This window comes from Arthrobacter sp. StoSoilB19 (assembly GCF_019977275.1).
Lineage (GTDB): Bacteria > Actinomycetota > Actinomycetes > Actinomycetales > Micrococcaceae > Arthrobacter.
Window position 1 is genome coordinate 2689832 of the sequence record NZ_AP024650.1, and the last position, 56705, is coordinate 2746536.

General features: G+C 66.0%; 52 protein-coding genes and 1 tRNA gene (2 of these 53 running past the window's edge). 16 read left to right on the top strand and 37 right to left on the bottom strand.

From position 1 onward, the window contains the following. A protein-coding gene (locus LDO86_RS12350) for an AI-2E family transporter (RefSeq protein ID WP_026265637.1) crosses the window boundary here: on the top strand, positions 1 to 1319 show its 3' portion. It extends 1 nt beyond the left edge of the window; the window shows 1319 of its 1320 coding nt (coding positions 2-1320); the start codon is cut by the window's left edge — 2 of its three bases fall inside, at positions 1 to 2; the stop codon is at positions 1317 to 1319. A 37-nt stretch (positions 1320 to 1356) separates the two neighbouring features. Here LDO86_RS12350 and LDO86_RS12355 read toward each other — a convergent pair whose 3' ends face one another. Both LDO86_RS12355 and LDO86_RS12360 read right to left on the bottom strand, forming a co-directional pair. After that, positions 1357 to 2154: an alpha/beta hydrolase gene (locus LDO86_RS12355; protein WP_018768394.1), complete on the bottom strand. Its 798-nt coding sequence runs from the start codon at positions 2152 to 2154 to the stop codon at positions 1357 to 1359. A 29-nt stretch (positions 2155 to 2183) separates the two neighbouring features. After that, positions 2184 to 2537, bottom strand: a complete 354-nt coding sequence (locus LDO86_RS12360) for a hypothetical protein (protein WP_026265638.1) — start codon at positions 2535 to 2537, stop codon at positions 2184 to 2186. 119 nt (positions 2538 to 2656) lie between these two features. Between LDO86_RS12360 and nucS the strand changes: the two genes are divergently transcribed. Both nucS and LDO86_RS12370 read left to right on the top strand, forming a co-directional pair. Beyond that, positions 2657 to 3352 (top strand): endonuclease NucS, encoded by a 696-nt coding sequence (gene nucS / locus LDO86_RS12365; protein ID WP_018768396.1) that lies wholly within the window; start codon positions 2657 to 2659, stop codon positions 3350 to 3352. Between the two features lie 307 nt (positions 3353 to 3659). Continuing rightward, positions 3660 to 3863 carry a cold-shock protein gene (locus LDO86_RS12370; RefSeq protein WP_011692441.1) on the top strand — a complete coding sequence of 68 codons (204 nt, stop codon included), beginning with the start codon at positions 3660 to 3662 and terminating at the stop codon, positions 3861 to 3863. A gap of 93 nt (positions 3864 to 3956) precedes the next feature. Here the strand turns inward: LDO86_RS12370 and LDO86_RS12375 are convergent, their stop codons facing one another. The 14 genes from LDO86_RS12375 to LDO86_RS12440 all read right to left on the bottom strand — a co-directional run bounded on the left by LDO86_RS12375 (position 3957) and on the right by LDO86_RS12440 (position 17560). Beyond that, positions 3957 to 6569: a DUF2156 domain-containing protein gene (locus tag LDO86_RS12375; protein WP_043424769.1), complete on the bottom strand. Its 2613-nt coding sequence runs from the start codon at positions 6567 to 6569 to the stop codon at positions 3957 to 3959. Positions 6570 to 6601: 32 nt separating this feature from the next. Then, the gene (locus LDO86_RS12380) at positions 6602 to 7930 is read right to left on the bottom strand and encodes an alpha/beta hydrolase-fold protein (protein ID WP_026265640.1); all 1329 of its coding nucleotides are present in this window, start codon (positions 7928 to 7930) and stop codon (positions 6602 to 6604) included. 5 nt (positions 7931 to 7935) lie between these two features. Then, positions 7936 to 8367 (bottom strand): DUF2550 domain-containing protein, encoded by a 432-nt coding sequence (locus LDO86_RS12385; protein ID WP_018768399.1) that lies wholly within the window; start codon positions 8365 to 8367, stop codon positions 7936 to 7938. A 10-nt stretch (positions 8368 to 8377) separates the two neighbouring features. After that, positions 8378 to 8662: a F0F1 ATP synthase subunit epsilon gene (locus tag LDO86_RS12390; protein ID WP_018760117.1), complete on the bottom strand. Its 285-nt coding sequence runs from the start codon at positions 8660 to 8662 to the stop codon at positions 8378 to 8380. Between the two features lies 1 nt (position 8663). Then, positions 8664 to 10118 carry a F0F1 ATP synthase subunit beta gene (gene atpD, locus LDO86_RS12395; RefSeq protein WP_018768401.1) on the bottom strand — a complete coding sequence of 485 codons (1455 nt, stop codon included), beginning with the start codon at positions 10116 to 10118 and terminating at the stop codon, positions 8664 to 8666. Between the two features lie 83 nt (positions 10119 to 10201). Next, positions 10202 to 11092 carry a F0F1 ATP synthase subunit gamma gene (locus LDO86_RS12400; protein ID WP_018768402.1) on the bottom strand — a complete coding sequence of 297 codons (891 nt, stop codon included), beginning with the start codon at positions 11090 to 11092 and terminating at the stop codon, positions 10202 to 10204. Between the two features lie 72 nt (positions 11093 to 11164). Beyond that, a complete protein-coding gene (atpA, locus tag LDO86_RS12405; protein WP_018768403.1) occupies positions 11165 to 12802 on the bottom strand; it encodes a F0F1 ATP synthase subunit alpha in 1638 nt (545 codons plus the stop codon). Positions 12803 to 12879: 77 nt separating this feature from the next. Beyond that, complete coding sequence (locus LDO86_RS12410) at positions 12880 to 13707, bottom strand: F0F1 ATP synthase subunit delta (RefSeq protein ID WP_018768404.1); 828 nt, start codon at positions 13705 to 13707, stop codon at positions 12880 to 12882. Next, on the bottom strand, positions 13707 to 14258 hold the full coding sequence (locus tag LDO86_RS12415) for a F0F1 ATP synthase subunit B (RefSeq protein WP_018768405.1): 552 nt from the start codon (positions 14256 to 14258) through the stop codon (positions 13707 to 13709). Before LDO86_RS12415 ends, LDO86_RS12410 begins: the two co-directional genes overlap by 1 nt. 54 nt (positions 14259 to 14312) lie before the next feature. Beyond that, positions 14313 to 14531, bottom strand: coding sequence for an ATP synthase F0 subunit C (gene atpE / locus LDO86_RS12420; protein WP_003804776.1), 219 nt, complete (start codon positions 14529 to 14531; stop codon positions 14313 to 14315). Positions 14532 to 14640: 109 nt separating this feature from the next. Next, a complete protein-coding gene (atpB, locus tag LDO86_RS12425; RefSeq protein WP_026265641.1) occupies positions 14641 to 15441 on the bottom strand; it encodes a F0F1 ATP synthase subunit A in 801 nt (266 codons plus the stop codon). An 81-nt stretch (positions 15442 to 15522) separates the two neighbouring features. Continuing rightward, positions 15523 to 15861, bottom strand: coding sequence for an AtpZ/AtpI family protein (locus LDO86_RS12430; RefSeq protein ID WP_018768407.1), 339 nt, complete (start codon positions 15859 to 15861; stop codon positions 15523 to 15525). Next, positions 15854 to 16336: a hypothetical protein gene (locus LDO86_RS12435; protein ID WP_018768408.1), complete on the bottom strand. Its 483-nt coding sequence runs from the start codon at positions 16334 to 16336 to the stop codon at positions 15854 to 15856. The genes LDO86_RS12430 and LDO86_RS12435 overlap by 8 nt, the downstream gene beginning before the upstream one ends. Positions 16337 to 16447: 111 nt before the next feature. Next, positions 16448 to 17560, bottom strand: coding sequence for an MraY family glycosyltransferase (locus LDO86_RS12440; RefSeq protein ID WP_018768409.1), 1113 nt, complete (start codon positions 17558 to 17560; stop codon positions 16448 to 16450). 275 nt (positions 17561 to 17835) lie between these two features. On the opposite strand from LDO86_RS12440, the gene LDO86_RS12445 reads away from it, so the two are divergent. Beyond that, on the top strand, positions 17836 to 18732 hold the full coding sequence (locus LDO86_RS12445; protein WP_018768410.1) for a glycosyltransferase: 897 nt from the start codon (positions 17836 to 17838) through the stop codon (positions 18730 to 18732). Between the two features lie 42 nt (positions 18733 to 18774). Here LDO86_RS12445 and LDO86_RS12450 read toward each other — a convergent pair whose 3' ends face one another. The 10 genes from LDO86_RS12450 to argS form a co-directional block, all read right to left on the bottom strand. Continuing rightward, positions 18775 to 19533 (bottom strand): WecB/TagA/CpsF family glycosyltransferase, encoded by a 759-nt coding sequence (locus tag LDO86_RS12450; RefSeq protein ID WP_018768411.1) that lies wholly within the window; start codon positions 19531 to 19533, stop codon positions 18775 to 18777. Further along, positions 19533 to 20345 carry an L-threonylcarbamoyladenylate synthase gene (locus tag LDO86_RS12455; protein ID WP_018768412.1) on the bottom strand — a complete coding sequence of 271 codons (813 nt, stop codon included), beginning with the start codon at positions 20343 to 20345 and terminating at the stop codon, positions 19533 to 19535. Before LDO86_RS12455 ends, LDO86_RS12450 begins: the two co-directional genes overlap by 1 nt. Continuing rightward, complete coding sequence (prmC, locus tag LDO86_RS12460) at positions 20342 to 21229, bottom strand: peptide chain release factor N(5)-glutamine methyltransferase (protein WP_018768413.1); 888 nt, start codon at positions 21227 to 21229, stop codon at positions 20342 to 20344. The genes LDO86_RS12455 and prmC overlap by 4 nt, the downstream gene beginning before the upstream one ends. Positions 21230 to 21266: 37 nt before the next feature. After that, on the bottom strand, positions 21267 to 22340 hold the full coding sequence (gene prfA / locus LDO86_RS12465; RefSeq protein WP_018768414.1) for a peptide chain release factor 1: 1074 nt from the start codon (positions 22338 to 22340) through the stop codon (positions 21267 to 21269). A gap of 106 nt (positions 22341 to 22446) precedes the next feature. Beyond that, positions 22447 to 24630: a transcription termination factor Rho gene (gene rho / locus LDO86_RS12470; protein ID WP_018768415.1), complete on the bottom strand. Its 2184-nt coding sequence runs from the start codon at positions 24628 to 24630 to the stop codon at positions 22447 to 22449. Positions 24631 to 24923: 293 nt separating this feature from the next. Then, the gene (gene thrB / locus LDO86_RS12475; protein ID WP_018768416.1) at positions 24924 to 25898 is read right to left on the bottom strand and encodes a homoserine kinase; all 975 of its coding nucleotides are present in this window, start codon (positions 25896 to 25898) and stop codon (positions 24924 to 24926) included. A gap of 2 nt (positions 25899 to 25900) precedes the next feature. Next, positions 25901 to 27007: a threonine synthase gene (gene thrC, locus LDO86_RS12480; protein WP_018768417.1), complete on the bottom strand. Its 1107-nt coding sequence runs from the start codon at positions 27005 to 27007 to the stop codon at positions 25901 to 25903. After that, on the bottom strand, positions 27008 to 28324 hold the full coding sequence (locus LDO86_RS12485; protein ID WP_018768418.1) for a homoserine dehydrogenase: 1317 nt from the start codon (positions 28322 to 28324) through the stop codon (positions 27008 to 27010). It abuts the gene before it with no gap. Then, the gene (gene lysA, locus LDO86_RS12490) at positions 28325 to 29797 is read right to left on the bottom strand and encodes a diaminopimelate decarboxylase (RefSeq protein WP_018768419.1); all 1473 of its coding nucleotides are present in this window, start codon (positions 29795 to 29797) and stop codon (positions 28325 to 28327) included. Between the two features lie 4 nt (positions 29798 to 29801). Continuing rightward, on the bottom strand, positions 29802 to 31451 hold the full coding sequence (argS, locus tag LDO86_RS12495) for an arginine--tRNA ligase (RefSeq protein ID WP_018768420.1): 1650 nt from the start codon (positions 31449 to 31451) through the stop codon (positions 29802 to 29804). A 210-nt stretch (positions 31452 to 31661) separates the two neighbouring features. On the opposite strand from argS, the gene LDO86_RS12500 reads away from it, so the two are divergent. From LDO86_RS12500 to LDO86_RS12515, 4 genes are all read left to right on the top strand, one after another. Further along, positions 31662 to 32153, top strand: a complete 492-nt coding sequence (locus tag LDO86_RS12500; RefSeq protein WP_051081309.1) for an FMN-binding protein — start codon at positions 31662 to 31664, stop codon at positions 32151 to 32153. 3 nt (positions 32154 to 32156) lie between these two features. Next, entirely contained in the window at positions 32157 to 33029 is an 873-nt protein-coding gene (locus LDO86_RS12505; RefSeq protein WP_018768422.1) for an FAD:protein FMN transferase, read from the top strand. After that, positions 33026 to 34576, top strand: coding sequence for an FAD-dependent oxidoreductase (locus LDO86_RS12510; protein ID WP_018768423.1), 1551 nt, complete (start codon positions 33026 to 33028; stop codon positions 34574 to 34576). The genes LDO86_RS12505 and LDO86_RS12510 overlap by 4 nt, the downstream gene beginning before the upstream one ends. A gap of 110 nt (positions 34577 to 34686) precedes the next feature. Next, positions 34687 to 34759, top strand: a tRNA-Arg gene (locus LDO86_RS12515). Between the two features lie 83 nt (positions 34760 to 34842). Here LDO86_RS12515 and LDO86_RS12520 read toward each other — a convergent pair. After that, on the bottom strand, positions 34843 to 35793 hold the full coding sequence (locus LDO86_RS12520) for a cation transporter (RefSeq protein ID WP_018768424.1): 951 nt from the start codon (positions 35791 to 35793) through the stop codon (positions 34843 to 34845). Between the two features lie 125 nt (positions 35794 to 35918). On the opposite strand from LDO86_RS12520, the gene LDO86_RS12525 reads away from it, so the two are divergent. Together LDO86_RS12525 and LDO86_RS12530 are read left to right on the top strand one after the other, a co-directional pair. Next, entirely contained in the window at positions 35919 to 36971 is a 1053-nt protein-coding gene (locus LDO86_RS12525) for a M4 family metallopeptidase (RefSeq protein WP_018768425.1), read from the top strand. 57 nt (positions 36972 to 37028) lie between these two features. Then, entirely contained in the window at positions 37029 to 37361 is a 333-nt protein-coding gene (locus LDO86_RS12530) for a protealysin inhibitor emfourin (RefSeq protein WP_018768426.1), read from the top strand. Positions 37362 to 37374: 13 nt separating this feature from the next. Here the strand turns inward: LDO86_RS12530 and LDO86_RS12535 are convergent, their stop codons facing one another. Then, positions 37375 to 38343 (bottom strand): helix-turn-helix domain-containing protein, encoded by a 969-nt coding sequence (locus LDO86_RS12535; protein WP_018768427.1) that lies wholly within the window; start codon positions 38341 to 38343, stop codon positions 37375 to 37377. A gap of 81 nt (positions 38344 to 38424) precedes the next feature. Between LDO86_RS12535 and LDO86_RS12540 the strand changes: the two genes are divergently transcribed. The 3 genes from LDO86_RS12540 to LDO86_RS12550 all read left to right on the top strand — a co-directional run bounded on the left by LDO86_RS12540 (position 38425) and on the right by LDO86_RS12550 (position 43653). After that, positions 38425 to 38592, top strand: a complete 168-nt coding sequence (locus LDO86_RS12540; RefSeq protein WP_018768428.1) for a hypothetical protein — start codon at positions 38425 to 38427, stop codon at positions 38590 to 38592. Positions 38593 to 38670: 78 nt separating this feature from the next. Beyond that, positions 38671 to 42639, top strand: a complete 3969-nt coding sequence (hrpA, locus tag LDO86_RS12545) for an ATP-dependent RNA helicase HrpA (protein WP_018768429.1) — start codon at positions 38671 to 38673, stop codon at positions 42637 to 42639. Between the two features lie 30 nt (positions 42640 to 42669). Then, positions 42670 to 43653 carry a beta-ketoacyl-ACP synthase III gene (locus LDO86_RS12550; RefSeq protein ID WP_018768430.1) on the top strand — a complete coding sequence of 328 codons (984 nt, stop codon included), beginning with the start codon at positions 42670 to 42672 and terminating at the stop codon, positions 43651 to 43653. 25 nt (positions 43654 to 43678) lie between these two features. Here LDO86_RS12550 and LDO86_RS12555 read toward each other — a convergent pair whose 3' ends face one another. The 3 genes from LDO86_RS12555 to LDO86_RS12565 are packed head-to-tail and all read right to left on the bottom strand — an operon-like array spanning position 43679 to position 46208. Continuing rightward, complete coding sequence (locus LDO86_RS12555) at positions 43679 to 44107, bottom strand: HIT family protein (protein ID WP_018768431.1); 429 nt, start codon at positions 44105 to 44107, stop codon at positions 43679 to 43681. After that, complete coding sequence (locus LDO86_RS12560; RefSeq protein ID WP_026265644.1) at positions 44104 to 45297, bottom strand: NAD(P)-dependent alcohol dehydrogenase; 1194 nt, start codon at positions 45295 to 45297, stop codon at positions 44104 to 44106. The genes LDO86_RS12555 and LDO86_RS12560 overlap by 4 nt, the downstream gene beginning before the upstream one ends. Continuing rightward, positions 45294 to 46208 carry a sulfurtransferase gene (locus tag LDO86_RS12565; protein WP_018768433.1) on the bottom strand — a complete coding sequence of 305 codons (915 nt, stop codon included), beginning with the start codon at positions 46206 to 46208 and terminating at the stop codon, positions 45294 to 45296. The genes LDO86_RS12560 and LDO86_RS12565 overlap by 4 nt, the downstream gene beginning before the upstream one ends. 108 nt (positions 46209 to 46316) lie before the next feature. On the opposite strand from LDO86_RS12565, the gene LDO86_RS12570 reads away from it, so the two are divergent. After that, the gene (locus LDO86_RS12570; protein WP_018768434.1) at positions 46317 to 47429 is read left to right on the top strand and encodes a PLP-dependent cysteine synthase family protein; all 1113 of its coding nucleotides are present in this window, start codon (positions 46317 to 46319) and stop codon (positions 47427 to 47429) included. Here the strand turns inward: LDO86_RS12570 and LDO86_RS12575 are convergent. Beyond that, positions 47426 to 48082 carry an MBL fold metallo-hydrolase gene (locus LDO86_RS12575; protein ID WP_018768435.1) on the bottom strand — a complete coding sequence of 219 codons (657 nt, stop codon included), beginning with the start codon at positions 48080 to 48082 and terminating at the stop codon, positions 47426 to 47428. The two genes, LDO86_RS12570 and LDO86_RS12575, sit on opposite strands and share 4 nt — an antisense overlap. Before the next feature lie 117 nt (positions 48083 to 48199). On the opposite strand from LDO86_RS12575, the gene LDO86_RS12580 reads away from it, so the two are divergent. Continuing rightward, entirely contained in the window at positions 48200 to 48661 is a 462-nt protein-coding gene (locus LDO86_RS12580) for a Fur family transcriptional regulator (RefSeq protein ID WP_018768436.1), read from the top strand. Here LDO86_RS12580 and LDO86_RS12585 read toward each other — a convergent pair. The 5 genes from LDO86_RS12585 to LDO86_RS12605 all read right to left on the bottom strand — a co-directional run bounded on the left by LDO86_RS12585 (position 48639) and on the right by LDO86_RS12605 (position 53790). Continuing rightward, on the bottom strand, positions 48639 to 49523 hold the full coding sequence (locus LDO86_RS12585) for a metal ABC transporter permease (protein ID WP_018768437.1): 885 nt from the start codon (positions 49521 to 49523) through the stop codon (positions 48639 to 48641). The genes LDO86_RS12580 and LDO86_RS12585 overlap by 23 nt on opposite strands. Next, complete coding sequence (locus LDO86_RS12590) at positions 49523 to 50338, bottom strand: metal ABC transporter ATP-binding protein (RefSeq protein ID WP_018768438.1); 816 nt, start codon at positions 50336 to 50338, stop codon at positions 49523 to 49525. The genes LDO86_RS12585 and LDO86_RS12590 overlap by 1 nt, the downstream gene beginning before the upstream one ends. Next, entirely contained in the window at positions 50335 to 51312 is a 978-nt protein-coding gene (locus LDO86_RS12595; RefSeq protein WP_018768439.1) for a zinc ABC transporter substrate-binding protein, read from the bottom strand. Before LDO86_RS12595 ends, LDO86_RS12590 begins: the two co-directional genes overlap by 4 nt. A 76-nt stretch (positions 51313 to 51388) precedes the next feature. Then, the gene (locus LDO86_RS12600) at positions 51389 to 52459 is read right to left on the bottom strand and encodes a hemolysin family protein (RefSeq protein ID WP_018768440.1); all 1071 of its coding nucleotides are present in this window, start codon (positions 52457 to 52459) and stop codon (positions 51389 to 51391) included. Continuing rightward, positions 52456 to 53790, bottom strand: coding sequence for a hemolysin family protein (locus LDO86_RS12605; RefSeq protein ID WP_018768441.1), 1335 nt, complete (start codon positions 53788 to 53790; stop codon positions 52456 to 52458). Before LDO86_RS12605 ends, LDO86_RS12600 begins: the two co-directional genes overlap by 4 nt. 593 nt (positions 53791 to 54383) lie before the next feature. Here LDO86_RS12605 and LDO86_RS12610 point away from each other — a divergent pair. After that, on the top strand, positions 54384 to 56705 hold the 5' portion of the coding sequence (locus tag LDO86_RS12610; protein WP_026265645.1) for a multifunctional oxoglutarate decarboxylase/oxoglutarate dehydrogenase thiamine pyrophosphate-binding subunit/dihydrolipoyllysine-residue succinyltransferase subunit. Its footprint extends 1497 nt past the window's final position; only the first 2322 of its 3819 coding nucleotides appear in the window; it begins with the start codon at positions 54384 to 54386; the stop codon falls past the right edge of the window.

Here is a 56705-nt window from a genome sequence, read left to right on the forward strand (position 1 = left end):
TGACTGACAAGACGGACCCATCCTCGGCGGCAACCGGAAATCCCGGGGATTCCAGGGGCCCTGTCCCTGCGACGGTGCCTCCCCTGGGAATGGCAGCGGCAGCCCACCGCAGGGGCACGGCCGCGGCTGCAATCGGCCAGGTGGTCCGCAGGCTCCGCCAGCCCTTGCCCGGAGCACAGCCCAGGCTTCGGTTCGAAATGCCCCCGGAATACACCGGGCAGGTTCCCCAGACGGACCACGGCGGTGACGAGGAACCCCAGTTCGGCCACCCCGGGCCGCGCATGTCCCCCCAGCATCCCCTGTACATGGGCTTCATGGGGACAGTGGGCGTGGGACTGGCGCTGCTGGTCTACTGGATCGGTTCCCACACCACGCAGCTGCTGCTGTGGATCGTGGCGGCGCTGTTCATCGCCCTGGGACTTGAACCCGTGGTGGGCTGGCTCGAAAACAGGAAGATCCCCCGGCCCGCCGGCATCCTTGTCTCCGTGGCTGTCCTCATGGGCGCCGTCGTCGGGTTTTTCGCCACTCTTATCCCCACCATTGTTGAACAGGTGTCGGAGATCGTGCGGCAGGCGCCGGACTGGGTGCGCAGCTTCATGGACTCGGACTTCTTCCGCAGCCTCGATGACCAGTTCGGCGTGCGGGACCGCATCACCGAGGAACTGGACAAGTTCGTCAATGACCCGGCGGCCATGGGCGGCATTTTCGGCGGCGTGGTGGGATTCGGATCCACCGTGGCCAACGGGCTCTTCGGCACCCTCATTGTCCTGGTGCTGAGCCTGTACTTCCTGGCAGCGCTGCCGGCGATGAAGAAGTGGGGCTACAGGCTGGCCCCCCGCTCCCGCCGCAAACGGGTGGCCGCCCTCTCCGAGGAGATCACCCGGTCAGTGGGAAACTACGTCATCGGCCAGGCATGCGTGGCCCTCCTCAACGCCACTTTCGCCTTCGTGGTGATGTCCATCGTGGGCATCCCCTTTGCCCTGCTGCTGGCGTTCGTGGTGGTCCTGCTCGCTTTCATCCCGCTGGTGGGCGGCATGATCGCAGGCATTGTGGTGATCCTTGTATCCCTCACCCAGGGCTGGCAGGCGGCCGCCATCTACGCCATCTGCTATTTCGCGTACCTGCAGTTCGAGGCCTACTTCATCTCGCCGCGCATCATGCAGAAGGCAGTTGCCGTGCCCGGTGCCGTGGCGGTGATCTCCGTGATTGCCGGCGGAAGCCTGCTGGGCGTGCTCGGTGCGCTGATCGCCATCCCCACTGCCGCAGCGGTCCTGCTGCTGCTCCGGGAAATCTATATCGTCCGGCAGGACCAGCACTGACCCGCTGGCCCCCGCACGTCGTTCCCTGCGGGGCCGCTTAGGCGCCGGCCGTCGCCGCCGGCCCTTCCCATTCCTGCGGCAGCGGTGCTGCGGCGGCATCTGGACTGACAAGCGCCACGATGTCGTTCAGGACCCGTGCGGCGTACTTCTCCCCCACCCACAGATGCTTGGCCCCGGCCACGCCCACTACTCGGGCCTGCGGCACCAGGCTGAACCTTGCGGTTGCCTCGGCAGGCTGGAGGAAGTCGTCGTGCTCCGGCACCAGGACGGTGAGGGGCTTGCCGGATTCGGCCCACAGCTGCAGGTGCTTGTCCGTGGCGCGGTGCAGCGGAGGCGACAGCAGCACCGCCCCCTCGATCTGTGGGGCCACCGGCTCCACGGCGCCGTACATCAGCGCCAGTTCGGTCCCGAACGACCAGCCCACCAGCCAGCGGTTGGGCAGGCCCCGCTCAACGGCGAAGCGCACGGCTGCCTCGACGTCGTGCCGCTCCCCTATCCCTTCCTCGAACGCGCCGCTGCTGGCACCCCGGGGGGAGGCCGTACCCCGGGTATTGAAGCGCAGCACCGCGATGCCCGCCAGCGCCGGCAGCCGGTAGGAGGCCTTGCGGTACACATGGGAATCCATGAAGCCACCGTGCGTCGGCAGCGGGTGGAGCGTGATCAGCGTTGCCTTGACGGGGCCGGATTCCGGCAGTGCCAGCTCGCCCACCAGCGTGTGGCCGTCCTCCGTCTGCAGCTCGATGTTCTCTCGACGGGCGGGCAGGACGGTGGAGGCACGGATGGGGACAGGGCCCCCGGCCTGGGTGAAGTGGTACGACGCCGGATCAAAAGTCATGACTGCCAGCTTAGCGACAGCGGGCGGCGTCAGCGGTACCGGTAGCTGCGCGTCATCCAGCAGTTGGTGTGCCAGTGCCGCCGCTCGGCCAGCCCGGCGGCGGCACCAAAGAGGTGGTCGTCCTTCCAGACCACCAGGTGTGCGACGCCGGGCAGCACGGCGGTGGAGCATTCCGGGCAGATGTAGGTCTTCTCAGCGTTCCTGGCAGTCATGGTCCGTACCATCCACTCGCCGTCCGGGGCGCTCTCGCGGCGGGCGATACCGGCCCGTGCCCGTTCCAGGTCCAGTTCGGGAATGTCCCCGCTCCTCTTTCCTCCTGCGCCCCTGCCGGAAGCGGAACCCTTGCCGGAAACAGGACGGCGGGGACGGTTGGAACGCGGCATGTATCCATTCTGCCCCAGGCCGCCCACTCCCCTGTCCCGCTCCTTGCCGCCGCTTCCGATGCACCCGGCGCCCCGCCGTCGGACATGGCCTGCGGAGCCCACGCGATAGTCTGTACGGCGTGCGACTTGTCATAGCCCATTGCTCCGTTGATTACGTTGGCCGGCTCAAAGCCCATCTCCCCCTCGCCACCCGGCTCCTGCTGGTCAAGGCGGACGGCTCCGTGCTGGTCCATTCCGACGGCGGTTCCTACAAGCCGCTGAACTGGATGAGCCCGCCTGCCACGCTGCGGGTTTCTTCCCCCGACGAAGTGGACCTCGAACTTGGCGTGGTGGAGCAGTGGACGGTGCAGTCGGCCAAGACCGATGACCGGCTCATCATCAATATCCACGAGAAGATCAGCGAGTCCTCCCACGACCTGGGCGTGGATCCCGGACTGATCAAGGACGGGGTGGAGGCTGACCTGCAGCGGCTGCTCGCCGAGCAGATCGAGACGCTTGGACAGGGCTACTCCCTCATCAGGCGCGAGTACTTCACCGCCATTGGGCCCGTGGACATCCTGGCGCGCGACGCGGACGGCGCCACCGTGGCCATTGAGCTCAAGCGCCGGGGCGACATTGACGGCGTGGAGCAACTGACCCGGTACCTGGAGCTGCTCAACCGCGACCCTTTGCTGGCACCGGTCCGGGGAATCTTTGCTGCCCAGCAGATCAAGCCGCAGGCCAAGGTGCTGGCAAACGACCGCGGGATCGACTGCATAACGCTGGACTACGACGCCATGCGCGGAGTGGACGACAGCGAATCCCGCCTCTTCTAGTTTTTGCCTTTGTTGCTTTAGGCACTTAATTGTCCGGCATTCGGTGCAGGCTTCAGCGACATCTGTTTTTTACCTAAATTTTGTCCTTTTTGTCCTCCGGCCCGTTGACCTGCGGGAACGGGCATGAAATTCTTATCTCAGTCTTTGTGTAGGTGTTTTTCATGCTCGCAAGACATGTTGCGAGCGCGAAGCTCCTGCAGCGCCGGATCTCCCATCGGGGAAAGGCAATCAGGATTCTTCTCGCGGAGTGACCAAGGTCGGCACGAGGTGTGCCGGTCTTAAAAAGTTCCACAATGAGGAGAAATAAATGGCACAGGGAACCGTCAAGTGGTTCAACGCTGAAAAGGGCTTCGGCTTCATCACCCCGGATGACTCCGATGGCGATGTCTTCGTTCACTACTCCGAAATCCAGACCGGCGGCTTCAAAACCCTCGACGAGAACCAGCGCGTTCAGTTCGAAATCGGCCAGGGCGCCAAGGGTCCCCAGGCTACCGGCGTAACGCTGGTCTAGTACCGCCCGGCCGCTTCCCGCGGCTGTCAGCGAATCAAATGGTCCCCGGCAGGATTGCCGGGGACCATTTTTTATGCCGGCGTTGCTGCCGCCTCAGGTCACCAGCTTGCGCACCAGCCGGGCGCCCTGCGCCAGGGAAAGACCGGGGAGGTAGGCGCGGGTCAGCGCCCTGCCGATGGCGGGCAGGTGCAACGGATCCTGGTAGTACAGGTAAAGCGCCCGGTACTCCGGCTTGAACCGGGACTTGAAGGCCGCCAGGGAGCGGAAGCCGTAGACCGGCTCAAGCGCGTGGCCCACCAGGTCCAGGATCCTGACCAGGTTCTGCGCGCCCTCATCGGGGGCGCCCTCCTGTTGCCCTGCGTCCTCGCCCCCGCCGGGCCCCCCGGCGCCTGTTCCCTCAGCACCCGTTCCCCCAGCGCCTGTTCCCTCCGCGCCTGTTCCTGTTCCCCGCTCCGGCTGGGCATCGGGACGGCTGGCCAGCGGCGAACCCGACAGGGAGATCACGTCCACGGAATCCCGCAACTCCAGTACGGCGGAGGCAATCAGGAATTCCATCACCCCCGGAAATCCTTCACTGCCGCGGCGCATGACATCCAGGGTCCTGCTTACCAGCCGCCCGCCGTCGTACACGGGCAGCCAGCTGGTCACGCCGTGGACCACGCCGTGGCCGTCCACGGCCAGGCAGCACAGGACCTCCTCGTCGTCGAGCTCGTCCACTCCCCCCAGCGTGAAGCCCATTTCCGGAACGGACTTGCCGGCCGCCCATTCCTCGGACACTTCGTTCAGCCTTAGCCGGAGCGTTGCGGGCAGCGAATGGTAGGAGCCCCAGACGGCATGGACGCCCAGCTTCGCGGCGCGGTTCAGGGCGGTCCTGACGTTCTGCCATTCCTTGCCTTTGAACTCAAGCTCGTTCAGCGCCAGCCGGGTCTCCTGGGCCACGGCCACGCGGGAGAAGCCGCGTTCCCTCAGTACCGGCCACATGGTGTCGTCGCAGGAATACAGCGCCGGTATCAGGGCCTGGCTGCGGCAGTAGTCCAGGAAGCCTTCGGTGACCCGCTGCTCGGCCTTGCGGTCACCGAATGCACCGCCCAGGGTCAGGGCCACGGTCCCATGCTGCTGGAAGGCCATGCCGCCTGCGCCGTCCGGGCTGAACCAGTACGTGTTGGGCTCCCACAGTGCCATCCAGGACAAGGGTCCGCCGCCCTGGTGGAGCAGTTCCCGGGCGTGGCTGCGGTCCTGCCGTCCGAAGTGGAGGCCGTGGTGCCGGCCCACCAGCACCCACAACACCGCCGCCAGGGCCACGAGCCAGAACACCGGTCCCGAGTAGGCGAACAGCAGTGCTTCGGCGCTGTCGCGTTCCGGGAAGACCCGGCGGAAATTCTGCGGAATGGGCACCGGGACGTACTGCCGGGCCAACTCGGCGAAAAGGCCCAGCAAGCCGCCGTCACGGGACAGTCCGCCGGACCAGAACCAGGCCACGGTATATGAGCTGGCCAGCACCAGCCAGGTTCCGCAGACCACCGCAGCGAGCGTCCGCCGGGCGCCCGGACGCGTCTGCACGCGGAACTGCCGCCGGTTCAGCCACAGGACCACTGCCAGCAGCAGCGGAACCACCACGAGCGGCAGCACATGTGCGAAGGCCGAGGACAGCGGCGTTGCATGCGTGCCCTGCAGGCGTGAGGGAACAAGGGCGAACAGTGCCAGGTAGACCGCGGCGAGGGCGGTGACAGCCAACTGGATGGCCAGCGCGATGTTCAGGGCCAGCCGGCGGCCCCGGCGCATGCCGTCCGCGCAGATCAGCAGCAGGAGGACCGGCACCACGGCCAGCGCCAGGCCGAACGGGCCGGCAAACCCTGCCCTGCCCGTTTCCAGGCAAGTGGCGTCAACGGTGGCGCCGCAGTTGAAGATCAGTTGGTTCAGCGTGGGCATCGGGCTCAGGACGACGTCCCGGAGCAAAGCCAGCGGGCCGGTTGGCGCACGCGTGATTCCGGTCAGGATGGGACCCACCGCGAACACGGCAACGGTCAGGGCCAGGAGGTTCCTGGTTTCCCGGCCCGTCGACCGGTGACGGTGAAGCCGCCCCTGGTCCCCCTGGATCCACCAGCCTGCAAGGAGGCCAAGAAGGGCGCCGATGAGGCCAATGACGGTTTCGGCGTGCCCCACGTACAGGACCAGCAGCAGGGAAATGGACAGCACCACGGTGCGGAGCCGGCGCTGCCACAGCAGCGTGATCCGGGCACTGGCCGCAAGCCCGGCAATAAGCACCGGGGCATACGGACCGATGAGCCTGTCATCCACCATCCGGTCCAGCCAGCCGTCGCCCACATACACGGCCAGCTGGGTTACCAGGAGGAACACCGTGACGGCCGCGAATTGCCCGCCAAAGAACAGTCCGACGGCGGCCCGCCGGCCAAGCTTGCGCTCCGCCAGGCCCAGCAGCAGCACGATCATCAGCGACGCGGCGAGGTAGGCGAGCGGGTTAGTGGCGAAGAAGGCGCTGGTGAACAGCGTCCACCACTGCCCGCTGCGCAGCCCGGGGCCGCTGACCGAGGCCAGGCCAAGGAGCTGCTCCGGCGGGCCGTCAAGGAAGCTTCCGGTCAGGGCAGCGGCCGCAAGGAAGGCAACCAGCACGCCCAGGGTGAAGGGCATGGATTTCAGCGTGAGCAGCGCCTGCTGGACTGCCGGACGTCCGACGGCGGCCCACATCAGGGCGGCCGTGCGTTCCGGTTTCCTGGTGCTCACCACTGCAGCCCCCACTGGGTGCCAAGGAACTGCAGCGCATCCGCGAACCGCTTGGAGGACGTATCCCAGGAGTGGCCCGTGTGCTCCACCTCGTGTGCCTGCACGGTGAAGCCGGCGGCCTCTGCCGCAGCCGCCAGCGTGTGGAGGTTCCCCACGAACTCGGGATCGTTCTGGCCTGCAGTAAGGTACATGCCGCTGGACTCAAACCGTTGGTGTTTCATGATCTCCAGTGGAGTCTGCTTGGTGAATTCATCTGGGTTTCCGGGAAATGCTGCGTCTATGGTCTTCTGCCGCTCCTTGGCAATGGCAGGTTCGGCCTCGCTGGAGAAGGCGAGCACGTCGGCGTAGACGTCGGGATGCCGGGTTCCCATCTGCACGGCACACGTGCCGCCGAAGGAGAAGCCACCCACAGCCCAGTGGCTGTGGTTGGTATCCACCGCCAGGGTGGAACTGATCCACTGAGGTACATCCTGCGAGAGATAGGTGTCCGCGTTGGCAATGCGGCTGTCCATGCACATGGTGTTGGCGGACTGCGACCCGTTGGGATCCGGAATGACCACCACCGGGGACACTCCGCCGTGTGCCGCGGCAAAGGAATCCATGTGACCGCGGATTGCGCCGCCGGTGAGCCAGTCCGCCGGCCCGCCCGGCTGTCCGGCCACCAGAACCAGTACCGGCAATGCGGGCCGGTTCGCCGCAAAGTAGGCCGGCGGAAGGTAGATGTAGGCCTCACGCGTGTTCATCCCGGACTGCGTTCCAGGGATCGCGGACTTCCGCAGGACGCCCCCGTCCGGCAGCTCCCCTTCCGGCTTCCACCCCAGGAGGGGTACGCCGTCGGACGCGCCCGGACGGCGCATAAGGTCCTGTTCAAGGGCCGGTATCCGGGCCAGGGCCGTACCCAGCAGATCGCTCACGGTCCTGTTGAGGCCAAAGTACGCGTTGACTTGGATCGCCGAGAGCAGCACCACCAGCAGTGCGGCGAGGATCCCTCCCCCGCGTCCGGCCCAGCTGCTCCGGGGCAGCCGGAGCAGGCCCAGGAGAAGAGCCGCAACACCGGGCACAATCCACAGCAGGACGGGGTCCGGCAGGTCCTCGGGGAAGGTGGAGAAGATGTTGATGAGCGCCCAGTGCACCGTACCCACCAGCGCAAAGGCGGCTGCCGCGGCGGTGACGATGCGGACCGCCCACGCCCGGGCGCGGTGCCCCGGCGTCATGGAGGCGCGCCAGGGTGGCACCAGGAGATAGGCGGCGCCGCCCATTCCCAATACCAGGACGGTCCCATACAGTGGACCGTCCGTGAGCCGGATGTCTGAAAGCCAATCCACGTCGGCTAGCGCCAGGTCCCCACGCCTATCACCGGACCTGCCTCAAGCCAGGATGAAAGACCCGTATATGCGTCGAACTTCATGGCAAGGTGCAGGTCCTGCCCCTCATACCGGAGCTCAACGATCACAACGTCCGGTTGGACCTTGACGGCTTCCGCCTCCGTGGGTTTCCGGCGGCCCAGCAGCTCCAGCGAACTGCGCTTGAATGTGTATTTGGGACGCACGCTCAAGGAGATGAGCCTGAACCATTCAAGGTCGTTGTCCTGATAACGACAAACCCCCATCTGCCAGCTGTTTCCAGCAACGCAAATGGAGGCGTCCACCGTGCCGAGGGCACGCCGCAGGTTGAAGCGGCGCACCCCCGAAAGGCACAGTGCAATGATCAGCAATCCGAAGGCGATTGCCAGTGCGATGAACGGAATACCCGGTGCGTCCATCAAGGTCGTGCTAGCGGATCCCAGCGGTAGCCGAGCCGCCCAGCTGGGCGTTGTCAGCAACGATAACCACGCGGTTGTTGTCGACCGAGAAGAACCCGCCGTCGACGTCTACCGCAATACGGTCCCCGGACACCGGCTGGATGGCCAGTTCACCCTCGGCCAGGATCGCCAGCAGGGGCGAGTGGCCGGGCAGGATTCCGATTTCACCATCGCTGGTGCGGGCCTTGACCATCTTGGCCGCTCCGGACCACACGAAGTGGTCCGCTGCGACAATCTCAACCTCAAGCTCAGCCATATTACTTGGTCTGTTCCTGGATCTTGGCCCACTGGCGCTCCACGTCGTCGAGGCCGCCGACGTTGAAGAACGCCTGCTCCGCGACGTGGTCCAGCTCGCCGTCGCAGATGGCCGAGAAGCCTTCAACGGTGTCCTTGATGGAAACCGTGGAGCCCTCAACGCCGGTGAACTGCTTGGCGGTGTAGGTGTTCTGCGAGAGGAACTGCTGGATGCGGCGTGCACGGGACACGACGATCTTGTCCTCTTCGGAGAGTTCATCGACACCGAGGATGGCGATGATGTCCTGGAGTTCCTTGTTCTTCTGCAGGATCTGCTTCACGCGGACTGCCGTGTTGTAGTGGTCCTTGCCGATGTACTGGGGATCCAGGATGCGGGAAGTGGACGTCAGCGGGTCAACGGCCGGGTACAGACCACGGGAGGCGATTTCACGGGAAAGTTCCGTGGTCGCGTCGAGGTGTGCGAAGGTCGTGGCCGGAGCCGGGTCGGTGTAGTCATCTGCGGGGACGTAGATGGCCTGCATCGAGGTGATGGAGTGGCCCTTCGTGGAGGTGATGCGCTCCTGAAGGAGGCCCATCTCATCCGCCAGGTTGGGCTGGTAGCCCACGGCGGAAGGCATGCGGCCCAGCAGGGTCGATACCTCGGAGCCGGCCTGGGTGAAGCGGAAGATGTTGTCGATGAAGAGCAGCACGTCCTGATTCTGCACATCGCGGAAGTACTCCGCCATGGTCAGCGCGGACAGGGCCACACGCAGACGCGTTCCCGGCGGCTCGTCCATCTGGCCGAATACAAGGGCAGTGTCCTTGAGGACCCCTGCCTCTTCCATTTCAACCCAGAGGTCGTTGCCCTCACGGGTACGCTCGCCAACACCGGCGAAGACCGAGGTACCGCCGAAGTTGCGGGCAACACGGGTGATCATTTCCTGGATCAGCACGGTCTTGCCCACGCCGGCGCCGCCGAAGAGGCCGATCTTTCCACCCTTGATGTACGGGGTGAGGAGGTCGATGACCTTGATGCCGGTTTCCAGCATCTCGGTGGAACCTTCGAGGGAGGCGAAGCTGGGGGCCTTGCGGTGGATTGGCCAGCGCTCGGTGATCTCCAGTTCCGACTCGGCAACGTCCAGGGGCTGGCCCAGCACGTTGAAGATGTGTCCCTTGACGCCGTCACCGACGGGAACGGAGATCGGGGCGCCGGTGTCCACCACGGACGTGCCGCGGACGAGTCCATCGGTGGCCTGGAGGGAGATGGCGCGGACGAGGTTGTCACCCAGGTGCTGGGAGGTCTCGAACGTGATGGTCTTGGTGACACCGTTGAGGGTGATCTCGGTGGTCAGTGCGTGGTAAATGGACGGGATTGCGTCAGCCGGGAATTCGACGTCGACAACCGGGCCGATTACGCGCGCAATACGGCCGGTTGCACCGGACGTTGCGGCTACGTGTTCGGTAGCAGTGGCAGTCATCTCTCTCACTTCATTCAGTAGATGGCGTGGGGTTAAGTGTATCTGTGGTGGTGCAGGTTCCGCGGGAACCGAGGTGGTGGAGGCTAGGACGCAAGAGCGTCGGCACCGGCAACAATCTCGGAGAGTTCCTGCGTAATTTCGGCCTGGCGGGCCGTGTTGCGCAGACGCGTGTACTTCTTGATCAGGTCCGTTGCGTTGTCGCCTGCGGACTTCATCGCCCGCTGGCGGGCGGCGAGCTCGGAAGCTGCTGCCTGCAACATGGCTGCGAAGATACGGGATTCGATGTAGCGCGGCAGCAGGGCGTCAAGAACCCGCTCGGCTTCCGGCTCGAACTCGTACAGCGGCAGAAGGTCCGACTCGGATGCGGCCTGCTCTTCCACGACTTCAAGCGGGAGCAGGCGGATGACCGTCGGCTCCTGGGTGACCATGGACTTGAAGCGGGTGTACACAACGTGGATTTCCTCCACGCCGCCCTCTTCGAAGTCGGTTGCGAATTCCGACAGCAGCGCTTCGCCGATCTCACGTGCCGTCGCGAACTCGGGCGCGTCTGTTCCACCGGTCCAGACCCGCGCGTACTCGCGGTTCCGGAAATCGAAGTACGCCTGGGCCTTGCGTCCGAGGACGTAGGTCTTGACTTCCTTGCCTTCTTCGTGAAGAAGCTCGATGAGACCTTCCGCCTGCTTCAGGACACTGGCCGAGTAGGAACCGGCCAGGCCGCGGTCCGAGGTGATTACCAGGACGGCGGCACGGCGGATCTGCTCCGGCTCAGTGGTCAGCGGGTGGTCGATCTCGCTCTGGCTGGCGACAGCAGAAACGGCGCGCGTAATCGCGTTCGCGTAAGGCAGTGAAGCTGCTACGCGCGCACGGGCCTTGCCGATGCGCGAGGTAGCGATCAGTTCCATCGCCTTGAAGATCTTGCGCATCGACGTGGTCGAGCTGATCTTCTGGCGGTAGACCCGGATCTGGGCTCCCATACTTATCCTTTCCTAGCGTTCCATGCACCGGGTGAACCGGACCCGCGGGCCCGGTTCACCCGGTCAGTGGAACTAGCGCTTCTGCCTGACGATTTTTTCCTGGTCAACCTGGGCCTCGTCGATGGGGGCGTGCTCCTCATGCCCGGCACCGACCAGCAGGTTGTCGCCCTCGCCGAAGAAGCCCTTCTTGAAGTCGACGATCGAGGACTTCAAGGCTGCAACGGTGTCATCGTCCAGCACGTTGGTCTGGGCCAGCGTGGTCAGGATCGAGGACTTGTGGCGCAGGTGCTCCAGGAACTCGGACTCAAAGCGGCTGATGTCCTCGACCGGAACGTCGTCCAGGTAGCCGTTGGTGCCGGCCCAGATGGACACAACCTGGTCCTCGACCGGGAACGGCGAGTACTGGCCCTGCTTCAGCAGTTCCATCAGGCGGGCACCGCGGGTCAGCTGCTGGCGGGATGCGGCGTCGAGGTCGGATGCGAACATCGCGAACGCCTGCATGTCGCGGTACTGGGCCAGGTCCAGCTTCAACGTACCGGAGACCTTCTTCATGGACTTCACCTGGGCGGCACCACCAACGCGGGACACCGAGACACCCACGTCAACAGCGGGGCGCTGGTTGGCGTTGAAGAGGTCGGACTGCAGGAAGATCTGGCCGTCCGTGATGGAGATGACGTTGGTCGGGATGTAGGCGGACACGTCGTTCGCCTTGGTCTCGATCAACGGCAGGCCCGTCATGGAACCGGCACCGAGCTCGTCGGAGAGCTTGGCACAACGTTCCAGCAGGCGGGAGTGCAGGTAGAAGACGTCGCCCGGGTAGGCTTCGCGTCCCGGCGGGCGGCGCAGCAGCAACGACACGGCGCGGTAGGCTTCGGCCTGCTTGGACAGGTCATCGAACACGATCAGGACGTGCTTGCCGCCGTACATCCAGTGCTGGCCAATGGCCGAGCCGGCGTACGGTGCCAGGTACTTGAAGCCTGCGGGGTCGGAAGCGGGAGAAGCCACGATGGTGGTGTACTCCAGCGCGCCGTTGTCCTCGAGGGTCTGGCGGATGGCGGCGATGGTGGACGCCTTCTGCCCGATGGCGACGTAGATGCAGCGGACCTGCTTGGTCACATCGCCCGAAGCCCAGTTGGCCTTCTGGTTGATGATGGTGTCGATCGCAATGGCGGACTTGCCGGTCTGGCGGTCACCAATGATGAGCTGGCGCTGGCCGCGGCCGATCGGGATCATGGCGTCGATGGCCTTGAGCCCGGTCTGCATCGGCTCGTGCACCGACTTGCGCTGGGTCACGCCGGGAGCCTGAAGCTCCAGTGCGCGGGTGGTCTCAGCCTTGATCTCGCCGAGGTCGTCGATGGGTACGCCCAGCGGGTCAACAACGCGGCCGAGGAAGGCGTCGCCCACGGGCACGGACAGAACCTGCCCGGTGCGGTGGACTTCCTGGCCTTCTTCGATGCCGGTGAAGTCGCCGAGGATGATGACGCCGATTTCGCGGACGTCGAGGTTCTGGGCGAGGCCCAGGGTGCCGTCCTCAAAGCGCAGCAGCTCGTTCGCCATGACCGAGGGAAGACCCTCAACACGGGCGATGCCGTCACTAGCGGTGGTTACGCGGCCGACCTCTACGCGCTCTGCGTTCCCGGGTTCGTAGGACGCCGCGAACTCGTTCAGCGCATTACGGACGTCGTCGGCGTTGATGGTCAATTCGGCCATCTGCAGTCCCTGCTCTCCTGTTTTGTGATCACCTTGCGATGACCGGGGTTTCTATCAGTTAGGTTGTGCTTGTCCGGCTAGCCGGCCAGCTGGCGCTGCAGCTCGCCCAGCTTGGTGAGGACCGAAGCGTCAAGCACTTCGTCACCAACCTGGACGCGGATGCCGCCAATGAGTGCCGGGTCAACATTGAGGTTGACCTTCAGTTCCCGCCCGTACATGGCATTCAGGCCAGCCTGCAGGCGGGCAAGCTGCGTCTGCGTCAAAGGACGGGTCACGCTGACCGTTGCAATCCAGCGCTGCTGCCGCTTGGCCGCAAGCTCGGCGAACCGCTGCACCAGCCGGGTGGGCTTGATGCCGCGGGGCTGGGTTACAGCCTGGGCAATGAGGACTTTCGCTTCCTCACTGGCGCCGGGCACAAGCTTCTCCGCAAGTACAACCTTGGCTGCACCGCTGGCCTGTGGTTCGGACAGAGCACGTTGTACCTCGTGGCTGGAGGCAACAGCCTGGTTGAAGGAGAACAGGTCGTTCTCCAGCTCTTCCAGGCCAGTGATTCCGGAGGCAGAAACGGCCGACTTGTTTTCAGCAACGGAAATGACCACCGTTGCGGCAAGAGTCTCGAGTGCATCGCCGATATCACGGGCGTTTGCCCAGCGTGAGCTGGCCAGTCCGCCTGCAATGTCTGCAGCATCAGCGGAGACTTTCCCGCCAACCAGCTGCTTGACCAGCGCCGACTTTTCGTCACCGTTGCGGGACGGGTCAGTCAGGGCGCGGCGCAAGCCAGCCGAGCTGTCCACCATTCCCAGAATTCCGAAGAGTTCCTTTGCCAGCTGCAGCGACGCGGTGGGAAGCTTTGCTTCCAACTCTGCCAGCGCTGTTGCCAGCGATTCGCTCGATACGCCTGCCATTACTTAGCTGCACCTGCGTTCTGGGACTCCAGATCTGCCAGGAAGCGGTCCACAACCCGCGCTGCACGCTCATCATCGTTGAGCGATTCGCCCACGATGCGGCCTGCCAGGGTGGTGGCCAGGGTGCCTACCTCAGAGCGCAGGGACACAACGGCCGCCTGGCGCTCGGATTCGATCTGCGCGTGGGCCTGCGCGGTGATGCGGGCAGACTCTGCTGCCGCCTTCTCCTTGAGATCCGCGAGGATCTGGGCACCTTCGGCGCGGGCTTCCTCACGGATGCGGTTGGCTTCGGTGCGGGCGTCGGTCAGCTGCTGCTTGTACTCTTCGAGTGCAGCAGACGCCTCAGCCTGGGCCTTTTCAGCCTTGGCGATACCGCCTTCGATGGCCTCGGCACGCTCTGCGAAGGTCTTCTCGAACATCGGGACAACAAACTTGACCACGATGAAGAAGAGGATGGCAAAGCCCACGAAGACAACCAGCATTTCCCAGGCATTGGGAATAAGTGGGTTGACGTCGCCTTCAGCGGCGGCTGAGATGATCAGCTGATGCATATTTCACCCGTCCTTATCTACTCGGTTCTGAATGTTCGCTGAAGTTCTGAAGGTTTACTTGAGAACGAAAGCGAAGACCAGGCCCAGGATGGCGAGTGCTTCGGTCAGCGCCAGGCCAAGGAATGCGATCGGCTGCAGGACGCGCTGGGCTTCCGGCTGACGTGCAACGCCGTTGATGTAGGCAGCGAACACGAGACCCACACCGATACCACCGCCGATAGCCGAGAGGCCATAGCCGATGAGGTTGAGGGAGCCGTTGATGGAGCCTTCCATTTTTTTTCCTTTCAAGATGCCACTTTGTGTGGCAGGTTGTTTGGGTTGCTTCATCCCCGCGAGGGGAAGACTGTGGTGGGCCGGCGGAGCGTCGCTCCCGGCAGGGTGCCTAGTGGCTGTCGGCGTGGAGGGCGCCTTCGATGTAGATCGCGGTCAGCAGCGTGAAGACGTAGGCCTGCAGGACCATGATCAGGGCTTCGAGCATGTACATGGCGATGGCACCTGCCAGCACCAGGACGGACGTTCCCTTCAGCAGCACGTTCTCCTGCATGATGAGGTATTCGATGCCGGAACCGGCGATCATCACGATCAGGTGGCCGGCCAGCATGGTCGCGAACAGACGGAGGCTGTGCGTGACGGGCCGGACAACGAAGTTGGAGATGATTTCGATCGGGATGACGATCGGCAGGATGTACCACGGCACGCCCGAGGGGACGGTGGCCAGCTTGAAGTAGCGCAGGCCGTTCTTCTTCACGCCGATGGCGATCCAGGTGACATAGACCAGGCCGGCCAGCACGTACGCTCCACCCACGTGCGAGAACGTGGGGAGCTGGAACACCGGGATGGCGCCGTAGATGTTGTTGACCAGGATGAAGAAGAACAGGCTGAACAGCAGGGGGACGTACTTCATGAAGTCCCTGCCGCCGATGATGTCCTTGGCAATGCCGTTGCGGACAAAGCCGTAGGCGGCCTCTCCGGCGAACTGGAGCTTGCCGGGTACCAGCTGCTGCTTGCGTGCGGCGAGCACGAAGAAGACTGCGATAAAGACGACAGAGAGGAGGACCAGCAGCATCTGCTTGGAGAATCCTTCTGCGGCACCCCACGGCAGGATTGCCGGCAAATGCATTTCGTTAATACCAGGAGGAGTGAACTCTCCTGAATCTTGGGCCGGGAGCGCAAGCGCGATCAACGCGTTTCCTCTCTGCAGTGTCCATCATTGGGCGTTGGGCGGGGTCCGGCAGCCTGACAGCCTGCTGTTCCCCCTGTGAAATTATTTGGCACTATCTTTTCCGTCCTGGGACGGTGCGCTGGGAGCATGGCGCTCATCAGCAATTTTTCGGGAACTGGTGAGGCCGTGCATGTGGGAAAGGTAGAAACCTCCGACGGCTCCGAGCAGAGCGCCTGCGAGCACAATCCAGCGCGTTCCCCACAGATAATCCAGTCCCCACCCTATCAAACTCCAGACGATGATTCCGCCAATGATGTAGCTGAATACAGCCATTCCAGCGTTGTAGCCGCCATCGGTGGAGGCGTCGGAATCGGTTGCTGCGGAGCCGTTGGATCCGCGTTTGCCATGTGCGGCAGCCGCGGGCTTCTTCTGGTCACGCATGGGTTGCTCCCTTGTCATCTGGATCGTTGTAGATCTGGAGGCGGGCCCTGCTGAATCCGTGGATCTCAGCGGCCTGCCACAGGACGACCGCCACCACGGCGCCGATGATGAACCAGCGGCCGTGGAGCCATTCAGGGGCGCCGATGACGAACAGGACGACGGCGAAGCCAACTACCTTGATGAAATAGGTGGCTACGAACATCCCTATCGCGCCGGACGGGTTCCCGCGTCCCACGAAGTGGCCGATCAGCAGGCTGATGCCGAAGAACAGCATGACCAGCAGGCCACCCAGCACGCTGGAGACCGCGCCGCTTGCTCCATTGAGGAGTCCGGCGGGAATGGCACACAGGGCGAGCCCTGCACCGGCGGCGATCGAGCTGCGCTTAAGCAGGTTCAGCCACAGCGAGCGGGTGGGACCGGAGGCGCCAACGTGTCCGTTGCCGGAGGCAGGTCCGGACTCGGCGTTGGAGGTCATTCGATCCCAATCGTCGGCACCACATGGCAAATGGCCAGGAGGCAGGGGGTGGAGTGGCAGCTTGGGCTGCCCCTAAATTCTACATGAGATAGAAATAATTCAGAACCGGCATTACGCCGCAGTTTCCCCGTTGCCGCGGGAAAGGTATGGCCATGCGGTCACCAGTCCCATCACCAGGGTGGCGAAGATGTCGACGGCGAGAACGACCTGCCAGGGGAAAACGGCAAAGGCCAGGCCGCCGAAAGACAGCACGGCGGTCCAGAGATACATCAGGATCACGGCGGTGCGGTGGGAGTAGCCGATGTCCAGCAGTTTGTGGTGCAGATGCCCGCGGTCGGCGGACCAGGGCGAACGCCCGCGGGCCGTGCGGCGGACCACTGCGAGGCCCAGGTCCAGCAGCGGAAGGAAGAGCACGGCGAAGGGAAGCAGGATGGGAATCACGGTGGAAATACCGTTGGCACGGTCATACAGGCCTGAGGAGATCTGTCCTGTGGACACGACGCCGGCCGAGGCCATGAGCAGCCCGATCAGCATGGCGCCGGAATCGCCCATGAAGATCTTCGACGGAAAGAAATTGTGTGGCAGGAACCCCAGGCACCCGCCTACCAGGACGGCCGTAATGAGGGTTGCCAGGTCCGAGTAGTCCAGCAGCACAGCGTTCCGGTGCACCCAGTAGGCGGTGAAGAAGAACGCCGTTCCGCCGATGATGGCCACGCCTGCAGCAAGGCCGTCCAGTCCGTCAATGAAGTTGAAGGCATTCATGGTGGTGACGATGAGTCCCGCCGTCAGCACCACGCGGAGTGTCCCGTCCTGGAGGTAGATGGGGTCGGGCACCCACGGGACGATGGTCATTTGGACACCCCAGATGGCCACGGTGAGTCCGGCGGCGCTTTGACCGATCAGCTTCACCCACCAACGGATGTCCAGCAGGTCGTCCGCCACGCCCACCAGGACGATCACCGCTGCACCGGCGAGGACCCCCCAGGGGGAGAAATTGTTCCGGTAGATGTCCTTGACGAAGAAGGACTGGCTGGCGAGGACCAGTGCCACCATGACACCGAGAAAGATCGCCACGCCGCCAAGCCTGGAAACGGGGGTGGAATGCATGTCACGGCTGCGGATGGGCAGGTGCAGTTCAAGCCGGTGCCCCACGATGCGGGCGCCCCACGTGGCAGCGTAGGACACAATGGCAGCCACCAGCCCCATGAGCATGTACATGATCATGGGACTGGAGCCGTTTCAGGATTGGTGGTGTCGAAGCCGCTCGGCTGCCCTGGCAGCCGGTCCGTGGTCGGTGGGCTCACTGGCCGGGAATCTGTTCTTCGATAAATGAAACTTCTCCGTCGCCGAGCGCGCAGCAGGCAGTGTTCGGTGCCGTACAGGGCTGTATTACAGTGGACTCTAGTCAAAGATACTAGTGCCACCGGCACCATGGCTCCGCGCCACACGGGCGCATATCAGGCGGGGAACTCCCTGGCGGCCATGCTGAAAGGACCTCCATGACCCCCCGCATTGCGGTTGCCGCCGTGACGTTCGACCGGCCCAAGGAACTGTCTGTGCTGCTGGATTCGATCAACGCGCAGAGCCTGCGCGTGGACACCATTTGCCTGGTGGACAGTGGCACCACGCCTGCACGGGAGGTGGCCGAAAAGCACCGCAATGTGGACTACGTCCGGTCCGAAGCCAACCTCGGTGGCGCGGGCGGGTTTGCGCTGGCCGCCCTCAAGGCAGTCGCCAGCGGTGCCCGCTGGATTTGGATGATGGACGACGACGCCGAGCCGGCTGATCCCGAATGCCTCGCCACGCTGCTGCGCGAGGCCGAGGCGCGCGACCTGGAGGCTGTGGTTCCCCTTGTCACGGCGCCGGGCCATCCCGACCGGCTGTCCTTTTTCTTCCGCCTGGACGGCAAGGTGACGCACGACCGGGCAGAGGTGGAGAAGCTCGGTTTCCTTCCGGACGACGGCCACTTCTTCAACGGCGCGCTGATCCGCTCGGACGTGTTCTTCAAAGTGGGCTTGCCGGATATGCGGCTGTTCATCCGCGGCGACGAGGTCGATTTCACCATCCGGCTCCGCAAGGCCGGCATACGTTTTGGGACGGTCACCACCACGGCCATCACGCATCCGCACGCCTTCACGGAAACGCAGCATGTCTACGGCGCCCGCTGGCATGTCATCGTCCCCGACTCCGCCTTCAAGCGCTATTACTACTACCGGAACCGCGGTTACCTCATCCGCCGGTACTTCCGGGTGCGCTCTTTTGTGGCCGACGCCGGCGGGTACCTGGGCTACTTCCTGCAGCGCCGCGACCTGCCGGGCTTTGTGGCCTGGGCGCGCGCCTTTGGCACGGGTCTGCGGGGCAAGGGCTTTGGCCCCCTGGAGGACCAGAAGTTCTAGCCAGCGCGCCCCTCTCCCGGTTTCAGACCAGCCGCGGCCGGTTCAGGCCCTGGTCCGCAGCCGGCGCGCGGCCAGGAGCCACAGCAGCACCCACGGCTCGCCCAGGACCCGGTACGCCACGCGGCGGGGATGCAGGAGCAGGCGCCAGGCCCACTCCAGCCCCATCCTGCCAAGCCACCGCGGCGCCAGCTTCTGGACCCCGGCCAACTGCTCGATGGCGCCGCCCACGGCACAGTAGACGGCCGGGGGCATGTCGCGCAGCCGCCGCTGCAGCACGTCCTCCTGCAGCGGCATTCCCAGGCCAAGCAGGACCATCTGGGGCTGTTCACGGTGCAGCCATGCGACGGCGGCTTCCTCCAGGGCAGGACCCCAGCCTTCGCCGGGCAGGCCGGACACGCGGGCGCCCGGAACGATCGCCTTCAGCCGGCTGACAGCTCCGGCGTTCGCGTCCGGACCGGCCCCGATCACGGCGATCCGTTCCAGCCCCCGGACCTGGTTCAGGGCCGGCAGCCAGTCGGTGGAGCCCAGCCGGTAGTCCATGACCGGACCGTCGGCGTTGCCGGTCCTCCCCCAGAGCCACAGCACCGGCGCCCCGTCCAGGAGCACCACATCGCTTTCCTCGTAGAGGCGGCGGAACCCGGCGTCGGACAAGGCCAGCGTGACGCTGTGCAGGTTGTGGCCCAGGACGGTGCGCGTGGAACCTTCCGCCACGTAGCTGCTCAGTTCCGCAACCAGTTCAGGCACCCGCAGCGGAGTGGCATGGACGTCCAGGACGGGAATGCGCTGGCGCTCCAGCGTCATCAAGGCTGCGGGTCTCCGGCCGGCGTGGCGGGTTCCGCTGCTGTACCCGTGACCGCGGAGGAGCCGGACGCAGCAGGCGCGGACCCGGCGTCGTTCCCGTCCTCCCCTGCCGCGGGCTGCGCCGGTGCCGCTTCCTTCTCCGCCATAGGGATTTCACCCAGGCCCAGGACGCCCGGGACGTGCTCGCGCAACCGGTCCAGGCTCACTGCCCCGTTGCGCACCACGCGCAGGATGGGGCCGGTGGCATCCACGATGGTTGACGGCACGCCGGCTTCGCCTTCCAGTGGGCGCGGGCCGCCCTCCAGGTAAACCTCCACCGAGTCCGCCAGCTGTTCCCGCGCCGCTGCGGCAGTCTGCGCAGGGGCCTGGCCGGTGCGGTTGGCAGAGGAAACGGCCAGCGGGCCCGTCAGGGTCAGCAGTTCCAGGGCGACCTCGTCGGCGGGCATCCGGAGCGCCACCGTTCCCTTGGTTTCGCCCAGGTCCCAGTCAAGGGACGGCTGGGCGTGCAGGATCAGGGTCAGGCCGCCGGGCCAGAAGGCTTCTGCCAGCTTGCGGGCTTCGGCCGAAACCTCGGTGGCCAGGCCGTCCAGGGCGTTGATGCGGGGAATCAGGACAGGCGGGGGCATGGTGCGGCTGCGCCCCTTGGACACCAGCAGCATGGTGACGGCCTGCGGCGAGAACGCGTCTGCGCCGATGCCGTAGACGGTGTCCGTGGGCAGCACGACGCACTTCTTTTCGCTGATGGCGCGCTGGGCATGTTCCAGGCCGCGTGCCCGTTCGTCGTCAATGGTGCAGTCATAAGTAGTGGTCACTGGCCCATTCTTTCATTCCGTATGGCCTGGTCCGCGAGCACGGCACTTGTGGCGCGCTCCTTGCCGTTGAGGTCCAGGTGCGTCGTGATGGCTGTCCAGGATCCGGTCCTGGCAAGCATGGCGGCTATCCAGCCGGACTGGACTTCCGCGTGTTCCATGACGAAGTAGCCGCCGGGACGCAGCAGCCGGGCAGCGGAGGCGGCCGCCGCCGTCGGAAGTTCCATGCCGTCGGCTCCCCCGCCGTACAACGCCTCGGGCGGGTCGTGCAGGGCCACTTCCGGTTCGTTGGGGATGGCCTCGGCGGGGATGTAGGGCGGGTTGGAAACCACGACGTCGACTGTCCCGTTGAGTTCCGGAAAGGCGTCGCGCAGGTCCCCCAGGACCAGGTTGACGCCCAACGGTGCCAGGTTTTTGGCCGCCCAGGCGTGCGCAAACGCGCTGAATTCGACGGCGTGGACCTCGGCGCCCGGTACCTCGTTCGCAATGGATCCGGCAATGGCGCCGGAACCGGTCCCCAGGTCCACGATCCGGGGCCATTGCATGTCCTTGACGTGGTCGATGGCCAGCTGGACGACGGATTCGGTCTCCGGCCTCGGGATGAACACCCCGGGCCCCACGGCCAGTTCAAGGTAGCGGAAGTGGGCGACGCCGGTGATGTGCTGCAGCGGAGTCCTGCCGGCGCGTTCGGCCACGAGGGCTTCGTAGCCTTCCGGTGCCGGCGCATCGCCGAGCATCATGGCGCGAAGCCGGCCGAGCCCTACGTTCAGCAGGTGGTCCGCAAGCAGCTCCGCGTCCACGCGCGGGCTGGGAACGCCGGCGTCCCGCAGGATGGCGGTGGCCTCGCTGACGGCATCAGCGAGCGACTGGCCTGGCCCGAATGTCATGTCCTGTATTTCGTGTCCTGATGGTGCGCCGGGCGGACTAGTCGCCGATGGCGTCCAGCCGCGCCTGCTCGTCCATCTCGATGGCGGACTGGATGACCGGCTCCAGGTCCCCGTTCATGACCTGGTCAAGGTTGTAGGCCTTGTAGCCGGTGCGGTGGTCCGCGATCCGGTTTTCCGGGTAGTTGTAGGTGCGGATGCGCTCCGAACGGTCCATGGTGCGGATCTGCGACTTCCGCTGGGCCGAGTTCTCGGCGTCGATCTGCTCCTGCTGGTGCGCCAGGATGCGTGCCCGCAGGACGCGCATGCCGGCCTCGCGGTTCTGCAGCTGTGATTTCTCGTTCTGCATGGCCACCACAATGCCGGTGGGAAGGTGCGTGATGCGGACGGCGGAGTCGGTGGTGTTGACGGACTGCCCGCCGGGGCCCGAGGAACGGTAGACGTCGATCTTGAGGTCGTTGGGGCTGATCTCGAGTTCTTCGGGCTCGTCAACCTCGGGCAGGACCAGCACGCCGGCAGCGGAGGTGTGGATGCGGCCCTGGGATTCGGTGACGGGCACGCGCTGGACGCGGTGCACGCCGCCTTCGAACTTCAGCCGTGCGTACACGCCCTCGGCGGGGTCGTTGGAGTTGCCCTTGACCGCCACCTGGACGTCCTTGTACCCGCCGAGGTCCGATTCGGTGGCGGAGATGATTTCGGTCTTCCAGCCGCGCGACTCGGCGTACCGGGTGTACATGCGCAGCAGGTCGCCGGCGAACAGCGCGGCCTCGTCGCCGCCCTCACCGCCCTTGACCTCAAGGATCACGTTGCGCGCATCGTCAGGATCCCGGGGAATCAGCAGGCGGCGCAGCTTGGCCGCGGCAGTCTCCATCGCGGCTTCGAGTTCAGGCACCTCGGCGGCGAACTCGGGGTCCTCGGACGCCATCTCCTTGGCGGCGGCAAGGTCATCACGGATGCCTTCCCACTTGTGGTAGGCCTCGACAATGCCATTGAGCTGAGCCGACCGCCGCCCCAGTTTCCGGGCAAGCCGCTGGTCAGCATAGACAGCAGGATCCCCCAGCTGCGCCTGGATGGCATCATGCTCATCAAGCAGGCCCTGTACGGACTCAAACATTTAAAACCTCTTTCGACTTGTACAAGTCTAGTTTCGCCGGGTGGCTGGTAGGACACGCCAAAGGGCGGGGCCCGCAGATTATGCGACGGCCCCGCCCCTGACTCAGCTACTTGTCGTTATCCGACTTCGCACCAAGCGTCGTCTTCTGGACCTGCATGAGGAACTCGACGTTGCTCTGGGTTTCCCGGATCTTGTTGGTGAGCAGTTCAAGGCTCTGCTGGGTCTCGAGTCCGGAGAGGACGCGGCGCAGCTTCCACATGATCTTGACTTCCTCGGGGGAAAGCAGGTTTTCCTCGCGGCGGGTGCCGGACGCGTTGACGTCCACGGCGGGGAAGATGCGCTTGTCGGCCAGCTGGCGGGACAGGCGGAGCTCCATGTTGCCGGTGCCCTTGAACTCTTCGAAGATGACCTCGTCCATCTTGGATCCGGTCTCCACGAGGGCGGTGGCCAGGATGGTCAGCGAGCCGCCGTTTTCGATGTTGCGGGCGGCACCGAAGAAGCGCTTGGGCGGGTAGAGGGCTGCGGAGTCCACACCACCGGACAGGATGCGGCCGGAGGCCGGTGCTGCCAGGTTGTAGGCGCGGCCCAGGCGGGTCATGGAGTCCAGGAGGACCACCACGTCCATGCCCATCTCCACGAGGCGCTTGGCGCGTTCGATGGAGAGTTCGGCCACAGTGGTGTGGTCGTCGGCGGGACGGTCGAAGGTGGAGGCGATGACCTCACCCTTGACGGTGCGCTGCATGTCCGTGACTTCTTCGGGACGTTCGTCCACCAGCACCATCATGAGGTGGACCTCAGGGTTGTTGGTGGTGATGGCGTTGGCGATGGACTGCAGGATGAGCGTCTTGCCGGCCTTGGGCGGCGAAACAATCAGGCCGCGCTGACCCTTGCCGATCGGGGCCACCAGGTCAATGACGCGGGGGCCGATCTTCTTGGGGTCCGTCTCGAGGCGCAGGCGCTCGGAGGGGTACAGCGGGACGAGCTTGGCGAATTCGACGCGGTCCTTGAGTTCCTCAGGCGTCTTGCCATTGACGGAAGTGACGCGGACAAGGGCGTTGAACTTCTGGCGGGCGGACTGCTGGCTGCGGTCCTCGCCGTCACGCGGTGCACGGATGGCGCCGACCACGGCGTCGCCCTTGCGCAGGTTGTACTTCTTGACCTGGGCGAGGGAGACGTAGACGTCGTTCGGGCCCGGCAGGTAGCCGGAGGTGCGGATAAACGCGTAGTTCTCCAGGACGTCCAGGATGCCGGCGACGGGCAGCAGCACGTCGTCTTCGGTGATTTCGACGTCGTCCACGTCCGGGCCCTGGTTGCGGCCACGGCGGCGGTCGTTGCGGTCGCGGAAGCGGTCGTTGCGGGAGTTGTCCCGGTCCTGGCCACCGGAGCGGTCGTTGCGGTCGTTCCGGTCGCGGCGGTTACGGCGGTTGCGGCGGCTTCCGCCGTCGCTGTCATCGTTGTCGCGGTTGTCCCGGGCACCTTCACGCTGGGCACCTTCACGCTGGCCGGCGTCGCGGCTGCCGCTGTTGTCACGGCCGCCGTCCGAGTCGCGGGAGGTGTTGTCACGGCCGCGGGTGCGGCCGCCTTCACGGCGTTCGGTGCGCTGGCCGGCGTCGCCTGCTTCGGTTGCGGGGGCTTCGGTGCGCTGCTCGGTTGAACGCTGCTCCGTTGAACGCTGCTCGGTTGAACGCTGTTCCGTGGCGGGCTGTTCTGCCGGGGTCTCGGCCGGGGCTTCCTGGACGGCGGCAGCGGCTTCGCTGCGGCGGCGGTTGCGGGTGCGCGGCTGGCGGCGCTCAGGGGCGCCTTCAGTGGCCTCCGCAGTTTCCGCAGGGGCGGCCGACGGCGCCTCGACGGTGGCGCCGGCAGGTGCGGCGGGGGTTTCCACAAGGGGAGCTTCGGTTGCCGGGGAAACCACGCCGTCACTGACGGCGCGGCGGCTGCGGCCGCGTCCACGGGCACGGGTGCCTTCCGCGGCGGGAGCTTCGGCGGCCGGGGCCTCCGGAGCGGAAGCCGGTGCAGCTGCGGCCGGGGCCACGGCGGATTCCGTAGCCTTTGCCGCAGCCTTTGCGGGGGCCTTGGCAGTGAGTGTTCCGGCACGGTGGGCGGAAATGGCCGAGACCAGGTCCCCCTTGCGCATGCGGGATCCACCCGAGATACCGAGCTGGCTGGCGAGAGCCTGCAGCTGGGCGAGCTTCAGGCCGGCAAGGCCGCTGCTCTTGGCGGTTGCGGCCGGTGATTCGGCAGCAGAAGTTGAGTGTTCCACAGCTGGCGACAGCTCAGTGGTTTCGGTCACGAAGGATCCTTCCCCCTCGACGGCGTCCAGACTGGGAGCTGGGCGCGATGATTTGATCTGGGCTGCAGTTCAGATCTGCAGCCGGGATTTCGGCCTTGCCGGTTGGATTTCGGCCAGCAGGGCCGGATACTGATTCACCTTGCACTGCGCCCATGGCGCAGCGCCGGACTGACGGTTCAGGGGCAGTTGAATGCTGCAGATTCCTGCGACAGACCAAGCAGGCGGCACCGGAATACATTCACAGTCGTAGATCAAATAGCAACTGAATGCAGGAGCAGATCAGATAGGCGGAATTACCGCCGGTGCAGTTCAACCTTAGCACCTTCAACGTCCACTGCGAGCTTCAGGACGCGCCAGCCGATGTCCGGCGTGTTCTCCGCCGTGTAGGCCTTGATGAAGGCGAGGGCCTTGCCTGCCTGGTCTTCACCGTTTGCCAGCACCAGGACGGTGGGCCCGGCACCGGAAACCACGGCCGCGTAGCCCGCTTTGCGGAGTGCGCCGATCAACGCGGCACTGGGCCGCATGGCGTCCGCGCGGTAGCTCTGGTGCAGGTAGTCCTCGGTGCCCGGCAGCAGGAATTCGGGGTTCTGCGTCAGCGCGTGGATCAGCAGCGCCGCCCGGCCGGAGTTCATGGCGGCAGCGTGGTGTCCCACAGATGCCGGCAACAGGGCGCGGGCTGCCTCGGTGGAGAGTTCGTAGTCAGGTACCGCCACGATGGGGATGACGGACGTGGCCACCGTGGCACTGGTGCTGCTGTACTGCTCACTGTCCTGCCATGACAGCGCCAGGCCGCCGAAGATGGCGGGTGCCACGTTGTCCGGATGGCCCTCCAGTTCACTGGTGAGCTGGAGGATCCAATCCTTTCCGCGCTGGTCCCCGGCCGGCACCATGGCATTTGCAGCCGAAACTGCGGCCACCACCGCTGACGCGGATGAGCCCAGCCCCCGGCCGTGCGGGTTGACGTTGTCCGCAACCACCCGCAGTCCGCCGTGCCGGTAGCCCAGCCGCTCGAAGGCCGCGTCCATGGCGCGGACCACCAGGTGGCTGGCATCCCGCGGCAAAGTGTCCGCGCCCTCGCCGCGGAGCTCAAACACGAGTTCATCCGTGTCGAGGCTTTCCACGGTGAGGGTGTCATGCAGGGCCAGAGCGAGCCCCAGGCTGTCGTAGCCCGGACCGAGGTTGGCGCTGGTGGCGGGCACCCGGACGCTGACGCGCTGCCCGGGCTCGATCAGGTGCAGTCCGACAGTGGCCTGCGAGGTGGTGTCCAAGGCTATTTTTCTTCCAGTCCCAGCTCAGCGGCGACAGTAACCACGTCATTCGGTACCTTGACGGGCTGGACTTCGCTGCCGTCTTCCGTGCGCAGGGCCCACTGGGGGTCCTTCAGGCCGTGCCCGGTGACGGTGATGACGATGGTCTTGCCGCTGGGAACCTCGCCGGCGGCGTGCTTCTTGAGCAGGCCCGCCACGCCGGCAGCGGAGCCGGGCTCCACGAACACGCCTTCCCTGGCCGACAGCCAGCGGTGGGCGTTCAGGATTTCCTCGTCGGTGACGGCATCGATGAGTCCACCGGATTCGTCACGTGCCCCTACGGCCCCGTCCCAGGAAGCGGGGTTTCCGATGCGGATGGCCGTGGCGATGGTGTCCGGCTCGGTGATCGGGTGGCCCGCCACGAACGGTGCTGCCCCGGCTGCCTGGAAGCCCCACATGGCGGGCGTCCTGGTGGCGACGGCGGGCAGGGTGCCGGCCGTGTCGGATTCGAAGGGGGCTGAATACTCCTTGTAGCCCTTCCAGTATGCCGTGATGTTGCCGGCATTGCCCACGGGCAGGACGTGGATGTCCGGTGCGTCGCCCAGGGCATCGACCACTTCGAAGGCGCCGGTCTTCTGGCCCTGGATGCGGGCAGGGTTGACGGAGTTGACCAGGAAGACGGGGTACGACTCCCCCAGCTTGCGGGCGATGTCCAGGCAGTTGTCGAAGTTGCCATCCACCTGCAGGAGGGTGGCGCCATGGGCGATCGCCTGGCTCAGCTTGCCCATGGAGATCTTGCCCTCGGGCACCAGGACGGCGCACTTCAGGCCGGCGGCGGTTGCGTAGGCAGCGGCTGAAGCGGACGTGTTGCCGGTGGACGCACACACAACGGCCTTCGCACCGGAGGCTACCGCCGCGGTCATGGCCATGGTCATGCCCCGGTCCTTGAAGGACCCGGTGGGGTTCATCCCCTCCACTTTCAGGTAGACCTCGGAACCGGTGAGTTCTGAGAGCTTCTGCGCGTGGACCAGCGGGGTGCCGCCCTCCCCCAGGGTGATCACCCGGGTGGACTCCGTCACGGGCAGACGGTCAGCGTATTCGCGGATGACGCCGCGCCATTGGTGAGCCACTTAGACTCCTTCTACCCGCAGAACGGATGTAACTGAATTGATGACGTCCAGGCCCTTTACGGCCTGGACGGTGGCTGCAAGGGCAGCCTCTGATGCGCGGTGGGTGACAATCCGCAGTTCGGCCGACTCCACGTTGGATTCCGCATCCCGGTGGATGGTCTGCCGCATGATTTCGATGGAGACGCCGTGCTCGGCGAACAGCTGGGCGATCCGGGCAAGCACACCGGGCTGGTCTGCAACATCCAGGCCGATGTAGTAGCTGGTGGTGGCCGCTTCGATGGGCAGCGCCGGGACGTGGCCGGTGGTGGTTTCCGTGCGCTGGGGTCCGCCCAGGACCAGCCGGCGGGCGGCCGACACGAGATCGCCCATAACGGCAGACGCCGTGGGGGTTCCCCCGGCGCCCTGGCCGTAGAACATCAGCTCGCCGGCGTTTTCCGCTTCGATGAACACGGCGTTGAAGGCACCGCGGACCGCGGCCAGCGGATGTTCGCGCGGCAGGAGGGTGGGGTGGACACGGACGGACACGCCTTCCTCACCATTGGCGTCGGTCAGCTTCTCCGCGATGGCCAGCAGCTTGATCACGAAGCCGGCGTCCTTCGCCGCGGCGATGTCGGCAGCGCTGACGTTGGTGATTCCCTCGCAGTGGACGTTCTCCAGGGCGAAGCGGGTGTGGAAGGAGAGCGAGGCCAGGATGGCGGCCTTGGCGGCGGCGTCGTGGCCTTCGACGTCGGCCGTGGGGTCGGCTTCCGCGTAGCCAAGGCGCTGGGCCTCGGCGAGGGCGTCCGCGAACTGGGCACCGGTGGAATCCATCTGGTCAAGGATGAAGTTGGTGGTGCCGTTGACGATGCCCAGCACCCGGGTGATCCGGTCGCCCGAGAGGCTGTCGCGGATGGGGCGGAGGATGGGAATGGCACCGGCCACGGCAGCTTCGTAGGAGAGCTGGACGTGGGCCTTGTCAGCCTCTTCGTAGAGGGTGGGGCCGTCCTGGGCCAGGAGCGCCTTGTTGCCCGTCACGACGCACGCGCCGTTGCGCAGGGCGGAGAGGATCAGGGTGCGGGCCGGTTCGATGCCGCCCATCAGTTCGATGACCAGGTCGGCGTCCTTGACCAGGGTGTCGGCGTCGGTGGTGAAGAGCTCCTGCGGCAGGTCAACGTCGCGCGGGGCGTTGACGTTGCGCACGGCGATGCCGCTGAGCTGCAGGCGGGCACCTGTCCGGGCGGCAAGGGCATCGGCGTCCTCAAGGAGGATCCGCGCAACCTGGGCCCCAACGTTGCCACAGCCCAGCAGGGCTACTTTCAGCGTTCGCATTTCCGTCATTCAGGCTCCCATGTCGCGGTTCAGCAGGTCTTCTTCGGTTTCCCCGCGGACAATCAGCCGGGAAGATCCGTCGCGCACCGCGACAACGCCCGGCCGGGCCAGATAGTTGTAGTTGCTCGAGAGGGCCCAGCAGTAGGCGCCGGTTCCCGGTACAGCAAGCAGATCACCGGCTGCCACGTCCTCGGGCAGATATACATCTCTAACAACTATGTCGCCGCTCTCGCAATGTTTGCCCACCACGCGGGACAGCTGCGGCGCCGCGCCGGACGTCCGCGAGGCCAGAACGGCCGAATAATCCGCGTCGTACAGCACTGGCCGGGCGTTATCGCTCATGCCACCGTCAACCGAAACATACCGGCGGGGATACGTAACGTTGTTGCCCGCGTCACCGTCCGCGGAAGCCGCAGGGGCATCCACGCGGACCGTCTTCACGGTGCCCACCTCGTAAAGGGTGAACGTGGTGCTGCCCACGATGGCGCGCCCGGGCTCGATGGAGATGCGGGGCGCGTCAATGCCCAGCTCGGCGCAGGTGGAACGCACGACGGCGGCCATCGCCGTGGCGATTTCAGCGGCGGGGCGCGGGGTGTCCACCGGGGTGTAGGCAATCCCGTATCCGCCCCCGAGGTCCAGTTCCGGCAGGGTGATGGAGTATTTTTCCTGCATGGCGGCCAGGAAGCGAAGGAGCTTCTCGGCGGCCAGCGCGAAACCGTCCGGTTCGAAGATCTGCGACCCAATGTGGCAGTGCAGGCCCAGCAGTTCGATGCCGGGATGGGCTGTGGCCGCCGCCACTGCTTCCTCGGCGGCCGAGATCCCGGCCTCGTCAGTGGTGTCGGCTGCCATGGAGAGGCCGAACTTCTGGTCCTCGTGGGCAGTGGCGATGAACTCGTGGGTGTGGGCGTGCACGCCGGGAGTCAGCCGAAGCATGACCTTGGCCTGTTCACCGCGGGCCTCGGCGATGGTGCCCACCCTGTGGAGTTCGGCCAGGCTGTCCACCACGATCCGGCCCAGTCCCATGTCCAGGGCCCGGTGGATTTCGCCGTCGGACTTGTTGTTGCCGTGCAGCGCGACGTCCGCGCCGGGAATTCCGGCCCGGTGGGCCACGGCGAGTTCGCCGCCCGAGGCGGTGTCCAGGCGCAGCCCTTCCTCTTCCACCCAGCGGACCACCGCGGTGCAGAGGAACGACTTTCCGGCGTAGTAGACGTCCACTCCCCCGCAAATATCGGCAAAGGCATCGTTAAAGGCGTCGCTGAATGCCCTGGCCCGGGCACGGAAGTCGTTCTCGCTCATCACGAAAAGCGGGGTGCCGTACTGCCGCTGAAGCTCGCTGACGGGGATGCCGTCAATGCTGAGTTCGCCGTCCCCGTTGCGTGCCACGTCGCGGGCCCACATCGGTTCGTGGAGGGCATTGAGGTCGTCCGGAACCGTGAGCCACTCCGGGGCAAGCGGAGAAGCCTGGGCTGCTGTGTGCGTCACCGGGTCACATCCGTTCCGGCGCCGAAACGCCCAGCAGGTCGAGTCCGTTCGCCAGCACCTGGCTGGTGGCGTCGTTGAGCCACAGACGGGTGCGGTTGAGGTCGGTCACGGGTTCGTCGCCCATGGGGGCAATGCGGCAGGCGTCGTACCAGCGGTGGTAGGCCCCGGCGATGGCCTCAAGGTGCCGTGCCACGCGGTGCGGTTCGCGCAGCTCTGCTGCCTTGGCCACGATGGACGGGTAGCTGCCCAGGTAGGACAGCAGCTCGTTTTCCGTGGCGTGGTCCAGCAGCGAGGCGTCGAACGCGGAACGGTCCACGCCCGCAGCCACGGCATTGCGTGCGGCGCCGCGCGAGCGGGCATGGGCGTACTGCACGTAGAACACCGGGTTCTCGTTGCTGTGCTTCTTCAACAGGTCCGGGTCAAGGGTCAGCGGTGAATCGGCGGGGAACCGGGCCAGCGAGTAGCGGACGGCGTCCTTGCCCAGCCACTCGATCAGGTCCTTGAGTTCGATGATGTTGCCGGCGCGCTTGGACAGCTTGGCACCGTTGACGGACACCAGCTGGCCGATCAGGACCTCGATGTTGACCTCGGGGTCGTCACCGGCAGCGGCGGCAATGGCCTTGAGCCGGTTGATGTAGCCGTGGTGGTCGGCGCCCAGGAGGTAGATCTTCTCGGTGAAGCCGCGGTCCTTTTTGGACAGGTAGTAGGCGGCGTCAGCGGCAAAGTAGGTGGGCTCGCCGTTCGCCCGGACCATCACGCGGTCCTTGTCGTCGCCAAAGTCCGTGGTCCGCAGCCAGACCGCCCCGCCGTCGTCGAACACGTGGCCCTGTTCGCGAAGGCGGGCCACGGCACTTTCAATGGCGCCGGCGTCGTGCAGTTCCTGTTCGGAGAAGAAGACGTCGAACTCGACGCCGAAGTCCGCCAGGGTGGCCTTGATGTCCTTCATCTGCGCTTCATAGGCGGCGGCGCGGATGACCGGCAGGGCCGCCACTTCAGTGAGCTCGCGGATGTCCGGGTGGGCAGTGAGCACTTCGTGGCCCAGGTCCGCGATGTACTGTCCCGGGTAGCCGCCGTCCGGCACGGGAAGGCCGTGCAGCCGGTTGTAGACGGAGGTGGCGAAGGTGTTCATCTGCGAGCCGGCGTCATTGATGTAGTACTCGGCCGTGACGTCGGCCCCGGACGCCCGCAGCACGCGGGCGATGGAATCGCCCAGGGCGGCCCAGCGGGTGTGCCCGATGTGCAGCGGCCCGGTGGGGTTTGCGGACACGAACTCCATGTTGACGGTGTGCCCGGCGAGCGCCGTGTTGGTGCCGTAGTCCCCGCCGGCCTCGACAATGACCTTTGCCAGGGCGCCGGCGGCCGCGGCGTCCACCGTGATGTTCAGGAAGCCAGGGCCGGCGATGTCGACGGCGGAGACGCCGTCGATGGTCTTCAACCGGCTGCTGAGGAGGGTGGCGAATTCGCGCGGGTTGGTACCCGCCTGCTTGGCGAGTTGGAGGGCAATGTTGGTGGCCCAGTCGCCGTGGTCCCGGTTCTTGGGCCGCTCCACGCGCACCTCAGCCGGAATGGCTGACGCCGCAAGGTCAATATCACCGGCGGCGACGGCGTCTTTGAGGCAGGCGGATATGGCGAGGGAAAGTTCTTCGGGAGTCACCCCTCTAGACTACCGGGGGCCAGTGACAGCAAAGAATTTGGCGGCCTGGGCCGCCCTTCCGGCTCCATGGACGGGTGGGCCCGGCTCCGCGGTGAACCATTCCGGCCCATCCGGCGTTGACTAGACCGTAACCACTGCCGCACGGGATTGCGCAAAGACGGCATTGCGCAAAGAGACCGGTACAGCCCCAACAGTGAAACGAGAGCCTTCATGAGACCCTCCACCCCTCAAAGCCCCGCCATATCCAGCGCCGCGCTCCGCAAGGGTATCTTCGCCGGCCTTGCAGGCCTGTCCCTCGCAGGAACCGTGGCCGGCTGTGCACCATCCACGGCGGACAGCACCCCGGGCGCTGCGGGAAGCCCGTCCACTCCTTCTGCGGGTTCTTCCGCCCTGGCCGGCAGCGGCGGCAATTACAGAGACGGCACCTACAGCGCGGACGGGAACTACGTGTCACCCAACGGCACGGAAACGGTGGGCGTTCAGCTGACGCTCGCGGCGGGAAAGGTCACGGACGTGCAGATCACCCAGCACCCGTCCAATCCGAACACCCGCAAGTTCCAGGGCCAGTTCGCCGGTGGCATCGCTGCCCAGGTGGTGGGCAGGAACATCGATGAACTGAACGTTTCCAAGGTTGCAGGCTCCTCCCTGACCAGCGGAGGCTTCAACCAGGCCGTGGACAAGATCAAGGCGGAGGCGCAGTAGGCGGTGTCCGTCACGGACTGGGATCACTTCCTGTTCCAGGGGATCGGAACCGGCTGGGACATCACCACTCCCCTGCCGTTGCCCGCGTCCCTGCGCGCACGCGTGCTTAACACGGTTGAGAAGTTCGACGCCGACTGGTCCCGTTTCCGGGCCGACTCGCTGGTGTCGGACCTGGCACGGGAGCCGGGGCGTTATCAGTTTCCGGACGAGGCTGCTCCGCTGGGCGAGCTTTACAGCCTGCTCTACCGGGTGACCGGCGGCGCCATGACGCCGCTGATTGGCGGCAGCCTGGAGCGCCTGGGGTATGACGCAGCGTATTCGCTCCGGCCGGCCGGTCCGCCGCTGCCTGCGCCGGCCTGGGAATCGGTGCTCACGTGGTCCGGAACCGTCCTGACGGCCAGCGCCCCCGTGCTGCTGGACATCGGCGCCGCAGGCAAGGGCCTGCTGGTGGACCTCCTGGCCGCGGACCTGGCGGCCGCCGGCATCGGCGCCTTCGTCATCGACGCCAGTGGCGACCTGCTGGCCCGCGGGGCAGGACCCGTCAGCGTGGCGCTTGAACACCCCTACAACCCTGCACAGGCGATTGGGATGATCTACCTGGACGGTCGCGCCCTGTGTGCGTCGGCTGCCAACCGCCGCGCCTGGGGGGACGGACTCCACCACGTCCTGGACGGGACCACCGGGCAGCCGGTGCGGACCGCCGTCGCCACCTGGGCCTTGGCGGGGACTGCCATGGTGGCCGACGCACTCGCCACGGCCCTGTTCTTTGTTCCCGGCGCCACGCTTCAGGAAAGCTTTGATTTTTCGTGGCTGACCGTCTTTTCCGACGGCAGCGCCGCCTACTCCGCCGAATTCGAAGGGATGCTGTTCTCATGAGTCCCGTGGAAACACCGCACCCCCCGGCGCCGTCCCTGGCCGGCCGGATGGGGACCGCCGTGGGCAGGTTCACCATGTACCGGGTTGTCCTAACAGTCCTGGCGGTCCTGGCCGCCTACAGCATCCTGCTCAACATCCTGGGCTGGCTGACGTTCGGTATCCCGGAAATGCTCGCGCACCTGGCGCTGTGCCTGGGCTTGACCTACGCCTCCAACCGGGCGCTGGCGGCGCTTTTCCGGGTCAACCCCCACACGGAGTCCTCCCTCATCACGGGGCTGCTGCTGTATTTCCTGTTCTGGCCGTCCCTGCAGCCGCTGGACCTGGCCGGGGTGGCACTGGCATGCGTCCTGGCCTCCGCCTCCAAATATGCCTTGGCGTGGCGCGGCCGGCACATCTTCAATCCTGCCGCCGCCGGCGCCTTCGCCACCGGCCTCACCGGGCTGAATATCGCTACGTGGTGGGCGGCAACTCCTGCCATGCTGTGGCTGCTGGTGCCGGGCGTGCTGCTGGTCCTGTACCGGACCCGCAAAGTGCTGATGGCATCCATGTTCACGCTGGTGGCCACCGCCATCATCACCCTTGAACTGCTTCGATCGGGCATGACGGCGGGCATGGGCATCTACCAGGCCCTGGCGCAGCGGCCGGTCCTGTTCTTCGTGGGATTCATGCTGACCGAGCCCCTGACCCTGCCGCCCCGCCGCAGGCACCAGCTGGCGCTGGCCGCCGTGGTGGGAGTGCTCTTCGCCGTCCCCTGGAACCTGGGCCTGTTCGCCAACTCGCCCGAGGCAGCCCTGCTGGCAGGCAACCTGCTGGCCTTCCTGGCAGGGCAGCGCGGGGCCGTGAAGCTCCGGTTCACCGGCACCCGGCAGCTGACGCCCGCCACCACCGAGTTCACGTTCAACCCGGCCCGGCCGGTGCGCTTCCTTCCGGGCCAGTACATGGAACTGGACCTGCCGCACGCCAGGCCGGACGGCAAGGGCCGACGCCGGGTGTTCAGCCTGACAAGCCCACCGCGGGAGCGGCTGGTGAAGTTCGCCGTGCGGACGGCCGGTCCCTTGTCTGCGGCAAAGGAGGCGCTGCTGGCCCTGCGGCCGGGCGACGAAGTGGCAGCCACGGCGGTGGGCGGCGACTTTGTCCTGCCGCGCGATCCGCACCGGCCGGTCTTGCTCATCGCGGCGGGAATCGGCATCACGCCCTTCGTTTCATACCTGTCCTCCGGGGGCCTGCGGGAGCGGGACGCCGTGCTCCTGCTCCTGGCCCAAAGCGCAGGGGAAGTGGCCTACGCGGAGGAACTCCGGGACGCCGGCATCCGGGTGCTGGTGCGGTTGGCGGACGGTTCCCGGCCGCCCTCCGGCCTGGCCTCCGCTGCCGCAAACACCGGCCCGGGAGCCCGGCTGGACGGAGGGGCCCTTGCGGCGCTCGTGCCGGACATCGCCGCCCGTGACGTCTATGTTTCGGGGTCCCCGGCAAGCGTTGCATCGCTCCGCCGGGCGGCGAAGAGCGCCGGTGCCCGCCGGGTCCGGACGGACTCCTTCGCCGGCTATTGAAACCGCTTCTTTGCCTGTCCATTCCTGGCCTTGGTGTCGGTTTTCCCTTGCGGGCCACCTTCCTGCTAAGCTCTAGGACGTCCCGCCGGGAACGGCAGGAAATACGGATTGCCCTCGTAGCTCAGGGGATAGAGCGTCTGCCTCCGGAGCAGAAGGTCGTAGGTTCGAATCCTATCGAGGGCACAGAAAACCCCCGCCGCTTCACTGAAGCGGCGGGGGTTCTTTCGTTTTCCGGCCTTTCCTGCTGCGCTGCGGAAGCCGCAGGATCAGAAATGCAGGGCAACCTCGTCAAGCGTGGCCAGGGTCAGCACGGCTTCCTCGACAGTTTCATGGTCTTCCAGCTCACGCTCGATCCGGCGCAGGACCACCGCCACTTCATGTTCGGGATGGTCCCCCTGCAGGTCCACGGCCGCAACCAGGTACAGCTTGCGGGGACCGACGAATTCCAGGTGCAGGTACGTGAGCCGCGCGATCTCGGGGTGCGCCAGCACCCGTTGCGCCATGGACCGTTCAATGTCGGGGGTGACGCCCTGGCCCACCAGGAAGCGCCTGTTGCGGTCGATCAGGACGACGGCGACGACGGCCAGCAGCACGCCGACCGCGATCGAACCGATTGCATCGGGCAACGGCGATCCGGTGACCTGGTGCAGGAACACGCCCACGAAGGCTATGACAAGGCCGATCAGCGCGGCAGCGTCCTCGGCGAAGACGGCGCGCAGGGTGGGATCGGAGCTGATGAGCACCTGCTCCATCGTGTGCCGGTCCAGCTCATGGGCCGCCTTCCTGGTCTGCCGGAAAGCCTGGACAAAGGAGATGCCTTCGAAGACGAAAGACACCGCCAGGACCACATAGGCCACCATGAAATCTGCGGCCGGCTCCGGCTCGATGATCTCCTGGATGCCATGCATGATGGACACCACCGCGCCGGCGGTAAAGAGTCCGAACGCGGCGAACATGGACCACACGTAGGCTTCACGGCCGTAGCCCATGGGATGGCTCTTGTCCCTGGGCCTGCCTGAACGGCGCTCGGCGAAGAACAGGAACACCTGGTTTCCTGTGTCCGCCCAGGAGTGGGCTGCCTCCGCTGCCATGGAGGCCGAGCCCGAAAGGACTGCGGCCACCGACTTCGCCACCGCCACGAGCGTATTGGCTACGAAGGCGATGATGACCGTGAGGAGGGTGGAGCCGGGCTTGTTGTGCTTTTCGGTGTCAGCCATGCGCCTACCGTACCCATCCGGGCCTGCTGCAGCACCCGGAAGCCAACCGAATTCGCGGCGGCCGCCTGCAGTCAATTGTCGGAGGCTCCTCTTAGGCTGAAACCACCTAGCTGAGGGAGTACGCCATGCAAGTTCAGTTCTGTTCCATCGTTCCGCCCTACCTGTTGCGCCGGCTGGCCCAACAGGACGCACCGGGATTCTCTTCGGCGGCAAGCGCGGCCCGGAAGGCCCTTGGCCACATCGAATCATTCCAGGCAGCACGTGCACAGGCCGTCCCGGTCCTCCCGCCCGGGCTGCGCCAGGTCAAGCCGGGCCCGGTGGACCGCACCATCTACGATGCCGGCGGCGAAGAAACGCTCCCGGGCAGGCTGGTCCGGGAAGAAGGCGCGCGCGCCACCGGCGACGCCGCCACCGATGAAGCCTACGACGGCCTGGGTCACACGCACCGGCTGTATGCCGACGCCTTCGGCCGGGATTCGGTTGACGGACGCGGCATGAAGCTCGATGCCACGGTGCACTTCGGCAACCTGTACGACAACGCTTTCTGGAACGGCACCCAGATGGTGTTCGGTGACGGCGACGGCGACGTCTTTGACCGGTTCACCAAGTCCCTCAGCGTTATTGGACACGAACTGGCGCACGGGGTCACCCAGTACTCGGCCGGGCTTGCGTACCGGAACCAGGCGGGCGCCCTTAATGAGTCGATGTCAGATGTCTTCGGCGCCCTCGTTGAGCAGTACGTCAAGAACCAGTCCGCTGCCCAGGCCAGCTGGCTGATCGGTGAAGGCCTCTTTACATCCAAGGTCCAGGGGCAGGCCCTTCGGTCCATGAAGGCGCCCGGAACGGCGTACGACGACGACGTGCTGGGCAAGGACCCGCAACCCGACTCCATGGACTCGTATGTCCGGACCAGCGCAGACAACGGCGGTGTCCACATCAACTCCGGCATCCCCAACCGCGCGTTCTACCTGGTGGCGGACGCCCTCGGCGGCAACGCCTGGGAGGCGCCCGGCCGCATCTGGTACGAGACCCTTACCAGCGGTTCGATGCCGCCGGCCGCAACCTTCACCGTCTTTGCCCGCGCCACGGCACGGGCCGCCGCGGACCTGTTCGGTTCGGGGTCCAAAGAGCATGACGCCGTAACGGGGGCGTGGGAAACTGTGAAGGTCAAGGTTTAACCACCCCGGCTGACCGTCACTGGCCGCCGGGCCGCAGGGAAGCCCAGGGGCCAGGCCATGAAGATCAAGGTGGAACGGAGCGGCGGGATAGCTGCGGTTACGCGGGTGTGGACGGTCGATGCGCAATCGGACAGCGACCTCAGCCAATGGCAGCCCCTGGTCGAGGCCTGCCCGTGGGATTCGGTACCCAAGACGCCAAGGGCAGCTGCCGAGCAATTTGCGGAAGCCCAACCGGACAGGTTCATCTACTCGATCCGGGCAGGGCAACGCAGGGCAGCACTTCCCGAGCAGGCCGTCACCGGACCCTGGCGGATTCTTGTGGACAGCGCACGGGAAGCGGCCGAGGAACTCCGCGACCAGGAACGCCGCGACGAGCCCGCCCCGGGCTAGGGTGCAAAGGGTGCTACCCCGCCACAGCCAGTTGGCCGCGGAAAGCGCGGCGGTATGACTGCGGGCTGGTGTCCAGGACCTTGGCGAAGTGGTGCCGCAGCAGGACAGGGTGCCCGAAGCCGGACTCCCTGGCGATTTCTTCGATGTTCAGGTCCGTGGACTCAAGGAGTTCCTGGGCCCGGAGCACCCGCTGTGAATTGAGCCAGGCGGCAGGCGTCGCTCCGGTCTCGGACCGGAAGCGCCGGGCGAACGTCCTGGCCGACAGGTGCACGCGTGCCGCCAGTTCGCTTACCGTGTGCTCGCGGTCCAGGTTCTCCACCATCCAGCGCAGCAGCTCCTCCATGGGAGCTGAGCCGCAGGCCGGCATTGGCCGGTCAATGAACTGCGCCTGGCCGCCGTCGCGGTGCGGAGGAACCACCATGTCCCTGGCGATCGCGGCGGCCACCTTGGCCCCGAGTTCGACCCGCACAAGGTGGAGGCAGGCATCGATCCCGGCGGCGGTCCCTGCGGACGTAATGATGTTGCCGTCCTGCACGTAGAGTACGTTTTCGTCCACCTGCACGCCGGGATTTTCGGCAGCCAGTTGGCCGGAGTAGTGCCAGTGCGTGGTGCAGCGGCGCCCATCCAGCAATCCGGCGCGGGCCAAGGCAAAAGCGCCCGAGCAGATGGACATCACCCATGCCCCCCTTGCATCAGCAGCCCTCAGCGCCTCGACTACGGATTCATGCAACTCGTCGCCCCTCCCGTAGGGGGCCATGATGACCAGGTCCGCATCTTCGGTGGCTTCAAGTCCCAGGCCCACGTTGAGGGTCAGGCCTGACTTCAACCGGACGTCGCCAGGCTCCGGCGTGCAGACGCGGAAGTCGAAGGCCGGGACGCCGCTTCCCCGGCCGGATCTGTCGATGCCGAATACCTCGCAGGCAGTGCCGAACTCGAACATCGAGAAGTTGGGAACCACGATGACGGCCACTGATTTGAGCATGCTTCCATTGTGGCAGGAATTATGTCTTTTTGGGCATTTCTGCCACTTTTTCCCTGTTGCAGGATGGAGAAGCATGGAGGCATGGAAATCCTCATAACCCTCCTCATCCTCCTGATCCTCCTCGTGGCCGCAGCAACCATTTCAGCGCTTTTGCGTGATGGCCGGGGGCACACGCCTCCTGCTGAATCCCACGAAGCCTGGTCCGCCCTGGACCTCCCAAGCATCAACTACACGCTCCGCGTTTTCTAGGGCAGAACCAAAGGCGCCGGACACCTGCCGGCAGTACAAACGGGAAGCCGGGGCTCCCGCAGTAGACTGTCTGCAGCCATGACTTTTCATATCTCCTATCCCGCCGAGCTGCCGGTTTCCGAGCGCCGCGAGGACTTGATGGCCGCGATCGCGGCCAACCAGGTGACCATCATCGCCGGCGAGACCGGCTCCGGAAAGACCACCCAGATCCCCAAGATGTGCCTGGAACTTGGCCTGGGCGAGAAGGGACTGATCGGCCACACGCAGCCCCGGCGGCTGGCAGCCCGGACCGTGGCCGAGCGCATTGCGGAAGAGCTTGGCGTGGACATCGGCCAGGAGGTGGGCTTCCAGGTCCGTTTCACCGGTGAGGTAAGCAAGGCAACCAAGGTCAAGCTGATGACCGACGGCATCCTGCTTGCCGAGATCCAGCGGGACAGACTGCTGCGCAGGTACAGCACCATCATCATTGACGAGGCACACGAACGAAGCCTCAACATCGACTTCATCCTGGGCTACCTCAAGCGGATCCTGCCGCAGCGGCCGGACCTGAAGGTGATCATCACCTCAGCCACCATCGACCCGGAACGGTTCGCCCACCACTTCGGGACCCCGGTACAACCCGCTCCCATCGTCGAAGTCTCCGGCCGGACCTATCCGGTGGAAATCCGCTACCGGCCGCTGTCCCAGCCCAAGGCCGACGACGACGACCCCTCGGACGATGAACTCGAGGAGGACCGCGATCCCCTGGATGCCGTCTGCGATGCGGTGGACGAGCTCGCGGCGGAAGCGCCCGGTGACATCCTGGTCTTCTTCTCCGGCGAGCGGGAGATCCGCGACGCCGCGGACGCACTCCAGGCCCGGATCCAGTCCAACCGAAGGCTGTCCAACACCGAGATCCTTCCCCTGTTCGCGCGCCTGAGCCTGCAGGAGCAGCACAAGGTATTCCACCCCGGCAGCAAGCGCCGGATCGTGCTTGCCACCAACGTGGCGGAAACGTCACTCACGGTGCCGGGCATCAAGTACGTCATCGACACGGGCACGGCCCGCATCTCCCGGTATTCGCACCGCACCAAGGTCCAGCGCCTGCCCATCGAACGCGTCTCGCAGGCATCGGCCAACCAGCGCTCCGGCCGCTGCGGCCGGGTGTCTGACGGCATCGCCATCCGGCTCTACTCGGAGGAGGACTACGAGTCCCGGCCCCGGTTCACGGATCCGGAGATCCTGCGCACCAACCTCGCCGCCGTCATCCTCCAGATGACCGCCATGGGCGTGGCAAAGGGCCCCAAGGACGTTGAGGAGTTCCCCTTTGTCGAGCCGCCGGAAACGCGGGCCATCAACGACGGCGTTACCCTCCTTCGCGAGCTCGGCGCCCTGGCTCCCCCACGCCCGCAAGACAACGGCGGTAAGCCCGGGGCAGGCGGCGGCCTCACCGCCGTCGGACAGAAACTCGCCCAGCTGCCCGTCGATCCCCGCCTGGGCCGAATGATCGTGGAGGCCGGAAAACGCGGCTGCGTCCGCGAAGTCATGGTCCTGGCGGCCGCGCTGACCATTCAGGACCCCCGCGAACGGCCCACAGACAAGCAGCAGCTGGCCGCGGAAAAGCACAACCGCTTCCGGGACGAAAACTCGGACTTCACCGGCTACCTCAACCTCTGGAACTACCTGCAGGAGAAACAGCAGGAACTGTCCTCGTCGGCCTTCCGCCGGTTGTGCCGGGCCGAATTCATCAACTACCTGCGGGTTCGCGAGTGGCAGGACCTCTTCGCGCAGTTGCGCCAGCTTGCGCGGCCGCTGGGGATCGCCCTGGACAACAAGCGCCTGGCCGATCCCGTGGGCAACCATGACGGGATCCACATCAGCCTGCTGTCCGGGCTTCTGAGCCACATCGGAATCCTGGATGAGCGCAAGCGCGAGTATGCAGGTGCCCGCGGCAGCCGGTTCGCGATCTTCCCCGGATCCGCGCTGTTCAAGAAATCCCCCACGTTCGTCATGGCAGCGGAGCTGGTGGAAACCAGCCGCCTGTGGGCCAGGGTGGCGGCCAAATTCGATCCCCTGTGGGCCGAGCAGGTGGCACCGGACCTGGTGAAGCGCACCTACAGTGAACCGCACTGGTCCACGCGGCAGGGCGCGGTCATGGCCTACGAAAAAGTCACCCTTTATGGCGTTCCCATCATTGCCCAGCGGCGGATTAACTACGGCAGGGTGGATCCGGTCGTGGCCCGGGAGCTGTTCATCCGGCATGCCCTGGTGGAGGGTGACTGGAAGACCCACCACAAGTTCTTCCACCGCAACCGGGCGCTCCTGCATGAGGTGGAGGAACTCGAGGCACGCATGCGCCGCCGCGACCTGTTGGTGGATGACGAGACGCTGTTCGAGTTCTATGACGCCAGGATCGGCCCCGACGTGGTTTCCGAACGGCACTTCGATAAATGGTGGAAGGATGCCCGCCGGGAGAATCCGGACCTCCTGGACTACGACAAATCGCTGCTCCTCAGTGACGACGCCGATGACCTGGATGAATCGGCCTACCCCAAGACCTGGTTGCACAAGGGCTTCGAGCTTCCGCTGACGTACGAGTTCCACCCCGTGGCTCCTGGTTCACCGCCCAACCCGTCCGACGGCGTCACGGCCGAAGTTCCCGTCCTGTTCCTCAACCAGCTGGACGATGCCCCGTTCCGCTGGCTGATCCCCGGCCAGCGCGTGGAGCTGGTGACCGCGTTGATCAAGTCGCTGCCCAAGCAGGTCCGCAAGAACTTCGTTCCTGCCCCCGATGTTGCCCGGCAGGCGGTGGCGGTCCTCGAAGCGGACTTCGATCCTGCCCGGGATGAGCTGGAGCCGTCGCTGGAACTCGCGCTGCGGCGGATCCGCGGCGCCATCATCCCGCCCGGTTCCTGGAACTGGGACGCCGTGCCTGCGCACCTGCGCGTGAGTTTCAAGGTGGTGGACAGCGGCGGCAAGGTGCTGGGCGAAGGAAAGGACCTGGCCGAACTGCAGGAGAGGCTGGCTCCTGCCACCCGGCGCGCGATTGCAGACTCGCTCGGCGCCACACCGGCCTCCACTGCGCCCGGCGCCGGCGGCAAGGCCCAGCAGCGCAGGAACGGCAAGGCGTCCGACGCCGGAGCAGCCACACGCCCGCAGGCTGCCGGGGTGCCGGGAACCTCCGCCGCGGCCGGGTTCGTGGAGCAGGAAGGCCTGACGGAATGGAGTTTCGGCACCATCGAACGCCAGGTGAGCAGCATGGTCAAAGGCCACACCGTCACCGGGTACCCGGCCCTGGTGGACCAGGGAACCTCAGTGTCGCTGCGGGTCTTCCAGACGCAGGAGGAACAGCTCGACGCGATGCGCGGCGGCGTGATCCGCCTGCTTGCCCTGCGGGTTCCGGCGCCGGACCGCTACGTCCTGGAGCACCTGAGCAACACGGAAAAGCTGACCTTCAGCCAGAACCCGCACGGCTCGGTATCCGCCCTCATCGCGGACTGCGCGCTGGCGGCCATCGACAAGCTCACGCCCGCGGACCTTCCCTGGGACCGGAAGGCCTTTGACCAGCTGTATGAGCTGGTGCGTGCCGAACTGATCGACACCGTCTTCACGGTCACCGCCGTGGTGGAGCGCATCCTGGCCAGCACCCGCCGGATCGAGAAGCAGCTCAAGGGCACCACCAGCCTGGCCCTGATCAGCGCGCTCAACGACGTCAAGAGCCAACTGGAACAACTGGTGTATCCCGGTTTTGTGGCACGCACGGGCTACGCACAGCTCAGCCAGATGCCCCGGTACCTGGCGGCCATCGAGAAGCGGCTGGAGCGGCTGCCCGGCAACGTCCAGCGCGACGCCCTTAACATGGCTGTCGTCCAGCGGCTTGAGGACGACTACGACGATGCCGTCTCGGCGCTGCTGCCCGGACGGCGGGCAGGACGCGAGTTAACCCAGGTGCGCTGGATGATCGAGGAACTTCGGGTAAGCCTGTTCGCCGTCGAGCTCGGCACCGCGTATTCAGTGTCTGAGAAGCGGATCCGCGCCGTGCTCAACAAAGCACTGGCCCCCGCCTAGCGGCGGCCAGCCACCAAGGAGAGGAATCCAATGAAGCTCACGCTTGCCCAGGGCCCGGCAGGGACAGAGATTGCAGGGCTCGGCCACGCCCAGCCCGCGCGCATCATGGACAACCATGAGCTCGAGGGCATGATGGACACCAACGACGAGTGGATCCGCCAGCGCACCGGCATCGTCACAAGGCACATCGCCGGCGAGGGCGAGACAGTGGTGGACCTCGCGGTTCCGGCGGCACGGATGGCCCTGGCCGATTCGGGCGTCGCGGCCGCGGACGTCGACCTCGTGGTGGTGGCCACCACCACGGCCGCCGAACGTTCCCCCAACACCGCGGGCCGGGTGGCCGAGGCGCTGGGCCTGGGACGGGACGGCCGGGGACCGGCCATCCTGGACGTCAATACGGCCTGTTCGGGCTTTGAGTACGCCCTCGGCGTGGCCGACCAGGCCATCCGCAGCGGCAGCGCCTCCCACGCGATCGTCGTTGGCGCGGAAACCCTCTCAGCCGTGACCGACTGGACGGACCGCGCGACGGCGGTGCTCACCGCGGACGGCGCCGGCGCCGCCGTCGTGCGTCCGTCGGAGACGCCCCGCATTGGCCCGGTGGTGTGGGGGTCCGAGGGCGGCATGGCCGATGCTGTCCGGATCTCCCCGCCGTCGGGCAGGTTTTCGCAGAACGGCCGCGAGGTGCTGCGGTGGGCCCTGACCAAAGCGCCGGAGCGTGCCCGCGAGACGGTGGCCAGGGCGGGGCTGGCAATGGACGACATCCAGGTCCTTGCCGCGCACCAGGCCAACCTCCGCATCATCGAACCGCTGGCCGAGGCTCTGGGGCTGTCGGACCGGATTGTCATCACCGACGTCACCGAGTCCGGGAACACGTCCGCTGCCAGCGTGCCGCTGGGGCTGAGCAAATGGTGGCACTCCGGAAGGATCCCGGCGGACGTCCCCGCACTGCTTTTCGGCTTCGGCGGCGGCTTCACCTATGCGGGCATGGTGGCGATGACGCCGCGCCGGGACTGATCTCCCTGCCAGCCTTCCCCGCGTCCTACCTGCCGGGCACGAACTCCCCGTACCCGGCGGCCCGGAGGCCGTCGCGCAGTTTCTCCGCGTTGGCGTCCAGGACTGCGGGGTCCGGGTTCTGGTCCGCCGATCCGAAGTCGAAGTCGGCCATGCTTTGCGATGGCCACACGTGGACGTGCAGGTGGTTGATTTCGTAGCCCGCCACGATAAGGCCCGCCCGGCGTGCCCCGAAAATGTCCACCTGGACGGCACCGATGCGCCGTGCCACTTCCATGACCTTGGCCAGTGTTTCCGGCGACGCGTCCGTCCAGCGGTCCACTTCTTCGGTGGGAACCACCAGCGTGTGGCCGTCCGCGAGCGGGCCGGTGGTCAGGAACGCCGAAACGTCGTCCTCCCGCCACACAAACCGGCCGGGAATCTCACCCTTGATGATCTTCGTGAACAGTGTGCTCATGCGTCTGCCTCCTCAGCGGCTGCCTGCAGCGTGCCGGTATCCAGCACGAACCGGTACTTAACGTCTCCTGCGACCATCCGGTCGTAAGCTTCATTCAGCTGGGCGGCGGTCACCCTCTCAATGTCGGCCACCACGCCGTGTTCAGCGCAGAAATCCAGCATCTCCTGGGTCTCGGCAATCCCGCCGATCAAGGACCCTGCATAGGCGATCCGGCGCCGGATCAGAGCACCCGGGTTGACCGGCGGCATCGCCTCGGAGGGCAGTCCCAGCTGGAACAATGCCCCGTCCACGCGCAGGGTGCGGAAGAAGGGGTTCAGGTCGTGCGGGGCGGCAACGGTATCGATGATGAGGTCCACCGTGCGGTTCGCGGCCGCCATCGCCTCCCCGTCCCGGGACAGGACAACCTCGTCCGCGCCAAGCTCCAGCGCGGCCGCCACCTTGGACTCTGACGTGGTGAATACCACCACCTTCGCCCCCATCGCCTTTGCCAGCTTGACGGCCATGTGGCCGAGCCCGCCCAGCCCGACGACGCCCACCACGTCCCCTTCCCCGACGTCGAAGTGCCGCAACGGCGAGAACGTGGTGACGCCGGCGCACAGCAGGGGCGCGACGGCGGCCGGGTCCAGCGACGCCGGGACACGCAGGACGTACCGGCGGTCCACCACGATGGACGAGGAATACCCGCCCTGGGTGATTGCGTCACCGTTCCGCCGGTCCTTGGCACCGTAAGTGCCGGTCATCCCGTTTTCGCAGTACTGCTCAAGGCCGTCAAGGCAACTGTCGCACTCGCGGCAGGAGTCCACCATGCAGCCCACGCCCACCCGGTCGCCTATGGCGAAGTCGGTAACGTCCGCGCCGATCCTGCTGACGGTTCCCACGATTTCGTGGCCGGGAACCAGGGGGTACGCCTGGCCGCCCCATTCTCCGCGGGTTGCGTGCACGTCGGAGTGGCAGAGCCCGCAGAACTCGATGGCGATCTCCACGTCGTCCGGCTTGGGCGCGCGCCGGGCCACGGTCAGCGGCACCAGTCCGCTCTCCCGGGAGACCGCACCCCAGGCGCCGGCAAGCGACCCGGCTTCAGCGGCGGGGGCAGCATCAGATACGGGATCCAGAGGGTTGGAGGGGTCGTTGGGTTGGGCTGGATCTATGGGTTTTGCTAGGGGCGGTGGTACCGGGCGTCCTGGTGTCATAGTGCGACGCTACCCCCGCCGCCTGCGGAGTTTCCAGCCGGCCTTCCGCCCTCCCGGACCTCCGTTCCGCCGCCCCCGGGTTCCGGACCCACGGCCACCGGCAGCCCGGGCCGGTTGGACCACTCCGAAAAGGAGCCTGGGTACAGGGCTGCCGGAAACCCGGCGAGTTCCAGTGCAGCCACCTCGTGGGCGGCCGTGACGCCGGACCCGCAATAGACGGCCACCGGGAGGCCTGCCACCACGCCAAGGGATTCAAACCTCCGCCGCAGTTCTTCCCGCGGCAGGAACCGCCCGGCGTCGTCCACGTTCCCGGTGGTGGGGGCGCTCACCGCTCCCGGAATGTGTCCGGCACGGGGATCAACCGGTTCGACCTCGCCCCGGTACCTCTCCCCTGCCCTGGCATCGAACAGCAGCCCATCCCTCGGCCAGGCTGCGGCAGCACCGGCGTCGACCACTGGCATCTGCCCGCTGCCCAGCTCCACGTCGCCGCGCGCGGGATGGACCGGGCCCGGTTCGAGGGGCAGGCCGGCGGCACGCCAGGCGGCCAGGCCGCCGTCGAGCAGGTACACCTCATTGAGGCCGGCATCGCGGAGCATCCACCACACCCTTGCGGCCGCCATGTTCGCGCTGTCATCGTAGGCGACCACGACGTCGCCCTTCCTGATGCCCCAGCGCCGGGCCGACTCCTGGAACTGTCCGGAGGAGGGCAGGGGGTGCCGTCCCCGGTCCGGAACCGCCGGGTCGGACAGCTCGGAGGCCAGGTCCACGAAGACGGCACCCGGCAGGTGCCCTGCGAGATAGTGTTCGTGGCCGTGCGGATCGCCCAGGACCCAGCGCACGTCCAGCAGCACCGTCCGGCGCCCGGCGCCGAGCCTGGCCTGGAGGGCGGCAACGTCCAACAACGGTTTCATCGGTGCTCCTTCTGCAGCGTGCTGACGGCGGACGCGGGACATCCTGCCTGGACGGCCGCCGGTCCCACTCTAGACGGGGAGTTCCCGGCCCGCGGGTAGGCTGGACTGGTGACGATCGAGGGCAGCACCGGCAGGAACGATGGCGGAACGGACCGGGACTGGGCCGACCAGGCCATCCGCACCATCACCGCCGAAAACAACCGTTCCGCGGACACGCACCTGTACTCCGTGCCGCTGCCGGAACAGTGGGGCATCCGGCTGTACCTCAAGGACGAGTCCACGCACCGCTCCGGCAGCCTGAAGCACCGGCTGGCCAGGTCCCTGTTCCTGTTCGGGCTGGTCAACGGCTGGATCCGGGCGGACACCACCATCGTGGAGGCCTCAAGCGGCAGCACCGCGGTCTCGGAGGCCTACTTCGCCCAGTTGCTGGGTTTGCCCTTTGTCGCCGTGATGGCCCGCACCACCAGCCCGGAAAAGATCGCGCTGATCGAAAAGTTCGGCGGCTCCTGCCTGCTGGTGGAGAACGCCACGGATGTGTATTCGACAGCCGAAGAAGTAGCCGCCACCTGCAACGGGCATTACATGGACCAGTTCACGTTCGCGGAGCGGGCCACCGACTGGCGCGGGAACAACAACATCGCCGAATCGATCTTCGGGCAGCTCAGCCTGGAGCCGCATCCGGTGCCGGAGTGGATCGTGGTTGGCGCCGGTACGGGCGGAACCAGCGCCACGATCGGCCGGTATCTGCGCTACCACAGCCATCCCACACGGTTGCTGGTGGTGGACCCGGAGAACTCGGCCTTCTATCCAGGCTGGCTGGGGGAAACAGCCGGACGGCCCACCGGCCTGCCCTCGCGCATCGAAGGCATTGGCCGGGCCCGGATGGAGCCGAGCTTCATCCCTACGGTGATCGACCGGATGGTCCAGGTGCCGGATGCCGCCTCGGTGGCAGCAATGCGGCACCTGAACTCATTCGCCGGCCTGCATGCAGGTCCCTCCACCGGAACCAACCTGTGGGGAGTCTGGCAGACGGTGGCCCAGATGCTGTCCGAGGGCCGCAAGGGCAGCATCGTGTCGTTGATGTGCGACGGCGGCGAACGGTATGCGGGCAACTACTGGAACCAGGACTGGCTGGCTTCCCAGGGGCTGGATCCGGCGCCCCACGAGGCCGTGATTTCGCGCTTCCTGGACACCGGGGAGTGGACCGGCGCGCCGGCCTAAACCTCCACGGACTCGCGGGCGGCCAGGTGCCTGTATTCGGTGCCGTACTTGGCGCCGATCCGCTTGACATGGCCTTCAACGATGCCCAGGCCGTTGTCGTTGAGCAGGCCGTCATGGATCTGGAAGGCGCGCGGCGCCCGCACACCGATGACGAAGTCCACAACCTCGGCGGACTTGCTCCACGGCGCGTGCAGCGGGACCAGGAGCGTCTGGACCTGGATTCCGTCCGGGATGATGAACGAGTCCCCCGGGTGGTACACGTTTCCGTCTACCAGGAAACCGATGTTGGCAACCACCGGGATCTGCGGGTGGATCAGGGCGTGCTGGCCGCCGAAGCTGCGGATGTCGAAGCCGGCGGCCTGGAAGGATTGGCCGGGTTCCACCGTATGGATGCGGTCTGCCGCGGCGGCGGCTTCCCGGCGCAGTTGCCCGGCCACGCCCCCGGGGGCATACAGCGCCAGGCCCGGATCTCCTTCGAGTGCGGCCACCACGGCCTTGCTGTCAAGATGGTCTGCGTGTTCGTGGGTCACCAGGACTGCTTGCGCCCCTGACAGCGCCTCGGCTGATTCGGAGAAGGTGCCGGGGTCCAGTACCAGGATGCGGCCTTCCTTCTCGAGCCGGATACAGGCGTGGGTGTACTTGGTCAGCTTCATAGCGCCAGCCTAGGGTCCGCCCCGGAAGCCTGTCCACGGACCCTGTCCTGCACTCCGGCCCATGAAGCTCCGGCTGGTAATCTTGGTGTTTGCCCCCCCACGGAAGCGAGTTCGTCCATGCCGATCGGCGTCAAGGCTGATTCCGCCGCCCCATCCCCGGCAGGAGGCGGCAGGGAACAGCGCGTTACCAAGCAGCGCAAGGCCGTCAGTGCGGCCCTGGACCACCTGGACGACTTCGTCAGCACGCAGGAGCTGTACCGCATCCTGCAGAACCAGGGCGTGTCCGTGTCATTGGCCACTGCCTACCGGATCCTGCAGTCACTCGCCGATGAGGGACTGGTGGATGTGCTGCGCAATGGCGACGGCGAGGCCGTGTACCGGCGCTGTGCGGTGACCGCGCATCACCACCACCTGCTGTGCAGGAACTGCGGAAAGGCGGTGGAGGTGGAGGCACCCGCCGTCGAAACGTGGGCGGTGCGCACGGCCGCCGAGCATGGGTTCACCGAGGTGGACCATACCGTGGAGATTTTCGGCCTGTGCCCTGACTGCACCGCCCTTAAGGCTGCCGGGAAGCTGTAAGGACCCGCCCGTTGATGCCGCGCGCGGCGCGCACGGAGCTGATGGCGCGGCAGGCCACGTAGATCAGGAACGACAACGTGGTGACGTAGGGGCTGATGGGGATCCGTCCGCCCAGTGCCAGCAGGATTCCGCCCACCGTTGCGGTGACAGCAAAAACGACGCTCAGGACCACCGCCGCAACCGGCGACGACGTGACCCGCAGGGCCGCGGCCGCCGGCGTAATCAGCAGCGCAAGCACCAGCAGGGCGCCGACCACCTGGATGGACAAGGCCACACTGACGCCCAGGAGGACCATGAAGACGAGGGCCAGCGTGCGGACCGGGACTCCCCGCGCCTCGGCGAGTTCGGGATCCACGCTGGCGAAGGTGAGCGGCCGCCAGATGGACACCAGCACCAGCATCACCACGACAGCGGTCCCGGCGAGGGCCTGGAGCTGGACGGTGTCCACGGAAACGATTTGCCCGGTGAGGAGCCCGAACTTGTTTGCGGCCCGGCCCTGGTACAGGGACAGGAACAGGATTCCGAGTCCCAGGCCGAACGGCATGATCACGCCGATGGTTGAGTTCTTGTCCCTGGCCCGGACACCCATCAGGCCCAGCAGCAGCGCTGCCGCCACCGATCCTATGAGCGAGCCAAAAACCACGTCCGCACCGACCAGCAGGGCGAAGGCGGCGCCGGCGAAGGAAAGTTCGGAGATGCCGTGGACCGCGAAAGCGAGGTCCCGCTTCATGACGAACGTGCCCACCAGGCCGCCAAGGAGCCCCAGGATGGCGCCCGCCCAGATTGAGTTCTGGACCAGGACCAGCAGTTCGCCGTAGTTGTCGAAGTTGAAGATGGCACCGAGGATGCTGTCGGCGTCCATTACGCTGCCTCCCCTGCCAGGGCGTCAGCCTCGGCGTGGTGGTGGGTGGTGGCATCGGGCAGGCCAACGACGACGATCCGGCCGTTGGCGTGGATCACCTCCACCTGGGTGCCGTAGAGGTCGGAGAGCACTTCCGTGGTCATGACCTCTTCCGGCGTCCCCACCCGGAACCGTCCCCCTGCCAGGTACAGGACCCGGTCCACGTAGTCGATGATGGGGTTGATTTCGTGGGTAACGAAGACAACGGCGCTGTTGTGTTCGCGGCTTTGTTTGTTGATCAGGGCGCTGACTGCCTGCTGGTGGTGCAGGTCAAGGGACAACAGCGGCTCATCGCAGAGCAGGACCTGCGGATCAGTTGCCAGTGCCTGCGCCACGCGGAGCCGCTGTTGCTCCCCGCCGGAGAGCTGGCCAACGGGGACCTTGGCGTAGTCGGAGGCGCCCACCAGTTCCAGGAGCTGGTCCACCCTGCGGTTTGTCTTGCCGGCCGACAACCGGATGCCCCACCGGTGCCCGTCGACTCCCAGGGCCACCAGATCGCGGGCACGCAGGGGCGTGTCCTGCGGAAACGACTTCTGTTGTGGAATGTAGCCGATCAGGTTGCTGCCGCGTTCCACGGGCCGCCCGCCCAGTAACGCTTGTCCGGAGTGCAGCTTCTGCAGGCCCAGGAGGACCTTCAGGAAACTGGTTTTGCCGCTGCCGTTGGGACCCAGCACGGCGAAGAACTCCCCGGGCCTGATGTCCAGGTCCAGATCCTCCCAAAGCGTGCGCTGACCGAACCTGAGGCACGCCCCGCTGAGGCTGACGACGGATTTCACCTGTTTGACTCCAGAATTTTGCTGACGTTGTTCACATTGTCCGTCATCCACTGCACGTAGGTCTTTCCCTCAGGCAGGGTTTCGGTGAAGTCCACCACCGGAACCCCTGCGGCTTCAGCAGCCTTCTTCAGCGCTTCCGTCTGCGGGCCCTCGGTCTGCGCGTTGTAGGCCAGCAGCCGCACTGTCCCGGACGCCACCAGGTCTGTGGCCTCCTTCATGGCGGCGGGCGGGACGTCAGTGCCCTCCTCGATCGCGGCAGTGTAGGCCTCAGGTGTGGCGTTCTTCAGGCCCGCATCTTCGAGCAGGTAGAGGGGAACGGGTTCGGTGACCGCAACCTGTCCTCCGGCCGCCGCGCCTTTCCGGGCCTCCAGCTTGCCGTGCAGGTCTGAGAGGGAGGCCTTGAAGGCGCCTGCGTTGGCTGTGAACGTGGCGGCAGAACCGGGATCCAGCGTGCCGAGCTTCTCCGCAACGCTGTCGGCCATCCGCTCCATGGCCGGCAGGCTGTACCAGACGTGTTCGTTGAAGTTGCCGTGATCGTGCCCGCCAGGGCCTTCGGCGGCCGGCCCGGTCGAGGCGGAAGCCTCCTCCTCCGGGTGGGCAAGGCCGGAGACTTCGACGGCGGTCAGCACCGAACCGCCGTCGAGCTTGCTGCTCTCCACCAGGGTATGAAGGAAGTCGTCGTAGCCGCCGCCGTTTTCGATGACCAGCTGCGCCTTCGAAACAGTGAGGCGGTCCTGGGCGGTCGCTTCATAGGAATGCGGATCCTGGCCGGCGTTGTTGATGATCGCGGTCACGCTGACCTTATCCCCACCGATGCTCCTGGCAATGTCGCCGTACACATTCGTCGAGGCCACGACGTTGATCCCCTGCGTGGAAGCGGGCGTCCCGGACTGCTGCGGGCTGCACGCACTGAGCAGAAGGCCAAGGCCCGTCAGGGCGGCAAGGAAAGAGCTGGCAGCGGCGGTACGGCGCACGGAAAACCTCAGTTCACGCAGATGGGGAGGACGACAGTGCAAGCCTATACCTAAATGCGAATGATTCCTATTTAGGTCAATTTCCGTTCGGCTGGCCCAACCGGCGGATTCCGGTGGCCTGCGTCGCGTCCCGGATTTCACCGACGAGCTGTTCGATGACGTCCTCAAGGAAGAGCACACCCCGCGTCTTGCCGTCCGGGCCGATCACGCGTGCAAGGTGGGATCCCGTGCGCTGCATGACGGACATGGCTTTTTCGATCTCGTCCCCCAGCGCCAGGTTGGCCAGCGAGCGGATGCGGCTCTCGGCAATCGGCAGTTCGTAGGCGGACTCCGGAATGGACAGCACATCCTTCACGTGGAGGTAGCCGTAGAGCATGTCGTCGTCATCAAGCATGGGAAACCGGGAGAATCCCGTACGGCTGACGGCCTTTTCAAACTCCACCGGAGTGGTGGAAGCCCCCAGCATGACCAGCTTCCCGAGCGGCACCATGATGTCCTCCGCCGTGTGCTCCGAGAACTCCAGGGCACCGGTAATGAGCCCGGCGTCGTCGTCCACCAGGCCGTGGCGGGTGGACTCCTGGACGATCGACTGCACCTCCTCCAGCGTGAAGGAGGACGTCACCTCATCCTTGGGCTCGATCCGCATCAGCTTAAGGATGTAGTTGGCGGACCAGTTGAGGACTGAAATCACCGGATGGACCAGCCGCGAGATGAACAGCAGCGGCGGGGCCAGGAGCAGCGCGGCCTTGTCCGCCACGGACACCGAGATGTTCTTGGGCACCATCTCGCCGAATGTGACGTGGAGGAAGGTCACCAGCATCAGGGCCACGGCGAAGGCCGCGACGTCCGCAGCTTCCGCCGGCAGGCCCACCGTCTCGATGGGGACGGCAAGCAGGTGGTGGATTGCCGGCTCGGCCACCAGCAGGATCAGCAGGGAGCAGACGGTGATGCCAAGCTGCGCGCAGGCCAGCATCAAGGACACGTTCTCCATGGCGCGCAGGGTTGTCTGGGCGCGCTTGGATCCGGTGTCGGCCAAAGGCTCAATCTGGCTGCGGCGCGCTGACATGATGGCGAACTCAGCCGCCACGAAAAAGGCATTGCCCAGCAGGAGCAAGCCCAGCCAGAGGATGCCCGCCCAGTCGCTCATGGCTTGCTCCTGTCATTGGGGTCCTGTGCAGCCGGTTGATCCGCCGGATGGAAGCAGATGCGGTCGATTCTCCGGCCGTCCATCCTGGTAACGCTGAGCGTTCCGCCGCCCACCGGGACGGAGTCCCCCACCACGGCGATCCGGCCGAGTTTGCTCATGACGTAGCCGCCCACGGTCTCGTAGGCCGCTTCGTCCGGAACACTCAGCCCCGGGATCTGTTCGGACAACTCGTCCGGACGGAGGAGCCCGGGAAAGTACCAGTCGCCGGAGGCGCTTTGCAGTAGCCCCGGACGGACCTTGTCGTGCTCGTCCGCCACCTCGCCCACGATTTCCTCCACCAGGTCCTCAAGGGTGGCGATGCCTGCCGTACCCCCGTATTCATCAAGCACGACGGCCAGCTGGAGGTTTCCCTCGCGGAGCTCGGCCAGGAGTGCATCAAGGTGGATGGTCTCGGGCACCCGCAGTACCTCGGTCATGATGGCGCCCGCTTCAAGGTTGCGGCGCCGGTCCCACGGAACGGCGACGGCCTTCTTGACGTGCACCAGTCCGCGGATGTCGTCGGCGGACTCGCCAATAACCGGGAACCGGGAGTACCCGGTCCTGCGTGCCGCCTCCACCACGTCGGAAACCGGCTGGTCGGCGTCGATTGTCTCGAGCCGGATGCGCGGCGTCATGACGTCCGCGGCCGTCCGCGTTGAGAAATTCAGGGTGCGGGCGATGAAGTTGGCAGTCCCGGCGTCGAGCGTTCCCATCGCAGCCGACCTGCGGACCAGCGAGGCAAGCTCCGCCGGAGTCCGCGCGCCGGAAATTTCTTCCTTGGCTTCCAGCCCGAAAACGTTCAGGACCTTGTTGGAAAAGCCGTTCAGGACAAGGATGGCCGGTTTGAAGATCGCCGTGAAGATCAGCTGCGGCCGGGCCAGCGCCCGGCCCACGGGGAACGACAGCGCGATCGCCATGTTCTTGGGCACCAGCTCACCCAGGAGCATGGACAGCAGCGTAGCCAGCACCATGGCGAGGATGAGGGAGATGGACTGCACGGCCACGGCGGGAAGTCCGACGGCGGCCAGCGGCGCCTCGAGGAGGTGGCCAACCGAGGGTTCCATGACGTAGCCGGTGAGCAGCGTGGTCAGGGTGATGCCGAGTTGGCAGCTGGACAGCTGTGTTGACAGCGATTTGAGGCAGGTGAGCAACGGCACAGCGCCGCTGTCCCCGTCGTCAATGGCACGCTGGACGGTGGATTGGTCCAAAGCGATGAGGGAAAACTCGACGGCCACAAAGAATCCGGTGCCGGCGATCAGCAGCAGGCCTGCTGCCAGGAGGAGCCACTCCATTCAGCATCCCGCCTGGAGCGGCAGGACCGCCGGGAGCGCAGCCCACCGGACAAGGGAGGAGCTGCTTCGGCCCGGCGGAGGATGGTCGGCGGATCCCGAGGACTGGTCCGCACGGGATGCGGCAAGCTGGGCCGCTGGCTGGTGATGGGCGCGTTGTCGGGGCTTGCCGGCTCTGGGGGCGGACTGTGCGGCGCTCCTCGTGGAGCTCCGCTGACAGTGCCCAGGCCGGCACCTAGATTTACTGTCCATAAGAATTTCAGTCTACAGGAGCGGCCCCGGCCGGATGCGCGGCAGTCCGCCGCCGGGGCGGCCCGGCCTGCGGCCGCCCCAGCACTTTGCGGGGCTTCCCGGCGACCCTTGGCGCTCCAGGAGCCGGGCGTATCAGATGGCAATTCAGATGCAATTTTGGGCTCACATTCAGCCCCATGTTCGTCACTTCATGATTTGGGTCACCCTTATTGGCAGTTAACACAAGATGCTCACTAGACTTGCTAAGGGTCTGGGTTCAGAGGACGCAGAGACTGGTTCGATCGCAGTGCTGAAGCACCGGGGGGCCAAAGAGAAATCAAACTCATGGAAGAGGCGTATTTCAAGTGCCAGAGCAGCCAAGCCACCGTCTACCAGAGGAATTTGGCGGGAACGAGTGGCTCGTTGACGAACTGTACGAGCAGTACCAACAGGACAAGAACGCCGTGGACGCCAAGTGGTGGCCGCTGTTTGAATCTTTCGACTCGGGTAACGGTTCTTCCAACAATGGAAATTCCGCGCACGCTGCCAATCCTCCTACGCGCGAGCTGCCCGTGGTGAAGACGGCACCCGCTGCTTCGGCACCGTCGCCGGCCGCAGCCCCTGCCACTCCCCCGGCGGCACCCGCCGCCGCCCCGGCCGCCGCTCCTGCAGCAGCCCCTGCGCCGGTCAAGAAGGCCCCCGCCACGGAGGCACGCGACGGCGGCAAGAAGACCGAAGCAGGCACCGGCTCGCAGCCCATTCCGGCGCAGCTGCCCAAGAACGTCAAGGCCCCCACCGCGCCGGAGGAGGACGTCGTCTCCGTCCTCCGCGGACCTGCCAAGGCCATCGCCACCAACATGGTCACCAGCCTTGAGGTGCCCACGGCCACCAGCGTCCGGGCGATTCCGGCCAAGCTGCTCATCGACAACCGCGTGGTCATCAACTCCAACCTGGCCCGCGCCCGCGGCGGCAAGGTCTCCTTCACGCACCTCATTGGCTACGCAGTCATCCGGGCCCTTTCCCAGTTCCCGTCGATGAACGTGTACTACGACGAGGTGGACGGCAAGCCCGTTGCGGTCCAGCCGGCCCACGTCAACTTCGGCATCGCCATCGACATGCCCAAGCCCGACGGCACCCGCCTGCTCATGGTCCCGAACATCAAGAAGGCCGAGACCCTCAACTTCGCCGAGTTCTGGCACACGTACGAGGACCTCATCAAGCGCGCCCGCAACGGCAAGCTCACCGCCGAGGACCACCAGGGCACCACTGTCTCCCTGACCAACCCCGGCGGCATCGGCACCGTGCACTCAGTGCCGCGCCTTTCCAAGGGCCAGGCGGCCATCATCGGCGTCGGCGCCCTTGACTACCCGGCCGAATTCCAGGGTGCCAGCGAAAAGATCATCGCCCACAATGCCATCAGCAAGGTCCTCACCCTGACCTCGACGTATGACCACCGCGTCATCCAGGGCGCCGGCAGCGGCGAGTTCCTCAAGCTGGTGCACCAGCTGCTGCTGGGCGCACAGAACTTCTACGACGAGATCTTCGAAGCCCTCCGCATCCCCTACGAGCCTGTCCGCTGGAGTGCGGACCTGCAGGTGGATCCGGCTGACGAGATCAACAAGGTTGCCAGGATCCAGCAGCTGATCCACTCCTTCCGCGTACGCGGCCACCTCATGGCGGATACCGATCCGCTGGAGTACGTGCAGCGCAAGCACCCGGACCTCGACGTCCTCACCTACGGCCTGACCCTCTGGGACCTGGACCGCGAATGGCCCACGGGCGGCTTCGGCGGCAAGCCGATGCTGAAGTTCCGCGACATCCTCGGAGTCCTGCGGGATGCCTACTGCCGCACCACCGGCATCGAATACATGCACATCCAGGAGCCTGCCGAGCGCAAGTGGTTCCAGGACCAGCTGGAACACCCCTACTCCAAGCCCAGCCGGGAAGAGCAGCTGCGGATCGTCTCCAAGCTGAACGCGGCCGAGGCCTTCGAAACCTTCCTGCAGACCAAGTTCGTGGGGCAGAAGCGCTTCTCGCTGGAAGGCGGCGAGTCCCTGATTCCGTTGCTGGACGCAATTATGTCCGATGCAGCCGATGACGGCCTGGACGAGGTTGCCATCGGCATGGCCCACCGCGGCCGCCTCAACGTCCTGACGAACATCGCCGGCAAGACCTACGCACAGGTGTTCCGCGAATTCGAAGGCACGCAGGATCCGCGCTCCGTCCAGGGCTCCGGCGACGTCAAGTACCATCTGGGCACCGAAGGTACCTTCACCTCGGACACCGGCAAGGAGACCAAGGTCTACCTCGCCGCCAACCCGTCCCACCTGGAAGCCGTGGACTCCGTCCTCGAGGGCATTGTCAGGGCCAAGCAGGACCGCCTTGACCAGGGCGAGTCGTTCCCCGTCCTGCCCATCATGGTCCACGGCGACGCTGCCTTCGCCGGCCAGGGCGTGGTTGCGGAAACGCTCAACCTGTCCCAGCTGCGCGGTTACCGCACCGGTGGAACCATCCACATCGTGGTCAACAACCAGGTCGGCTTCACCACCGCCCCGTCGTCGTCGCGCTCATCCACGTACTCCACGGACGTTGCCAAGATGATCCAGGCACCGGTCTTCCACGTGAACGGCGACGACCCCGAGGCTGTGGTCCGTATCGGCCAGCTCGCCTACGAATTCCGCCAGCGC

Excerpts from the sequence above, each read along its gene's own strand:
- LDO86_RS12415 (WP_018768405.1), bottom strand. The coding sequence starts at position 14,258 with ATGCATCAGCTGATCATCTCAGCCGCCGCTGAAGGCGACGTCAACCCA.
- LDO86_RS12575 (WP_018768435.1), bottom strand. The coding sequence starts at position 48,082 with ATGAAGCTGACCAAGTACACCCACGCCTGTATCCGGCTCGAGAAGGAA.
- prfA (WP_018768414.1), bottom strand. The coding sequence starts at position 22,340 with ATGTTTGAGTCCGTACAGGGCCTGCTTGATGAGCATGATGCCATCCAG.
- LDO86_RS12525 (WP_018768425.1), top strand. The coding sequence starts at position 35,919 with ATGCAAGTTCAGTTCTGTTCCATCGTTCCGCCCTACCTGTTGCGCCGG.
- LDO86_RS12430 (WP_018768407.1), bottom strand. The coding sequence starts at position 15,861 with ATGCGTGACCAGAAGAAGCCCGCGGCTGCCGCACATGGCAAACGCGGA.
- hrpA (WP_018768429.1), top strand. The coding sequence starts at position 38,671 with ATGACTTTTCATATCTCCTATCCCGCCGAGCTGCCGGTTTCCGAGCGC.
- LDO86_RS12360 (WP_026265638.1), bottom strand. The coding sequence starts at position 2,537 with ATGCCGCGTTCCAACCGTCCCCGCCGTCCTGTTTCCGGCAAGGGTTCC.
- LDO86_RS12385 (WP_018768399.1), bottom strand. The coding sequence starts at position 8,367 with ATGGACGCACCGGGTATTCCGTTCATCGCACTGGCAATCGCCTTCGGA.
- LDO86_RS12530 (WP_018768426.1), top strand. The coding sequence starts at position 37,029 with ATGAAGATCAAGGTGGAACGGAGCGGCGGGATAGCTGCGGTTACGCGG.
- LDO86_RS12580 (WP_018768436.1), top strand. The coding sequence starts at position 48,200 with ATGCCGATCGGCGTCAAGGCTGATTCCGCCGCCCCATCCCCGGCAGGA.
- atpE (WP_003804776.1), bottom strand. The coding sequence starts at position 14,531 with ATGGAAGGCTCCATCAACGGCTCCCTCAACCTCATCGGCTATGGCCTC.
- LDO86_RS12510 (WP_018768423.1), top strand. The coding sequence starts at position 33,026 with ATGAGTCCCGTGGAAACACCGCACCCCCCGGCGCCGTCCCTGGCCGGC.
- LDO86_RS12445 (WP_018768410.1), top strand. The coding sequence starts at position 17,836 with ATGACCCCCCGCATTGCGGTTGCCGCCGTGACGTTCGACCGGCCCAAG.
- LDO86_RS12565 (WP_018768433.1), bottom strand. The coding sequence starts at position 46,208 with ATGAAACCGTTGTTGGACGTTGCCGCCCTCCAGGCCAGGCTCGGCGCC.
- atpD (WP_018768401.1), bottom strand. The coding sequence starts at position 10,118 with ATGACTGCCACTGCTACCGAACACGTAGCCGCAACGTCCGGTGCAACC.
- LDO86_RS12370 (WP_011692441.1), top strand. The coding sequence starts at position 3,660 with ATGGCACAGGGAACCGTCAAGTGGTTCAACGCTGAAAAGGGCTTCGGC.
- LDO86_RS12435 (WP_018768408.1), bottom strand. The coding sequence starts at position 16,336 with ATGACCTCCAACGCCGAGTCCGGACCTGCCTCCGGCAACGGACACGTT.
- LDO86_RS12450 (WP_018768411.1), bottom strand. The coding sequence starts at position 19,533 with ATGACGCTGGAGCGCCAGCGCATTCCCGTCCTGGACGTCCATGCCACT.
- LDO86_RS12390 (WP_018760117.1), bottom strand. The coding sequence starts at position 8,662 with ATGGCTGAGCTTGAGGTTGAGATTGTCGCAGCGGACCACTTCGTGTGG.
- LDO86_RS12535 (WP_018768427.1), bottom strand. The coding sequence starts at position 38,343 with ATGCTCAAATCAGTGGCCGTCATCGTGGTTCCCAACTTCTCGATGTTC.
- LDO86_RS12605 (WP_018768441.1), bottom strand. The coding sequence starts at position 53,790 with ATGGAGTGGCTCCTCCTGGCAGCAGGCCTGCTGCTGATCGCCGGCACC.
- LDO86_RS12585 (WP_018768437.1), bottom strand. The coding sequence starts at position 49,523 with ATGGACGCCGACAGCATCCTCGGTGCCATCTTCAACTTCGACAACTAC.
- LDO86_RS12560 (WP_026265644.1), bottom strand. The coding sequence starts at position 45,297 with ATGACACCAGGACGCCCGGTACCACCGCCCCTAGCAAAACCCATAGAT.
- LDO86_RS12410 (WP_018768404.1), bottom strand. The coding sequence starts at position 13,707 with ATGGCAGGCGTATCGAGCGAATCGCTGGCAACAGCGCTGGCAGAGTTG.
- LDO86_RS12600 (WP_018768440.1), bottom strand. The coding sequence starts at position 52,459 with ATGAGCGACTGGGCGGGCATCCTCTGGCTGGGCTTGCTCCTGCTGGGC.
- atpA (WP_018768403.1), bottom strand. The coding sequence starts at position 12,802 with ATGGCCGAATTGACCATCAACGCCGACGACGTCCGTAATGCGCTGAAC.
- LDO86_RS12540 (WP_018768428.1), top strand. The coding sequence starts at position 38,425 with ATGGAAATCCTCATAACCCTCCTCATCCTCCTGATCCTCCTCGTGGCC.
- prmC (WP_018768413.1), bottom strand. The coding sequence starts at position 21,229 with ATGACATTCGGGCCAGGCCAGTCGCTCGCTGATGCCGTCAGCGAGGCC.
- LDO86_RS12555 (WP_018768431.1), bottom strand. The coding sequence starts at position 44,107 with ATGAGCACACTGTTCACGAAGATCATCAAGGGTGAGATTCCCGGCCGG.
- LDO86_RS12550 (WP_018768430.1), top strand. The coding sequence starts at position 42,670 with ATGAAGCTCACGCTTGCCCAGGGCCCGGCAGGGACAGAGATTGCAGGG.
- LDO86_RS12375 (WP_043424769.1), bottom strand. The coding sequence starts at position 6,569 with ATGTGGGCCGCCGTCGGACGTCCGGCAGTCCAGCAGGCGCTGCTCACG.
- LDO86_RS12400 (WP_018768402.1), bottom strand. The coding sequence starts at position 11,092 with ATGGGAGCCCAGATCCGGGTCTACCGCCAGAAGATCAGCTCGACCACG.
- LDO86_RS12440 (WP_018768409.1), bottom strand. The coding sequence starts at position 17,560 with ATGATCATGTACATGCTCATGGGGCTGGTGGCTGCCATTGTGTCCTAC.
- LDO86_RS12500 (WP_051081309.1), top strand. The coding sequence starts at position 31,662 with ATGAGACCCTCCACCCCTCAAAGCCCCGCCATATCCAGCGCCGCGCTC.
- LDO86_RS12520 (WP_018768424.1), bottom strand. The coding sequence starts at position 35,793 with ATGGCTGACACCGAAAAGCACAACAAGCCCGGCTCCACCCTCCTCACG.
- LDO86_RS12485 (WP_018768418.1), bottom strand. The coding sequence starts at position 28,324 with ATGACGGAAATGCGAACGCTGAAAGTAGCCCTGCTGGGCTGTGGCAAC.
- LDO86_RS12355 (WP_018768394.1), bottom strand. The coding sequence starts at position 2,154 with ATGACTTTTGATCCGGCGTCGTACCACTTCACCCAGGCCGGGGGCCCT.